Origin of the sequence: Actinoplanes palleronii (assembly GCF_016862315.1) — a bacterium.
GTDB classification, from domain to species: domain Bacteria; phylum Actinomycetota; class Actinomycetes; order Mycobacteriales; family Micromonosporaceae; genus Actinoplanes; species Actinoplanes palleronii.
Genome location: NZ_BOMS01000016.1, coordinates 1 through 56503, shown reverse-complemented (window position 1 = coordinate 56503; position 56503 = coordinate 1). Strand labels below are relative to the sequence as shown.

Sequence of the window (56503 nt, the reverse complement as noted above, 5' to 3'; positions counted from 1 at the left end):
ATCATCGCCCAGGACGTGCCCGACCCGGCAGGCAGGCGGCCGCGATGAGCACTCACGAGGTCGGCGACCACGTCGCCATCCGCTGGCCCGGCGGCAGCTACGACTTCGTCATCGAGTACTACGACGACGGCCAGTTCGCCGCCGCCCCGATGGACGGATACCAGTGGATCCGCGGCGTCGTCGTCGAACCGGCCGGCCTGCAGCACCGCGCGATGCGGACCTTCCACGTGCGACCGGTGGCGAGGAGTACGAGCTGCTGCCGGTGCAGCGGCCATGGCCCGGCCCTGCGCCTCATGCGCGCCTACGAGATCAAGGCTCGAGGACGAGATCGACGCCTGGATCAAGGCGAACCGGGCGGGCTCCACGCTGGCCGAGCCCACCGCACTAGCAGACTCCCTGCGGACTGGCCAGACCTTGAAGGCGGTCTGACCAGTGCAAATGCTGCCGCCTACACGTTGAAGCGGAACTCCACCACGTCGCCGTCCTTCATGATGTATTCCTTGCCCTCCATGCGGACCTTGCCGGCGGCCTTCGCGGCGGACATCGAGCCGGCCGTCATCAGGTCGTCGAAGCTGACGATCTCGGCCTTGATGAAGCCGCGCTGGAAGTCCGAGTGGATGACGCCGGCCGCTTCCGGGGCGGTCGCGCCGACCGGGACGGTCCAGGCGCGGGCTTCCTTCGGGCCGGCGGTCAGGTACGTCTGCAGGCCCAGCGTCTCGAAACCGACCCGGATCAGACGGTTCAGGCCCGGCTCGGACTGGCCGGTGGACTGCAGCAGCTCCAGGGCCTCCTCGTCGTCCAGCTCGATCAGCTCGGACTCGATCTTCGCGTCCATGAACACGGCTTCGGCCGGGGCGACCAGCGCGCGCAGCTCGTCGAGGAACGTCGCGTTGCCGAGTTCCGCCTCGTCGACGTTGAAGACGTACAGGAAAGGCTTCGTGGTCAGCAGGTGCAGCTCGGCCAGCAGGTCCAGCTCGATGCCGGCCGCGGCGGCGCCCTGATACAGCGTCCCGCCGTCGTTGAGCAGCTTGAACGCGGCCTCGGCGGCGGCGACGGTGGCCGCCTTCTCCTTCTTGAGCTTCGCTTCCTTCTGCAGGCGCGGCAGCGCCTTCTCGACCGTCTGCAGGTCGGCCAGGATCAGCTCGGTGTTGATCGTCTCGATGTCGTCGGCGGGCGACACCTTGCCGTCGACGTGCAGCACGTTCGGGTCGGAGAACGCGCGCACGACCTGGCAGATCGCGGACGCGTCGCGGATGTTCGCGAGGAACGCGTTGCCGCGGCCCTGACCCTTCGACGCGCCGCGCACCAGGCCCGCGATGTCGACGAAGCTCACCGGCGCGGGCAGGATCTTCTCGCTGCTGAACAGCTCGGCGAGCTTCCCCAGCCGCTCGTCGGGCAGCCCGACGACGCCGACGTTGGGCTCGATCGTCGCGAACGGGTAGTTCGCGGCGAGCACGTCGTTCTTGGTCAGGGCGTTGAACAGGGTGCTCTTGCCGACGTTGGGCAGGCCGACGATTCCGATGCTGAGGCTCACGGAACGCCAGTCTACGCAAGCGCCATCCGACGGGGTTCCGCAGTTCGGCGGCGACCGGCCGACACCGCTCACGGTCATCCGCCACACTCGCGGCAGGACCGGCTCCAGGACCGGGCAAACCCCTTTCCGGTACGACGGTGAAGCGCCCCACGCGGCTCACCGCCGTACCCAAAACTGCAGTTGATCTTGAATTGCCCGGACGGGTGCCGTGGCACGGTGATGTCCGAAACCCGCCAGCCAGCCGGGGGCCGCGCGGAGCAGACTCGGTGGCATGGAGCTGGACTTCGAGCGTTGTTACCGCGCTGTCGACAGCCGCGATCAGCGGTTCGACGGGTGCTTCTACACGGCCGTGCGGACCACCGGGATCTACTGCCGGCCGTCCTGCCCGGCCGTCACACCGAAACGGCAGAACGTCACGTTCTACCCGAGCGCGGCCGCCGCGCAACGAGGCGGGTTCCGGGCGTGCCGGCGATGCCGCCCGGACGCCGCGCCCGGATCACCGGAGTGGGACGTGCGCGCCGACACGGTCGGGCGGGCGATGCGGCTGATCGGCGACGGGATCGTCGACCGGGAAGGCGTGGCCGGGCTGGCCACCCGGCTCGGATACACGGAACGGCACCTCAACCGGATGCTGACCACCGAGCTCGGGGCCGGACCGCTCGCGCTCGCCCGGGCCCAGCGCGCGCAGACCGCGCGGATCCTCGTCGAGACGACAGACCTGGGGCTCGCGGAGATCGCGTTCGCGGCCGGGTTCGGGAGCGTGCGGCAGTTCAACGACACGATGCTCGAGGTGTACGCGCAGGCGCCGGGCAAGCTGCGGGAGACGCGGCCGGCGGTGCGCGGCGAGGCCGGGGTGATCAACCTGCGGCTCGCGTACCGGGCGCCGCTGCACGTCGCGGCGCTGCTGGAATTCCTCGGGGCCAGGACGCTGCCGGGGGTGGACGAACTCGACGGGGAGACGTACCGGCGAGGGATGGTGCTGCCGCACGGGAGCGCGCGGGTCGAGCTGCGGCCGCGCGAGCGGTGGGTGTTCGCGACGTTGTGGCTCAGTGATGTGCGGGATCTTGCGCCGGCGGTGGCGCGGTGCCGGCGGCTGCTGGATCTCGATGCGGATCCGGATGCGGTGGACGGGACGTTGGGGGCGGATCCGGGGCTTGCCGCAGTGGTGCGGAAGGAGCCCGGGGTGCGGGTGCCGCGGGCGGTGGATGGGTTCGAGATGGCAGTGCGGGCGGTGGTGGGGCAGCAGGTGAGTGTTTCGGGGGCTCGGACGACTCTGGGGCGGTTGATCCGGGGGGTTCGGGGGGATCTTGGGGGTGGATCTTCGGGGTCTTCCGGCCCTTCGGGCCCCGCCCCCGCCCCCGCCTCCAACCACCAGCTCACCGGATTCCCGTCCGCCGAGAGCATCGCGGAACTCCCCGACTCCGCGTTCGGCATGCCCGCGGCCCGCCGCGCCACCATCCGCGCCCTGGCCACCGCCGTAGCCGACCACCGCATCGACCTGGAGCCCACCGCCGACCGCACCGAGACCACCGCCCGCCTGCTGGAACTGCCCGGCATCGGCCCGTGGACCGCCGGTTACGTCGCGATGCGCGCGATCGGCGACCCGGACGTCTTCCTCGCCACCGATCTGGCCGCCCGCCGTGGCGCGGCCGCGCTCGACCTGCCGGACTCGGCGAAGGCGCTCGCCGCGCACGCGGAACGTTGGCGCCCCTGGCGTTCCTACGCACTGGTCCGTCTCTGGCGATCGGCCTGACCGCAGCCCGAACATACCTCGCGCCGCCACCCGCGAAGCCGTTGTCCACAGGCCTTCCCGTTGTCCACAGGCGGCGAAGATTTTCGCTCGCGGCCGACACGGATCGGCCACGCTGAACCCCCGGAGCAAGGAGTTGAGGAGCATGTTGCGTCATTCCACGATGGACACCCCGGCTGGCCCGTTCACCCTGGTGGTCGGCGACTCGGGCGCGGTCCGCGCGGCCGGTTTCACCACCGATGTGCCGGAGCTGATCCGGCTGATCCACCCGTCGCTGGCAGAGCCCGCGGAGCCGGCCGACGACGTAGGCCCGGCACAGGCCGCGGTCCGGGCGTATTTCCAGGGTGACCTGACCGCGCTGGACTCGATCGCGGTCGAGCAGCGCACCGGCGGCGAGTTCATGGCGCACGCGTGGCTCGTGATGCGCGAGATCAAGCCGGGCGACCCGGTGACGTATTCGCGGTATGCCGAGCTCGCCGGCCGCCCGGCGGCGATCCGGGCGGCGGCCGCGGCGTGCGCGCGCAATCCGGTGGCGCTGATCGTGCCGTGCCACCGGGTGTTCCGCACGGACGGCGGGCTGGGCGGCTACCGGTGGGGCCTGCCGGTGAAGTCCTGGCTGCTGGAGCACGAGTCAGCCGGCTGATCCGCACGCGCCGCGGTCACTGTCCGCCGCACGGTCCCGGCAGGTGGTCGTCCGGTCCCGGCAGCCGGTCCGCTCCGGCTCACCCGGGGCCGACCCCTTTCACGGTACGACGTGAGACCCGCGACGGCCCGCGCCCCGGTGCGATAACAGCGCGCACCGCACCCTCGGCCGGCACGCGCGGTCGTCTCGAACCCGCCCTGACAGCGACCAGCACCAGCCCGGCACACCCCCATGCCGCTCAGCCTATTTTGATCCCCGGTGGGGCGGCAGGAGCCCGCGCTCGGCGCCAGCAGGGCGGCCAGGATCCGCACTCGGCGCCGAAGGGGCGGTGGAAGTCCGCGCTCGACGCCGAAGGGGCGGTGGAAGTCCGCGCTCGACGCCGAAGGGGCGGTGGAAGTCCGCGCTCGACGCCGAAGGGGCGGCAGCCGTCCGCGGTTGGTCGGGTTCGGGGCGATGGCGGTCCGCGGTCGGGTGGTGCGTGCGGCTACCGCCCCCAGGTGGGCGGCGAGCGCACGCGATCTGGCAATGCGGACTCGCACCGCCCTACCCAGCAGCGACACACACATCCGAGCGGGCATGCACACCCCCGCCGCCCACAAAGTGATCGAGGGTCGACCAGCCGACGATCAACGTGCTCGACGCTCCCCAGGCAAACACCGTGTTCACCCCGCCGGGATCGGTTGGATCCCGGCCGCGAGCGCACGGCCGTGCACTCGCCGACATCAGGTCACCCGCACCACCGCCCGGACCGGGATGCCCTCGCGGGCCAGACGGTTCCGGGCCGCCGGCGCCCCACCAAGATCAACTTAAGCTGAGCGGCATTGCGACACACCCAGCTGGACACCACGGCCCTAATCAGCCCCCACAACGGCCACCAGAACCAGCCCGCGACGCCCGGCTGGTTCTGGTGGCCGCTATTTGTCCAGGTAGGACGCGGCGAGGGGTGCAGCAGGCCGCCGCCAGCGCCAGCCGGGGCCGCTTGCCGGTGGCGGGTGGGCGGCACACTGGCGGGCGGCGGGGGTGCCCGACGGTGACGTGAGGCGACATGACGGTTCGTGGGTGGCGGGCGTGATCCTGCCGCGCTGCGCCGCCTGCGGACGGCTGATGACGCTCACCGGTTTCGTCACGGCGAACGGTGAGCTGGTCTGCCGGCGGCACGCGCACGAGCGGCCCGCCGTCTGCTGTGGACTCCCGGCGGATCTCGCGTTGCGGACGGACTGGCCGTTGTGCCCGCGGTGCGGAGCCACCGCGGTACGGACCCAGCAGGACGTGAAGCGGGTGCTGCCGCCGATCGCGGCGCGGATCCGGTCGTTGTCGATCCGGACGACGACACCGGTGCGGGTACGCCTCGTGCCCCGCGACGAGTTGCAGAACCGGCTGACCGGCCCCGGCGAGGTGCACGGGCTGACCGTCGTCGCGGGTCTCGACGTGATGGACCTGATGGTGGCCCGGGATCTGCCGCTGGTGCGGTTCGGGGTGGTGGTGGCGCACGAGGTGATGCACGCCTACCTGGCCCAGCAGGGTTTCGGTGACCTGTCGCCACAGGTCGAGGAGGGGTTGTGCGAACTGCTGGCGCACGCCTGGCTGAAGGATCAGCCGGGCGATCCGGCGGAGTGGGAACGCCGCCGGATCACGCACAACCCGGATCCGGTGTACGGCGACGGCTTCCGGGCCGCCCGCGACGCCGCGATCCGGATCGGCGGCGTGCGCCGCATGCTCGACCACGTCCGCCGCCACGGCACCCTGCCCGGCCCGCCATGAGACGCCCGGCCCACCACGAAAGCCCGGCATGAAACGCCCCGCCCTCCACGAAAGCCCGGCATGAAACGCCCCGCCCACCGCGAACGCCCGGCCCGCAACACAAACGCAAGCCGCGTGCACACGCTTTCTAGGCTGAACGGCGACCGTTCCCGCCCGCCCGGCGCAGGAGGAACCATGTCCGATGTCCCGCAGGTGCCCGACGACCGCACTCTCGCTCTGGCCTTCTACCTGCTGGTCGACGTGTCGTACTCGATGGACGGCGCGCCACTGGACGCGGTGAACCGGATCCTGCCCGAGGTGATCGACACCATCGAGGAGAGCCCGACGCTCGGTGACGTGGTGCGGTTCGGCGCGCTGGATTTCGCGGATGACGCGCGGACCGTGCTGCCGCTCGGTGACCTGCGGGACGTGCGGGCCATTCCGCAGTTCACCGCGAGGGGCGGCACGTCGTACGCGGCGGCGTTCCGGCGGCTGCGGCACGACATCGGGCACGACCTGGCCCGGTTGCGGGGCGAGGGGTTCCAGGTCTACCGGCCGGCGGTCTTCTTCGTCACGGACGGGGCGCCGACCGACGCCGTGCCGGAGGTGCGGGCCGCGTTCGCCGAGCTGACCGATCCGGGTTTCCGCGGGCGTCCGAACATCATCCCGTTCGGGGTGACGCCGGAGCTGCCGGGGGACTCACTGGAACCGTGGGTCCACCCGAAGCCCGGCACCGGCGGCAAGCCGATGCGCAGTTATGTCTACGGCGGCGCGGGTGACGCCGCGACCGCGATCCGGCAGATCGCCGACGTCCTGATCAGCAGCATCGTCGCGTCGGCGAACTCGGTGAACGACGCCGGCGCCGCGGGCGGCTTCGTGCCACCGGACGACGACGACCTGGGCGACTGGATCTGACGGCCGCCCGCCGTGACCGACGAGCAGGGACGACCACCCCCGACGAAGACGCCCGCTGACCGGGAACGACCGCTGCCGGAGACCACCGCTGACCGGGAACGACCGCTGCTGGAGACGACCGACGAGCCAACCATCGGGTACGACGAGCAGGGCCGTCCACCGCCCTGGGCCCGGCACGACAACCGGCGCTGGGTGGTCGGTGACCCCGGCCGGCAGCCCGCGATACGTGCCCGCGTACCCCGGATGTTCCGCACTCCCCCACCCGACATCGTCATCGACGGCGCGGAGGCGGGCCACCTGACGTTCCGCGCCACGTCGGTACGCGGGGCTGGTCACCAGGAGCGCGGCGAACCGCGACAGGACGCGTACGCGGTCCGGTTCACCCGGGATCAGCGCTGGCTGGCCGGCTGCGTCGCGGACGGGGTGTCGGCCGCGAAGCGGTCGCACGAGGCCGCCGCCGTGATCTGCGAGATCGTCGCCCAGTCCCTGATCGACCACCTGGTGGCGGACCCACCACCACCCGGCGCGGCCGGCTGGGCGGCCGAACTGCCCTGGTCACCAACGGTCACAGCAGCCAACGACGCGGTGGCCGACCTGGCCCGCCCATTCCTGACGAAGACCACGACGGCGGGGCCAGAAACGACCGCCCCGCCGGCGCTGACGTTCGAGCAGGTGCGGGCGGTCATGTCGGCGACCGCGCTGGCGTTCGCCGTCGAGACCGAGCCCGCCCCGAACGGCGGCCACCGCGCCATGCTGGCCAATCTGTCCGGTGACTCCGCCGCGTTCCTGCTCACCGGCGGCGCGTGGCTGCCGCTGACCGCGGTGAAGAACGACGGCGCGGCGATCTTCTCGAGCGGGGTGCGCTCGCTGCCCGCCGACGTCCGGGTCGCGCCGAACGCGTTCTACCTGTTCCCGGGCCAGGTGCTGCTGGTGATGACGGACGGGCTCGGCGACCCGTTCGGCTCCGGCGCGGGTTCGGTCGCCGACTTCCTGCGCACCCGGTGGGCGGCGCCGCCGGATCCGCTGGCGTTCGCGCAGCAGGTCGCGTTCCTCCGCAAGTCGTTCACCGACGACCGCACCGCCGTCGTCCTCTGGCCGGCAACCCCCGCCGCCCGGGACCCCGCCCGAAAACCCGGACCACACCCCGACGACCAGGACACCGGCCGGAACGCCGGACCACACACCGGCGCCCGGGACGCCGCCCGGCACCCCGGGCCGGACGCCGATGAGTGAGCTGCCGCTGCGGCGTCTCGGGCGGCTGGAGCAGCTCGCCCGGGGTGGCACCGCCACCGTCTTCCTCGCCCCCGACCTGCGGCTCCCCGACCTGCCCGGCAGCCGGTTCGTCTACAAGCGATACACCGGCGCGACGAAGCGCCGCGCCGGGCCGTCGCTGGCCGGCGGGCTGTCGGGGTTCGTCAGGTTCCGGGACCGGCTGCCGGACGCGCAACGGGCCACCTGGGACGCCCGGATCATCTGGCCGCTGCGCGTCGTCGTCGACGAGGACGGCGCGGCCGACGGCGTACTCATGCGGCTCATCCCGGACCGCTACTTCCAGGATTTCCGCAAGCGGTCCGGCGGTCTGCACCGCAAACCCCGGGAGATCGAGACCCTGTTCGGCGACGACGCGACCGCGCGGCGCACCGGCCTGCCACCCGTCGACGCCGGTGACCGGCTGCGGCTGATCCGGGCGGTCGCCGGGGCCTACGCGATGATGCACCGGCAGAACGTGGTGGTCGGCGACGTCTCCGGCCGCAACATCATCTACGACCCGGATCCGGCCCGGCCGTCGGTGCTGGTGGTCGATGTGGACAGTGCCCGGGTGCGGGGCACGCGCGCGGTGTTCGGGATGCAGCCGCACACGCCGAACTGGCAGCCGCCGGAAGCCCTGGCCGCGAGCGCCGAGCTGGCCCGGCTGGACCCGGCCGACACCGACGCCCACGACCGGCTGCGGGCCCGCTGGGCGGTCCAGAGCACGACGACCGACGTCTACAAGTTCGCCCTGATGGCGGCGCGGATCCTCGCCAACGGGCGGGGTGCCGCGGTCCGCCGGGACCCGGCCGGCGCACACCGGATCCTCCGGGAGCGAGCGGGTGCGCAGGCCGCGGCACTGCTCGACGCGAGCCTGTCACCGGCAGGACGGGACCGCCCGGCGATGCGCGACTGGTATGAGGCGCTGCACCCGGCTGGTTCGCAGGGGTGCCTCCCCGAGCCGGAGGCACCCCTGCGAACCAGCCGGAACAGCGAGCGACCGGTGAGCGGCGACTGGGAATGGACCGACGGGCAGGGCTGGACCCGCGGGTGACCGGGCGACTGCCACACCCACGGACCGGCGGGCAGGGCTGGTGACCGGGTGGCTGCCACACCCACGGGCCGCGCGGGCTCAGGCCGTGCCGGGACCGGGTGGGTGCCAGGGCTGCGGGAGCGGCGGGGCCGCCGGGGTCCAGGCCGCGAGCCAGTTCAGGTCCGCGTCGCGCCAGGCCGGATCACCGCTTTCCCGTACGCGCACCGCGTCGCAATCGGTCACCAGCACGTCGACGCACGGAGCGAGCGTGTAGGGCGCCGAGTCCAGCGCGTGCGCGCCGAGCCGCACGTCGTGCCGGTGCGCCAGCTCGATCAGATCGCGGACGGCGGCACGCAGCCGGAGCCGGTCGCCGGGCGGGGCCTGCCCGAGCTCACCGTCGTAGCGGCGGGCCGGCACGTCCGGGGCGAGCAGGCCGGTGACCGCGGTCGCGCCGGCGCCGACCACGAGCCGGACCGGCCAGAGCATCCGGGCGGTGAGCTCGCCGGCGTGCCCGCGCAGCGCGACCATCCGCAGCAGCGGGGCGAACGGCTGCCCCGGGTCGAGGAACCGGCGGTAGACGAGCGGCCCGGGATGCCCCGTGCCGGGGTCGCCGGCCTGCAGCAGGTCGGTGAGCGGGGCGTGGCGCTGGCCGTACCCGAGAAGCAGTTGATCCTCCCGGACCACCCATCGGTCGTAGGAGATCCGCGGAACGCCGGACCCCAGTGACCGGCGGACCGCGCCGACCGCCCGGCGAGCGACGCCGGTCAGGGTGTCGTCGGCGCCCGCGATCGCGACCTCGACGTCGCGCCCCGCGCCGAGCTCGGCGAGCAGGCCGAAGTCCGCGCCGGGCAGCGGGACCAGCAGCACCCGCGGCGCCCAGTCCCGGGTCTCGTCGGCGTGCAGGGTGCCGGTGAGCAGGCTGTCGAGGGCGGCGGCCCGCTCGTGCGGCTCGTCGGCCGCGTGGCCGGTAGTGATCACCACGAGGCACGGGGTGCGCACGTCCGCGGTGTCGTCCTCCAGCATGGTGATGTCGCTGCGGATCAGCCGGCGCAGGGCGAGCAGTGCGGCGGCGAGCCGGGGCGCGGCGGTGGACCGGCCGGCGGGCAGGGTGGCGAGGCGGGGCGGGCGGAGCGCGGCGTCGGCCTGCTGGAGCTGCATCAGCGGGACCAGGTCGCCGTCGCCGGTGTGCAGCTCGACGCTCCAGCGGACCGCGTCGGCCAGGCCGGGATCCGCGGTGAGCTGCTCGGCCAGGTGCGCGAGCAGCAGGTCGACGGTGGCCCGGCCCCGATCGGACAGCGCACCGGAGACGTCGCAGAGCACGTACAGCGGCTGGATGGTCAGACCCGCGGAGTCGTCGGTCACCGGAACCTCCGCGCTCCGAGGCTAGCCGGGCGCGGCCACCCCGGGCCGGTTCCGGACGGCGTCCGAGACGGCGGCCGGGGTCCGGGACGGGCCCTACCGGCTGCGCGGGTCCGGGGCGGCAAAAGCCGGGATCCGGGGAGCCGGGGCCGGGTTTCGGTCCACCATAGGAGGCATGCCGATCGCCCCAGAGGAGGTCGAGGCGCCGGCCGGGGACAGCACGTTGTTCCGGTCGTCGCCGGGCCGGACGTTCGTCGCGGTGTTCGCCATGCTGATGCTGTCGTACCTGGCGGTCTCCCCGATCGTGGGGTGGATCGCGCGGGACACCGGGGACCCGTGGTGGGTGACCGCGCTGCAGGCGGTCGTCGTCGGGACCGCGGTCGCCGCGTTCTACGCGCTGTCCGCGCGGGCCGCGCTCACCACCTGGGTACGGATCTCGGCCGGTGGCCTGGAACTCGCCGCCCAGGGCAGCGACCCGGTGCTGCTGGCCTGGGACGACGTGGCCGCCGTGACGGTGCGGCGCAGCGGCCTGCGCACCGTGCTCGAGGTGACCCCGGTGGACATGGACACCGTGCACCCGGTGCAGGGGCCGGCCGAGGGCTGGCCGCCGCTGACCGAGACGGCGCGCGGGCCGGCGTTCGTGGCCGACCTGTCGCAGATCTGGCCGGGTGCCCGGGCGCTGCGGCGGGAACTCGTCCGGCGCCTCCACCCGTACCCGAGACCGACCGTCGACGCCCACCCACCGCAACCCTGGTGAAAGACCGAAGGCGGGCCCGAGGGCCCGCCTTCTCCCTGGTGAGAACGACCTAGAAGTCGCCGCCGCCGAAATCGCCGCCGCCGAAGTCCCCGCCGCCGAAGTCGCCGCCACCCCAGTCGCCGCCACCACCGCCGACGTCGCCGAGGCTGTTCACGTCGCCGCCGCCGTCACCACCGACGTCGCCGCCGTCGGCGATCCCGTCCTGGTAACCGTCGGCGTAGGAGCCGTCGGCGAACGCGCCGACGTCACCGAAGGACGGCGAGAACAGCGCGTCGAAGATCAGCATGCCGCCGAGCACACCGGCGCCGGTGCCGAGCGCGGTCTTCCAGACCGGCGTCGAATACCAGCCGGACGGCACCGGACGGCCCTGCACCCGGCCGCCGGGGTAGTAGTACGGAGTGTCCGGTCCGGGCTGCGGGCCGGCCCGGTACGCGTGGCCCTGCACGCTGACCTCACGGTCCTGGGTGAGATGGCCGGAGCCACGGGACGCGGCCAGCGGCGGCACGTCCGGGCCCGGGTCGAGGCCCATCGCCACCCGGCCGGCCCGCACGTACGCCAGGCCCTCCAGGGCCGACTCCCGGGCCAGCTCGAACTGCCGCACCGTGGTGGCCTGCTGCAACTGGCCGCCGGCGGCGTTGTACCGCTCGCTCGCGTCGGCCAGCGCCTGCCGCGCGGCCGGGTCCTCGGCGTGCAGGTTCAGCACCTGGCCGCCGAGTCGCTCGTACCACCGCTGCGCGTCGGCGCGGGCGTCCTCGAGCTGGGTCTGCTTCAGTTTGCCGCCGCCACGTTGAACGCCGGCGACGATCAGGGCGACGATCGCGACGATGGCCAGGATGAGCAACACGCCGTTCATGTTTCCCAAGGTACTCCCGGTGGTCTTGTGGCGTTGTTCTGGCAATCTGCGATGGTGACGTACTCGACGCTCGCTGTGATCCTGGTCTGCCTCGCGGCCGGCGCCGCCCTCGGCTGGTTGGCCGCGAGGGCCCGTGCCGCCGCCGACATCGCCCGGCTGGAGGCGACGGTGGCCGCGACCCGCGACGGCGAGCACCGGCTGGAACAGTCGATGCGCGCGCTGGCCTACGAGTCGACCGCCCAGTCGCAGGAGGCGGTGGCCCGGGCCGTCGCGCCACTGCAGGACACCCTGCGACGGTACGAGCAGCGGGTCGCCGACCTGGAGCACGAGCGGATCGACGCGTACGCCGAGCTGCGCGAGCAGGTCCGGGCGATGGGTGTGGTCTCCACCGAGCTGCGCGGCGAGACCCGGCAGCTGGTGTCCGCGCTGCGTACCCCGCAGGTGCGTGGCCGCTGGGGTGAGCACCAGCTGCGCCGGATCGTGGAGGCGGCCGGGCTGCTGGAGCACTGCGACTTCGGCGAGCAGGTCAGCGGCGAGACCGACCACCAGGGCGTCCGGCCCGACATGGTGGTCCGGCTGCACGGCGGGCGCACCGTGGTGGTGGACGCGAAGGCGCCGCTGGAGGGTTATCTGTCCGCGATGGAGGCCCGCGACGAGCGGGACCGGGATCTGCACCTGGACCAGCACGCCCGGCACCTGCGGGCGCATGTGGACGCGCTGTCGGCGAAGGAGTACTGGACGGCGTTCGCGTCGACACCGGACTTCGTGGTGCTGTTCGTGCCGGCCGACCCGTTCCTGGACGCGGCGTTGCAGCGGGACCCGGTGCTGATGGAGTACGCGTTCCGCCGCAACGTGGTGCTGGCCACCCCGGCGACGCTGGTCGCGATGCTGCGCACCGTCGCGTTCGCCTGGCGGCAGGAGAAACTGACCGGCAACGCGGTCGCCGTGCACACCCTGGGCCGGGAGCTCTACGCCCGGCTGGCGACCCTCGGTGACCACGTGAGCCGGCTCGGGGTGTCGCTGAACGGGGCGGTCAGCGCGTACAACAAGGCGGTCGGCTCGCTGGAGTCCCGGGTGCTGGTCAGCGCGCGCAAACTCGCCGAGATGGGGGTCTCGGACGAGGAGCTGCCGCAGCCACCCCAGGTGGAGGTGGCTCCGCGGCAGCCCCAGGCGCCGGAATTCAGTTAGCCGCGGCCGGGCCGCGGCTGACTCTCAACTGGCCGCTGCCCGAGCCGCCGCGGCCAGCTTCATGTCGCGGCGCAGCTCCTGCGGCAGGGAGAACGTCAGCCGCTCCTCGGCCGTGGTGAACTCGGTGACCTCACCGAAGCCGTGGTCGGCGAGGCGCGCGAGCACCTCCATGACCAGCTCGTCCGGCACGCTGGCGCCGGACGAGACGCCGACCGTGGTCGCGCCGTCGAGCCACTCGTCCTGGATCTCGCTGGCGTAGTCGACCAGGTGACCGGCGCGGGCGCCGGCGCCGAGCGCGACCTCGACCAGCCGCACCGAGTTCGACGAGTTGATCGAGCCGACCACGATCACCACGTCGCACTCCGGCGCGATCTCTTTGATCACGTGCTGCCGGTTCGAGGTGGCGTAGCAGATGTCGTCGCTGGGCGGCGACTGCAGCAGCGGCAGCCGGGTCTTGAGCCGGGCCACGGTCTCCATGGTCTCGTCGACCGAGAGCGTGGTCTGCGACAGCCAGACGACCTTGGCCGGGTCGCGGATCACCACGTTGGCCACGTCGTCGGGCCCGTCGACCAGCTGGATGTGCGCGGGCGCCTCACCGGCGGTGCCGATGACCTCCTCGTGCCCCTCGTGCCCGATCAGCAGGATGTCGTAGTCCTCGGCGGCGAACCGCTTCGCCTCGTGGTGGACCTTCGTCACCAGCGGGCAGGTCGCGTCGATCGCCTTGAGGTTGCGCTCGCGGGCCTGGTCGTGCACCTCGGGCGCGACGCCGTGCGCGGAGAAGACCACTGTCGCGCCCTCGGGCACCTCGTAGTTCTCCTCGACGAAGACGGCGCCGCGGGCCTCGAGCGTGCTGACCACGTGTTTGTTGTGCACGATCTGCTTGCGCACGTAGACCGGGGCGCCGTAGAGCTTCAGCGCCTCCTCGACGGTCTGCACGGCGCGGTCGACGCCGGCGCAGTAGCCACGCGGCTTGGCGAGCAACACCCGCTTACGAGGTTCAGTCACCCGGCCATGGTACGTGCCCCGATCCCCCGGCCGCCCTCCTGCGATCAGGGCCACAGCCCTGGCGTCCGGGTGGTAGAGATCTCCCCATGACGACGACGGACCCGATCACCGGCCATCCGGTCCGGGTGATGATCGGCGCGGGCACCTGCGCGCTCGGCGCCCTCGCGGTGCTGTTCGCCCCGGCAGCTCTGGTGGTGCTGGCCGCGGGCGTTCTCCTGCTGTGCTGGCATCGGCTGCGCCCTTCGGCCGCGTTCGCCGCGGTGGGCGTGGTGGCCGGTGCGGTGGCGGGCACGTTCGGGACCCTTCTGGTACGGACGGAAGAGCTCTGCTGCATGTTCGGCTGGTCGGAGGGCCGGGGCTGGCCGTACTCCTGGCTGACCCGGGGCGGCGTGGCCGACGAGCCGGACACCGCCCGGCAGCTGGCGATCGCGGACGGGTGGGGCGTCTACCCGGAGCATCTGGCCGCGGACGTGGTGCTGTGGGCGTACACCGGATTTGTGCTCTTCGCGGTGATCGGCCTGGGGTGGCGCATCGGTCGTGAGCGGCGCGGCGGCCGGCCCAGCGGGTCCTGATCGGTTTGACCCCATAACAGCGCTTTAGAGCCGATACTCGGGGACATGAGCGCCGAGCGGGACGACGGCTGGCCCTCGATCCCGACCGTTCTGCGGGTGATGACCGGCTGGTTCCTGTTCGGGATCGGCCTGCTCGACCTGGCCACCGGCGGGGACGGGCCGACCTATGCGATCTTCCACGTGGCGGTGACACTCGGCGGGACGGTTCTGCTGAGCCTGCACCGGATCCGGCCGAGCCGGACCGGCTACCTGATCGCGGCGCTCACCGGCCTGGCCGGGCTCGGCCTCGGGTTGCTGCCCACCACCACCCGGTGCTGCCTGGCCTACTACCCGCAGCGCCGCGGCTACCCGTTCCCGTTCCTGGGCAGCGGCGGCGGCCTGCACCTGGACGGACGGTACCTCGCCGCTGACCTGGTGTTCTGGGTCTGCGTCGGGCTGGTCACCCTGGTCGGCGCGCGGTTCGTGGAGCGGCTGCTGCCGGAGCGGCGCACCCCGGTCGACCTGGCCGGCTACGTGGGCCGGCACGCCGAGCCGCACGCGCACGAGGCCGAGGATCACGCGCACGTGCCGCGGCATCGCGCCGACGAGAATGTCGGTGGGCTGACCTAGTCTGGCCGGGTGAACGATCCGCAGGCCACCACGACGGGCGGCCCCCCGAAGAGCACCGCCGACGAGCCGTGGCCGGTGCGGGTGGTCAGTCAGAAGGTCGGCGCCTGGATCGCCAAGCTCGGCTGGGTCTGGGTCGACGGGCAGGTCGCCCAGATCAGCCGCCGGGCCGGCTCCGGGGTGGTCTTCCTGACCCTGCGCGACCCGGCCGCCGACCTGAGCCTGACCGTCACCATGCACCGCGACGTGCTGGAGATGGGCGCGCCCGACCTGGCCGAGGGCGCCCGGGTGACGCTGCACGCCAAGCCGGAGTTCTATCCGGCCCGCGGCACGCTGAGCCTGCGCGCCGACGAGATCCGCCAGGTCGGCCTCGGCGAGCTGCTGGCCCGGCTGGAGCGGCTGAAGAAGCTGCTCGCCGCGGAGGGCCTGTTCGCCCGGGAGCGCAAGCGCCGGCTGCCGTTCCTGCCCACCCGGATCGGCCTGATCACCGGGCAGAACACCGCCGCCGAGCGCGACGTGCTGATGAACGTCAAGCGTCGCTGGCCGGCCGCCGACTTCCGGGTCGCGCACGTCGCCGTGCAGGGGCCTAACGCGGTGCCGCAGATCCTCAACGCGCTCAAGGTGCTCGACGACGACGAGACGGTCGACGTGATCGTGATCGCCCGCGGCGGCGGCAGCGTGGAGGACCTGCTGCCGTTCTCCGACGAGGCGCTGTGCCGGGCGGTGTTCGCCGCGCGCACGCCGGTGGTCAGCGCGATCGGCCACGACCCGGACACCCCGCTGCTGGACTACGTCGCCGACCTGCGCGCCTCCACACCGACCGACGCGGCCAAACGGATCGTCCCCGACCTCGGCGACGAGCTGCGGATGATCGAGCTGGCCCAGCGCCGGCTGGACCGCGCGGTGCTCACCCTGATCGGCCGGGAGCAGCAACGGATCGAGGGGTGGCGGTCCCGGCCGGTGCTGGCCCGGCCGGAGTCGCTGATCGACCAGCGCTCCACCGAGGTGACCGCGCTGCGCGACCGGGCCGGGCGCAGCCTGGAGCACCGGGTGCGCCGGGCCGACGACGAGCTGCGGCACACCCTGGCCCGGCTGCGCGGGCTGTCGCCGCTGGCCACCCTGCAGCGGGGTTATGCGATCGTGCAGCGCGACGACGGGCACGTGGTGCGGGCGGCCGGCGACGTGGGCACGGGCGACCCGCTGCGGGTCCGGCTGGCCGAGGGTGAGCTGGGCACGGTGGTCACGTCGGTGTCGGCGACGGGTTCGGCTTCAGGTTCGGGTTCAGGTTCGGCTTCAGGTTCGGGTTCGGGTTCGGGGGAAGAGGACGCATGAGCGACGAGAGTCTCAGCTACGAGCAGGCGCGGACCGAGCTGGCCGGGGTGGTCGACCGGCTGGAGCAGGGCGGCGGCAGCCTGGAGGAGTCGCTCGCGCTGTGGGAGCGCGGCGAGAAACTGGCCGACGTCTGCCAGCGCTGGCTCGACGGCGCCCGCGCGCGGATCGACGCTGCCCGGGCGGCCCGCGACTCGGAGTGACCGGGCGGCACTACCCCTGACCCGCGCCCCTCCTGGCCCGCGCCACTCCGGGCCGCGCCGCTCCTGGCCGCGCTGTTCCGGGCCGCGCCGCTCATCGGCTCAGCGCAGGGACGCGGCCAGTTGCTCCAGGGTCTTCTGGCTGGACGTGCCGACGATCAGCACGGTCCGCTTGCCCTCGGTGAAGATCAGCGCGGTCTCGCCCGGCCGGCCGCTGTAGACCAGCCAGGTCCGCTGCTCGGTGCGGTAGGCGCCGGTCCGCTTCCCGTCCTTGCCGACCTCGGCCGGCACCAGGGTCTCGGCCGGCGTGGTGCTCTCCACCAGCTGCGCCGAGCCGTCGTCCGGGTCGACGTACCCGATCCGCAGGGTCACGCCGCCGGCGGTGCGCCTGACGGCCGCCGTGGTGACCCGCCAGTCCGCGTCCAGCCCGGCCGGCTGCAGGACGGTGAACTCCTTCGAGGCCTGCTGGATCGAGGGAGCCGGGTCGACGGTGATCGGCTCGTCGCCGCTGAGCACCACCCGGTAGAAGACGAGCAGCAGCGCGATCGGCACGATCAGCACCAGCAGCGACAGGGCCATGTCACGCGTCGACCGGCCCTCGCGCTTGGTCAGGCGCATCGGGGCCGGCGCGGTCTCGGTAGCAGCGGGTTCCACGTGCTCATTGTTAACCATGTCGCTGAACCGGGACTTGGCACGTCCTCGGATGCCAGGATCGGGGGACTCACCAACCCCGCAACGACGCGAGGAGGCCGACATGCCTGCACGGATACCCCAGGATCTCGACCGCAACATCGCCCTCGACCTGGTCCGCGTGACCGAGGCGGCCGCCATGGCGGCCGGCCGATGGGTCGGACGTGGCGACAAGAACGGCGGCGACGGCGCCGCCGTCGACGCGATGCGCAAGCTGATCAACTCGATTCAGATGCAGGGCGTCGTCGTGATCGGCGAGGGCGAGAAGGACGAAGCCCCGATGCTCTACAACGGCGAACGGGTCGGCGACGGCACCGGGCCGGAGGTGGACGTCGCGGTCGACCCGGTCGACGGCACCACCCTGATGAGCAAGGGCATGCCCGGCGCCGTGGCGGTGCTGGCGGTCGCCGAGCGGGGGGCGATGTTCGACCCCAGCGCGGTCTTCTACATGGACAAGATCGCGGTCGGGCCGGACTGCGCCGACGTGATCGACATCAACGCCGGCGCGACCGAGAACCTGCGCCGCATCGCCCGCGCCAAGCGGAGCAGCATCTCCGACGTGACCGTGTGCATCCTGGATCGGCCGCGGCACGCCGCGCTGGTCGCGGAGGTCCGGCAGGCCGGCGCGAACATCAAGTTCATCTCGGACGGCGACATCGCCGGCGCCATCTCGGCGGCGCGCGGTGAGTCAGACGTGGACGTGCTGATGGGCATCGGCGGCACACCCGAGGGGATCACCGCGGCCTGCGCGATCAAGTGCCTGGGCGGCATGATCCAGGCGAAGCTCTGGCCGCTCGACGACTCGGAACGGCAGAAGGCGATCGACGGCGGGCACGACCTGGACCGGGTGCTCACCACCGACGACCTGGTCACCGGCGACAACTGCTTCTTCGTGGCCACCGGGGTCACCTCGGGCGACCTGCTCAAGGGGGTGCGGTACCGCTCCGGTGGCGCGCACACCCAGTCGATCGTGATGCGGTCGAAGAGCGGGACGATCCGGGTGATCGACTCGTATCACCGGCTGGAGAAGCTGGCGCTCTACTCCGCCGTGGACTTCGACGGGCACCTGCCGACCGTACCGAGCGGCGACGAACCGCGGATGTGAGCCCGCGCGGCCGTGCCGTGCGTTCCGGCTGCCGGGACGCGCGGCACGGCCGCTGGGGACCCGCGAACGTCGCGGGCTCCCCGTCGTACCGGAAAAATGGGGTCAGCGGCGGCGGCGGAACAGGAACGCGGCGAGGAAGCCGCCGATCAGGCCGCACAGGTGGCCCTGCCAGGACACCGCGCGGTCGGTCGGCAGGATGTTGTAGATCTGGTACCAGTAGAGCAAGCCGATGAACGCGGCCACGCCGAGGTTCCACCAGCTGCGCTCGACGAAGCCGCGGGCGAAGAGCAGGCCGAGATAGCCGAAGACCACCCCGCTGGCGCCGACCACGACCGTGCCTGGGTCGCCGACGAACCACACGCCCAGGCCGCTGACCAGCATGATGACGAACGTCGACCAGAGGAACCGGCGGGCGCCGCCGGCCAGCGCGAACGTGCCGACCAGGATCAGCGGCACCGCGTTGCCGTAGAGATGATCCCAGCCGGAGTGCAGGAACGGGCTGAAGAGCACGCCGTCCAGGCCGTCGATGCGATGCGGGATGATGCCGCCGGCCACGTCCAGAGTGCCGGCGCCGACGGCGACGTCCAGCGCCTCGACCAGGAAGAGGACCGGGATCACCGCGCACATCGTGACGAACGCGCGACCCAGGGCAGCGTAAAAGGCGTCGGTGCCGAACTGCGTCGCCGCGTCGGCTCGGGTCTCGGGGGCCCAGCTCATCCCTCGATGGTCCCAGGTGCGCGCACCCCCGGCCAGTGCGCGAGCCGTCAGGACAGGGTGCGGATGGCCTCGAGGATCGCCGGGCGGAACTTGGAGATCTGGGTGTAGACCCCGGGGTACGCGTCCCGGGCGCAGCCCAGCCCCCAGCTCACGATGCCGACCTGGGCCCACCGCCCGTCCCGGCCGCGGCGCACCATCGGGCCGCCGGAGTCGCCCTGGCAGGTGTCCACCCCGTGGCGCCCGGCACAGATCGAGTCGGTCTTCACCAGGGTCACCTTCGCGGCCAGGTACGACTTCGCGCACGCCTCGTCGGTGATGGTCGGCACGCTCGCGTAGTGCAGCCGGCGTTCCTGCTGCGGCGAGCCCTCCTTGGTCTGGCCCCAGCCCATCACCGTGACGTCGCCCTGGTCGGCGGAGGCGTCCGGGATCATGTCGAGGGTCGGCAGGCCGAGGTCCTTGTCCAGCTTGACCACCGCCCAGTCGTCGCCGCGGGTCTCGGTCTGGAACCCGGGCGCGCGGAACACCTGGACCGAGCGGGCGGTGAGCGCGTTCTTGGCCTTCAGGTCGGTCACCCCGGCGGTCACGATGATCTTGGTGTTGGGTCCGGTCGGGCCGACGCAGTGCCCGGCGGTGAGCACCACCCGGGGCGCGGTGAGCGCGCCGCCGCAGCCCATCGAGAGCCGGACCACCCAGGGGAACTCGCCGGTCTTCGCGACGGTGCCGCCGACCACCTCGAGGATCGGCGGTCCGCCGACGCCCGCACGGGCCGGCACGTCACCGGCGGCGAGCACGACCGCCAGGGCGACAACCAGGACGAGCGAGGCGACATATCGGACCATCCGGACATTTGATCACAGCAAAACGGGGCCGTGCGGCTTGCCGCGCGGCCCCGTTTCTAACGCTTCGGGCACTGACGCCCTAGTACCAGCCGGAGCTCTCCGAGTGGTTCCACGCCCCGCAGGGAGTGTCGTAGCGGCCCTCGATGTACCCGAGGCCCCACTTGATCTGCGTGGCCGGGTTGGTCTTCCAGTCGTCCGCGATCGACGCCATCTTGCTGCCGGGCAGCGCCTGCGGGATCCCGTACGCGCCGGAACTGCGGTTGGCGGCCTTGTAGTTCCAGCCGCTCTCGCGCTTCCACAGCTTGTCCAGGCACGGGAACTGGTCGATCTTGAAGCCGGCGTCGAGCATCAGCGCGCAGCCGATCCCCCGGCTGCCCGAGTACTCGCTGCACGAGCTGGGGATCTCACCGGCGAACGGCACCGCGGCGCCGGACTCCTCGGCCTTCTTCGCCTCTTCGGCCTTCTTCGCGGCCGCCTCGACGGCGATCGCCTTCTTCTCGAGCGTCCGCGCCTTGGTGGCGGCGGCCTTCGCCTCGACCGCGGCCTTCGCGGCGGCGGCGTCCTCGGCCGTCCGGCGGAACGCCCGGGCCGCGGCGTGCTCGGCCTGACGCGACCTCAGCAGCTGCAGTTCCTCCGCGTTCGCCTGCATGACGAGCTGCGAGTCGTTGCTCTGCTGCTGGACCTCGCGGTCCTGCCCGAGGTACACACCGCCGCCGAGACCCGCGACCAGCAGGCTGACGGACGCCGTACGAACTCCGAGCCGGCGCACGAGCCGATTCACGAAGATTCCCTTCGTCGGGGGTAATGAACGCGGCACGGCCCCACCGGCTGGTGGACGGTCGTGCCGCGAGCACCGCGACCCGAATCGGCCGCCGCCTCGCACCCGCGAGGGGTGGCCTCAGTCGATCTTCGACTTCACAGCCACGCGGTGGTGCTCGCCAGACACCATGGCGCAGCGTGAAGGGGATGTGAAATGCCAGCGCGGATCTGTGACTTTAGTCACCGGATCTTTCACTACATTCGGGACAAAGACCCGCGCTGGCGTCACCTCACAGGGGAATGTCCTCCAACAGGTCGGTGACCACCTCGGCGATCGGGGATCGCTCCGAACGGGTCAGGGTCACATGGGCGAAGATCGGATGCCCCTTCAGCGCTTCGATGACCGCCGTGACACCGTCGTGCCGGCCGACCCGCAGGTTGTCCCGCTGCGCCACGTCGTGCGTCAGGATCACCCGGGAGTTCTGGCCGATCCGGGAGAGCACGGTCAGCAGCACGTTGCGTTCCAGCGACTGGGCCTCGTCCACGATCACGAACGCGTCGTGCAGGCTGCGGCCGCGGATGTGGGTCAGCGGCAGCACCTCGAGCATGCCGCGGGCCATCACCTCCTCGACCACGTTGGCGTGCGCCACCGAGCCGAGGGTGTCGAAGACCGCCTGCGCCCAGGGCGACATCTTCTCCGACTCGCTACCGGGCAGGTAGCCGAGCTCCTGGCCGCCGACCGCGTACAGCGGGCGGAACACCACCACCTTCTTGTGGCGGTTGCGCTCCATCGTCGCCTCCAGGCCGGCGCAGAGCGCCAGCGCGGACTTGCCGGTGCCGGCCTTGCCGCCCAGCGAGACGATCCCGATCGTCTCGTCCAGCAGGATGTCCAGGGCGATCCGCTGCTCGGCGGAGCGCCCGCGCAGCCCGAACGCGTCCCGGTCACCACGGACCAGCTTCACCGACTTGTCCGGGTTGACCCGGGCCAGTGCCGAGCCGCGCGGCGAGTGGATCACCAGGCCGGTGTGGCAGGGCAGGTTCTCGGCCTCCTCCAGCTCCAGCTCGTCGCCGGCGTAGAGCGCGCTGACCTGCTCCTCGTCGAGCTGCAGGTCGGCCATACCGGTCCAGGTCGGGTCGCTGGCCTGGCCGTGGCGGTACTCGTCAGCCGGGATGCCCACCGAGGCGGCCTTGACCCGGAGCGGCATGTCCTTGCTGACCAGCGTGACGTCCCGGCCCTCGGCGGCCAGGCCGAGCGCCACCGAGAGGATCCGGGTGTCGTTGGAGTCGTTGCGGAAACCCTGTGGCAGCGCGCTCTGATCCGCGTGGTTCAGCTCGACACGGACCGTGCCACCCTCGTCGTTGCAGAGCACCGGCTGATCCAGCCGGCCGAATTTGATCCGCAGCTCGTCCAGCATCCGCAGCGCCTGCCGGGCGAACCACCCGAGCTCGGCGTGGTGACGTTTGCCCTCCAGTTCGGAGATGACCACGAGCGGGATGATCACTTCGTGGTCGGTGAACCGGCGGAACGCCGCCGGATCGGACAGCAGGACCGAGGTGTCCAGGACGAAGACCCGGCCGGCCGGGGCAGGCTCGGCATCGGTGTGCCGGTCACGGGCCTTGCGGCTCGTGGTCGTGGCACGGGTCCTGGTGACCTTGTCGGCCGGGTCGGAAGAAGAAGCGACACCGGCATCGGTACGGCGAGATGTCACAGGCCTGCTCCAGCGGGCGTGCAACCCGCCACCCGCGGTCCGCCACCTCCGGCCGCCGGCACATGCACAGGGCAGGGATGCGGGCCCTGTGGCGCAAGTTGTCGCAGGTCCGGGCCGGCCGGCTGGCTCGGGATGACCCCGTGCCATGACTCAAACGCTAGCGGTCAACAGCCTCCCGCGGTAGTGCGCAAAATCGGGCACTCCCGGGTGACGCTCGCCCCACGCGAATTCCGCCGGGCATAAAAGGGGACCATCCGCGGGTAGTCTGGCGACGTGGCAGAGACCGAGCGTCCGACCCATCCCGCGAGCGCTGACGACGCTTGGGCGCGCACCGTTGCACATGCGTCCAGGACCACGTTCTTCTTCGATTTCGACGGCGTCCTCTCCCCGGTGACGAAGGACCCGTCCGTATCCCAACCGGTGCCCGAGGTGCCGGGCGTGCTGGAACGACTGGCCGCCCGGGTCGCCCGGGTGGCGATCGTCTCGGCCCGTCCGGTGGACTTCCTGCGCACCCGGTTCGCCGCCCTGGAGCACGTCGACCTCTTCGGCCTCTACGGCCTCGAGGTCCTGCACGAGGGCAAGGTGGTCACCACACCGGCCGCCCTGGAGTACGAGGAGCCGATGGCCGCGCTGGCCGCCGACGCCCGCTCCGCACTGAGCAAACCGGTCTTCGTGGAGTACAAACGACTCTCCGTCGCCCTGCACTACCGCGAGTGCCCGGAACGGGCCGCCGAGGTCGAGCAGTGGGCCCACGAGCGCGCCGAACGCGACAACCTGAAGATCCAGCGCGGCCGGATGGTGGTCGAGGTGAAACCGCCGGTCGATCAGGACAAGGGCATGGTGATCACCGAGGCCGTCCGGGACACCGGCTGCGCATGGTATTTCGGGGATGACATGTCGGATATCAAGGCATTTGATGCGCTGCGGGCGCGGGAGGCCGTGGACCCGGCGTTCTTCGGGATGGCGATCGCGGTGGCCAACGACGAGACCGGCGCGGAGGTGTCGAGCGCGGCGGATCTGACGCTGGCGTCGCCTACCGCGGTGGCGAAGTTCTTGACTGAGGGCTTGGGGCGGTTCTAGAGGTTTTCCACGGTCGCGGGTTGTCCACAGGGCAGCCCGCGACCGTCTTCTGTCTCCACCACACTGTCTTGCGGGGGCTCCCCCAGGGAGGGCGGGACTGGGTGTGGGGCTGCTGGTGAGGCTGCGGGGCGCACCGCGGACTCGGCCGGTCCCGGGCAGGGCCATCCCGGCCGGGTGAAGCGTCGGTCAGATCCTGACCACAACTCCCCACCGTCGCCGGCTTCTGCCGCTGCGTGGGGACTTTGGGTGCGGAGCGCGCCCAAACCCCCCACTCACCGGCTTCTGCCGCTGCGTGGGGGGTTTGGGTACGGAATTCACGCGCTCCGCGTACCGGAGAGGTCAGGCGCCGTAGCGGCGCTGGCGGCTGCCGTAGGACCGCAAGGCGCGCAGGAAGTCGATCCGGCGGAAGTCCGGCCAGTTCGCGTCGTGGAAGTAGAACTCCGAGTGCGCCGACTGCCAGAGCAGGAACCCGGACAGCCGCTGCTCGCCGCTGGTCCGGATGACCAGGTCGGGGTCGGGCTGGCCGCGGGTGTAGAGGTGCTCGGCGATGTGCTCGACGTCGAGGATCTCGGCGAGTTCCTCGAGCGTGCCGCCGGACGCCGCGTGCTGCTGCAGCAGGGACCGGACGGCGTCGGTGATCTCGCGCCGACCGCCGTACCCGACCGCGAGGTTGACCTCGACGCCGCCGCTGCGGTCCTGGGTCTTCTCCTGCGCGGCCTTGAGCGTCGCGGCGGTCGCGGCGGGCAGCAGGTCGAGCGCGCCCATCATCCGCAGCCGCCAGGGGTTGCCCGCCTCGGCCAGTTCGGTCGCCAGATCCTCGATGATCCGCACCAGCGGGTCGAGCTCGGCGGCCGGGCGGCGCAGGTTGTCGGTGGCCAGCAGGTAGAGCGTGACGTGCTCGATGCCGGCCTGGTCACACCAGGTGAGCAGCTCCTTGATCCGGGCCGCGCCGACCCGGTGGCCGTCGTTCGGATCGACGAAACCCATCTCGCGGGCCCAGCGGCGATTGCCGTCACACATCACGCCGACATGGCGGGGCACCGGCTTGCCGGCCAGTTTCCCGGCGAGCCGCCGTTCGTAAAAGGAGTAGACCAGGGACCGCACGTTCATCACCGCAAAGCGTAGCCACCCCTGCGGTCACCCCGAGCGGGGGCCGTACGCCACGGGCCCAACCGCGCCCAGATGCGCCCGATCGGCCACCGGGCGCTCGCCCCTTGGCGCAGGGGCGAGCGCGATCGGTCAGGCGTCGGCGAGCCGGGCGCGCAGCGCGTCCAGCTCGGCCCAGAGCACCGCGGGCAGCTTGTCGCCGAACTTCTCGAACCACTCGGTGACCTGCGGGATCTCGGCCAGCCACTCGTCCTTGTCGACGCGCAGCACCGCCTCGACGTCGGCGAGCGAGATGTCCAGGCCGGTCAGGTCGAGCGACTCCGGGGTGGCGACGTGCCCGATCGGGGTCTCCACCGCGTCGGCCTTGCCCTCCAGCCGCTCGACGACCCACTTGAGCACCCGGCTGTTCTCGCCGAAGCCGGGCCAGAGGAAGCCGCCGTCCTCGGCGCGCCGGAACCAGTTCACGTAGAAGACCTTGGGCAGCTTGGACGCGTCGCCGGAGGCGCCCTTGGCCATGTCGATCCAGTGCTGGAAGTAGTCGCCGGCGTGGTAGCCGATGAACGGCAGCATCGCCATCGGGTCGCGGCGGACCACGCCGACCTGGCCGACCGCGGCCGCGGTCGTCTCGGACGACAGGGTCGCGCCCAGGTAGACGCCGTGCACCCAGTCGCGGGCCTCGGCGACCAGCGGGATCGTGGTCTTGCGGCGGCCGCCGAACAGGATCGCGTCGATCGGCACGCCGCGCGGGTCGTGGTACTCGTCGGCGAGGATCGGGCACTGCTCGATCGGGGTGCAGAACCGGCTGTTCGGGTGGCTCGACGGCGCCTCCGACTCCGGCGTCCAGTCCTGGCCCTTCCAGTCGGTCAGGTGCGCGGGCGGCTCGCCCATGCCCTCCCACCAGATGTCGCCGTCGTCGGTCAGCGCCACGTTGGTGAAGACCGAGTTGCCCTTGGCGAGCGTGCGCATCGCGTTCGGGTTGGTGTGGAAGTCGGTGCCGGGCGCGACGCCGAACAGCCCGAACTCCGGGTTGGTCGCCCACAGCCGGCCGTCCTCGCCGAACCGCATCCAGGCGATGTCGTCGCCGACGGTCTCCACCTTCCAGCCCGGCAGGGTCGGCTCGAGCATGGCCAGGTTGGTCTTGCCGCAGGCCGACGGGAACGCGCCGGCGATGTACCGGACGGTGCCCTCCGGCGAGGTCACCTTCATGATCAGCATGTGCTCGGCGAGCCAGCCCTCGTCCCGGGCGGCCACGCTGGCGATCCGCAGCGCGAAGCACTTCTTGCCGAGCAGCGAGTTGCCGCCGTACCCGGAGCCGAAGGACCAGATCTCCCGGCTCTCCGGGAAGTGCGAGATGTACTTGGTCTCGTTGCACGGCCACGCGACGTCGTCGTCGCCCTCGGCCAGCGGCGCGCCGATCGAGTGCAGCGCGGGCACGAAGTCCGCGTCGTCGCCCAGCGCGGTCAGGACCTCGGCCCCCATCCGGGTCATGATGCGCATGCTCGCGACGACGTACGGGCTGTCGGTCAGTTCGACGCCGAACATCGGGTTCTCCGCGTCCAGCGGTCCCATGCAGAACGGGACGACGTACATCGTCCGGCCCCGCATCGACCCCCGGTACAGCTCCGTCATCAGGGCCTTCATCTCGGCCGGCGCCATCCAGTTGTTGGTGGGCCCGGCGTCGGCCTCGTCGGCCGAGCAGATGAAGGTGCGTTCCTCGACCCGCGCCACGTCGGACGGGTCGGTACGCGCCCAGAACGAGTTCGGCTTCTTCTTGTCATCGAGCCGGACCAGAGCGCCGGACTCGACGAGCTCATCGGTGAGGCGGGTCCACTCGGCGTCCGAACCATCGCACCAGACGATCCGGTCGGGCGTTGTCAGGGCGGCGACCTCGTCGATCCACGCCAGCAAGCGGGGGTGCGAGGTGTGGGGGTGAGACAAAGTGAAGCTCCTTCGGTCGGCACTGACCAATGACAGATCGGCCGGGGAAATCCGGCTGTTGTCATGGGAGTCACATCAGATTAGGCCCCATCCCCATGCAGTTCATCGGTTGAACCTGTGGACAACCGCACATTCTTTGGCTGCGGTGCGCAATGACGAGCGATTCTTCGCCGATTGGTGCACGAGCGAGCAATCTCGCCAGCCACACCGCCACTCTCGACAACTTTCACAAAAGGGACTTAAGCCTTAAGCTTTCACCTAATCGGGCTTTCCTCGCAGTTCCTGCCACAGGAGGCGGAATGACGACCCCGGGCAACGACGTGGACTCGGACACGGATCTACTCGCCGCCGTCCGGGCCGGCGACACCGCCGCATACGGGACGCTCTACGAGCGCCACCATGCGGCGGCGCGATCGTTCGCGTTCGGCCTGGCGCGCGACCCCGCCGACGCCGACGATCTGGTCGCCGAGACCTTCGCCAAGCTGTTCGCCTCGCTCCGGGCCGGCCGCGGGCCCCTCGTCGCGTTCCGCGCCTACCTGCACACCACCATGCGGCACGTCTGTTACCAGCGCGCCCGCTCCGACCGGCGGCTGGAGTTCACCGACGACCTGAGCCGCTACGACGCCGGCGAGCCGTACACCGACCCGGCGCTGGAACGGCTCGAGCGCAGCTTCGCGGCGGCCGCCTTCCGCCAGCTGCCGGCCCGCTGGCGCGACGTGCTCTGGCAGACCGAGGTGGAGGGCAGCACCCCGGCCGAGCTCGCGCCGCAGATGGGCCTGACCCCGAACGCGGTGGCCGTCCTCGCCCACCGCGCCCGGGAGGGACTGCGCAGCCTCTACCTGCAACAGCACGTCACCGCGGCGGAGCACCCGGAGTGCCGGTGGGCCGGTGACCGGCTGGGCCCGCAGGTGCGCGGCCGGCTCGCCGCGCGCGACACGCACCGGATGCGTACCCATCTTGGACGGTGCGCGGAGTGCCGCGGGCGGCTCGACGAGATCCGGGAGATCGACGGGTTCCGGCACTCTCCGTACCGGCAGCGTGACCATGCCGGCACCGCCGGTTGAGGTTGTGCAACGGGACGGGCGGGGCGAGCGGGGCGACGGTACCTTGGGTCGCGTGCCCCCGACCTCAGCGCGGCCGACCGGACTACGCACCCGGCTGCGGGCGCTGGCCCGGGAGGCGGGCAAGTTCGGTGCGGTCGGCGGCGTCGCGTTCGCCGTCGACCTGCTCATCTTCAACCTGCTGCTGAACGCGGGCAGCGAGACCCTGACCGCCAAGACCTGCTCGACGATCGTGGCGACCACCCTGGCGTTCGCCGGCAACCGGTTCTGGACCTGGCGGCACGGCGAGCACACCCACCTGGCCCGGCAGTACACGACGTTCTTCGTGCTGAACGCGATCGGCCTGGGCATCGCGCTGGCCTGTCTCGCGATCAGTCACTACGGCCTCGGCCAGATCTGGCCGGCGCTGCAGAGCCCGCTCGCCGACAACATCGCGGGGCAACTCGTCGGCACCGCGGCCGGTACCATATTTCGCTTCTGGTCATATCGAAAATTCGTGTTCCGGGCCACCGTCGTCCCGGCCGAGGTGCCCCGGACCGGAAGTGTGACTTCGCCGTCACCCGGGCCTCAGTGATTCGGCGTTCCCACGCCCATCCCCGTAAGGTTGCCCAATGCCCTCAGCCGCTTCGCTGACGGACCGCCTGCGCCGTCTCGCTCCGGAAGCCATCGCCTTCGGCATCATCGGAGCCGGCAACACGCTTCTCTACATGGCGATCACCTACGGTCTGCTGCCGATCGGCGCGGTCAAGGCGAGCGTCATCGCGACGGTCATCACGACCACCCTGGCGTACCTGGCGAACCGTTACTGGACCTACCGCCACCACACCCGGACCGCGCTGCGCCGCGAGTACACACTGTTCTTCGGGTTCAACCTGGTCGGCATGGTCATCCAGTCCGGCATGGTGGCGATCGGCAAGTACGGCTTCGGCCTCACCGAGAAGAACGACGAGGTGGCGTTCCTCGGCGTCACCCTGATCGGCATCGGCATCGCCACGGTGTTCCGCTTCTGGGCGTACCGGACGTTCGTCTTCCTCAAGCCGCCGGTCGACGGCCACGAGGGCGCGATCACCGATATGGACGCGACGGCCGGCTTCGCCGAGCTCAGCGCGATCGACGTGCCGGGCAGCGCGGCCGAGCTGGACACCCGCCTGAAGAGCTGAGTCCGTTCAGCCGACGGGGCGCCGGAAGAGACCGCGACGCGGTTCCGGCGCCTCCTCCACGTCCGGGCCGTCCTCGTCGTCCTCGTCGTCGTCCGGGCTCAGCTCGATCAGCTCGTACAGGGTGGTCTGCACCTGCTGGGCGTGCGGCACCCCGGTCAGCCGGGCGCTCTGCTCCCCGATCGAGTCGATCACCAGGGTGCCGGTGCCGAACATCCGGTCCAGCAGCGACTGGCTCAGCGCGTGGTCGTTGACCCGGTTCAGCGGCAGGTCGCGGCGTTCCCTGGTGAGGATGCCGTGCTGCAGCAGGATCCGGTCGCTGGTCAGCACGTAGTGGGTGCACCGCCACTGGGCCAGCGGATGCACCGCGTAGCGCGCGCCGTGGTAGAGCGTGATCGCGGCGACCAGGCCGAGACCGATCCGGCCGCCCTCGTTGTCCGGCAGCAGCACCCATGCCATGACCAGGGCGGCGATCGTCAGGACCAGCACCAGGACCGGGCCGACCACCGACTTGCCGTGCGGACGCAGGTGGAGGACGACCTCCTCCTGCTCCGAGAGAACTTCCGCCGGGAACGCCACCCGATCAGCGTACGTGCAGCACGTCTCCCGCCGAGACGCGATGTTCCTGATCATCCCCCGTACGGACCACCAATCGGCCGTCCCGGTCCACCGTGGTCGCCTCGCCGATCAGCTCGCCGCCGCCGGGCAGCAGCACCCGGACGCCGCGGCCGATCGTGGCGCATCGCCGCTGGTACTCGCCGAGCAGCCCGCACATCTCGGCGTCGCCGCCGGACTCGCGCCAGCCGGTGTACCACCGCTCCAGGCCGCGCAGCAGCGCGCGCAGCAACGGATCGCGGTCCAGGCTCTCCGCGCCGGCCAGCCGCAGCGAGGTGGCCGGCACCCCGGTGGTCTCCGGCAGCTCCTCGGCCCGGGTGCTCACGTTCAGTCCGATCCCGACGACGACCGCGTCACCGGACATCTCGGCCAGGATCCCGGCGCACTTGCGCTCCGCGACCAGCAGGTCGTTCGGCCACTTCAGCGCGGCCTCCACCCCGGCAACCCGGGTCACCGCCTCGGCCAGCGCCACCCCGGCCAGCAGCGGCAGCCAGCTGACCGAGCCCGGTCCGGTCGGCGCCCAGTCGCGGCCCGGATCGGCGGCGCCGGGTCGCAGCAGAACGCTCAGGGTCAGCCCGGCCCGAGCCGGGCTGTGCCACTGCCGATCCCGTCGGCCCCGGCCGCTGACCTGCCGCTCGGCGACGATGACCAGGCCCTCCGGCACACCGCTGCGCGCCGCGTCGCCGACATCCGCGTTCGTGGAGCCGGTCTCGGTGCGCACGTCGATCCGCGACCAGAGCGCGCCGGGCTGGACCAGGGCGCGGGTCAGCGCGCGCTCGGAGAGCGGCGGACGGTCCAGATCGGTATACCCGGAAGCGGCCATCCCGCGAGCCTATGCCCCGGCCGCGGCCGGGCTGGTCCTCAGGGGTGCGTCCGGGCCCGTGACACACCCCTGAGGACCAGCCGACGAACCGTGACCGAACCGCGGGCGGTGCGTGGGCACGGTCTTGCCGGGACGGGCGGCGGGCCGGGACCGGCGGGACGGGTCAGCGGGAGTGGCGGCTGCGGTAGGCGGCGTCGGGTTCGGCGGCGGCGACCGGGCGGGGGCGCGGCCGGGGCCGGGGTCCGCGTTCCCGGTCGCGGGCCGGGTCGGCGTCCCGGCGGCTGCGCCGCGCCGGATCGGTCCAGGACGATTCGTCATTGTTTCTTCCGGTACGGACGGAGCCCGGTTCCCCCGACCGGGGCAGCACGGTGCGGCCCTCGTCGCGGGCCCCCCACGCGCGGGCCGGCCGGACCTGGCGATCCGGGCCGGGCGGCGGCCAGGTCGGCACCAGCGTGGTCGGCTCGGCGGCCTGCACCGGGGTCAGATCAAAACCGGTCGACGGCTCGTAGGCCGGGGCGGCCGGGAGTCGCTCCACCCGGACCGGCCAGCCGTAGCCGCGGGCCGACGGCTCCGGGTCGGCGTAGAGGTCGTCCGGCACCGGTGTCCAGTAGTCACCGGCCGGTGGACGGTCGTCCAGGTCCGGATAGTGGGGGCGGACCCAGCCGTTGATCCGGTCCGAGCGGTCGGTCATCGGTTGCCGCGGCGGCGGGACCGGGTCGGCGTACCGGGGCTCCCCGGCGTACGGCAGGTCCCCGTCGTACGAGAGCCGGCCCGCGTACGGGAGCTCCTCGGCGCACGGGACGTCGTACGAAAAATCGGTGTCAGCAGGAAGGGTGCCGGAATCGTCCGTCGCGGGATCCTCCGGTGGGCCCGCCCGCCAGGCGCTGGTGTCGATGAACCGGGAGGACTCGCCGACCTCGCCGCTCCAGGACTCCGTGCCGTCGAAGGACGCCTCGCCGCTCCAGGACTCCGTGCCGTCGAAGGACGCCTCGCCGCTCCAGGACTCCGTGCCGTCGAAGGACGGCTCGCCGTTCCAGGACTCCATGCCGTCCATGGAACGTTCGCCGGCCGGGGCCCGGGCCGGCGGGGCGGCCCCGGCGACCGAGCCGGTGTCGAAGAGCTCGGGCTCGGGCTGCGGGCGGCTCCGAGGTGTCGTCTCCCGGCGCGGGCGGCGCGCACCGGCGTCGTCCGCTCCGTCGTCACCGGCGCCGAACAGCACGGCCCGGAAACTGATCAATGTGGCGAGGCCGCCCGCGATGAAGGCGAGCCCGGCCGCGGTCATCCAGTTCGTCACGTGAGGCGTAACGAATGGGACAAGCGGTATGAAACGGACGCCTTGCGACGCCCCCTGCACGAGCGTTCACCTCAACTACGATCATCGAGGAGTGCACTGCCGCCTCGAAGCGTGGAGAACCCCGTGACAACGCAGCCCGACATCCACACCACCGCCGGCAAGCTCGCCGACCACGCGAACCGTTCGGAAGAGGCGGTTCACGCGGGTTCCGCGCGAGCCGTCGAGAAGCAGCACGCGCGGGGCAAGAAGACCGCCCGGGAACGGATCGAGCTGCTGCTCGACAAGGACTCGTTCGTCGAGCTGGACGAGCTGGCCCGGCACCGGTCGACCGCGTTCGGGCTGGAGAAGAACCGCCCGTACGGCGACGGGGTGATCACCGGATACGGCACCGTCGACGGCCGCCAGATCTGCGTGTTCTCCCAGGACTTCACGATCTTCGGCGGCTCGCTCGGCGAGGTCTTCGGCGAGAAGATCGTCAAAGTCCTGGACCTGGCCATGAAGATCGGCTGCCCGATCGTCGGCATCAACGACTCCGGCGGCGCGCGCATCCAGGAGGGTGTCGTCGCGCTCGGCCTGTACGCCGACATCTTCTTCCGCAACGTCCGGGCCAGCGGCGTCATCCCGCAGATCTCCCTGATCATGGGCCCGTGCGCGGGCGGCGCGGTCTACTCCCCGGCGATCACCGACTTCACCGTGATGGTCGACAAGACCTCACACATGTTCATCACCGGCCCCGACGTGATCAAGACGGTCACCGGTGAAGAGGTCGCGATGGAGGAGCTCGGCGGGGCACGCACCCACAACACCCGCAGCGGCAACGCGCACTACCTGGCCTCCGACGAGGAGGACGCGATCGACTACGTCCGGGCGCTGCTGTCGTACCTGCCCAGCAACAACCTGGACGAGCCCTCCGTGATCGGCTCATCGGAGGACCTCGCACCGGGCGAAGCCGACCTCGCACTCGATCGGCTGATCCCCGACTCGGCGAACCAGCCGTACGACATCAAGACGGTCGTGGAGACGGTCGTCGACGAGTTCCTCGAGGTGCAGCCGCTCTACGCGCAGAACATCGTGGTCGGGTTCGGCCGGGTCGAGGGCCGGCCGGTCGGCGTGGTGGCCAACCAGCCGATGCACTTCGCCGGGACGCTGGACATCGCGGCCAGTGAAAAAGCCGCCCGATTCGTACGTACCTGTGACGCGTTCAACATTCCGGTACTGACGTTCGTCGACGTACCCGGGTTCCTGCCCGGAACCGGCCAGGAATGGGACGGGATCATCCGGCGCGGGGCGAAGCTGATCTACGCGTACGCCGAGGCGACCGTCCCCAAGGTCACCGTGATCACCCGGAAGGCGTACGGCGGGGCGTACGACGTGATGGGGTCGAAGCACATCGGGGCGGACATGAACTTCGCCTGGCCCACGGCACAGATCGCCGTGATGGGGGCGCAGGGGGCCGTGAACATCCTGTATCGCGGGGAGCTGGCCGCGGCGGAGGATCAGGTGGCTCGGCGGGGGGAACTCATTCGTGAATATGAGGACACGCTGGCGAACCCGTACATCGCGGCGGAGCGGGGGTATGTGGACGCGGTTATCCGGCCGTCGGAAACGAGGGGGCAGGTGACGCGGGCGCTGCGGATGCTGCGGACCAAGCGGGAGACGTTGCCGCCGAAGAAGCACGGGAACATTCCGCTGTAGCGGGGTGTGGGGGTTGTGCACAGCCGCAGGTTGTCCACAGGGCGCCTGCGGCGGGGCGCCGGGTCCCGGCACACTGTCTGCGGGGGCTCCCCCTGGGAGTGGTGGGCCAGGTTTCGCGCTGGACGATCTTTCTACACGCCCGCCGGCAGCCACTGCCCGGCCAGCAAAAACGCCCCCACCAGCACCGCCACCACGTTCACCACGAAGAACACACCCACCCAGAAGATCGCCGGCACGTGCGTGATCCGCGCCAGCTGATCCGGGTCCGAGTCCCGCATCCTGCCCCGGCTCCGCAGGCTCTGCAGCTCGAACACCGGCCGCACCCCGCCGAACAGCAGGAACCACACCCCCGCGTACGCGAACGCCGACTGCACCTCCGGCGTCGCGTACCAGGACACCCCGAACACGATCGCCCCGGTGACCAGCAGCGAGATCACGCCGAACAGGTTCCGGATGTTGATCAGCATGAGCAGCAGCAGGACCACGGCCAGCCAGAGCAGCAGCGTGATCCGGTTCCCGCCGAGCAGCCACGCCCCGAGCACACCGACCAGCGACGGCGCGATGTAGCCGCCGAGCAGGGTCAGGATCATGCCGAGACCGGTGGGCCGGCCGGACGACAGGGTCAGCCCGGACGTGTCGAACTCGAGTTTGATGCCGCGCAGCCGGCGCCCGGTCAGCAGCGCGAACAGCGCGTGCCCGCCCTCGTGCGCGATGGTCACCGCGTTGCGGGCCACCCGCCAGACCGGCCGGAAGGCCACCGCGAGGAAACCGGCGATCGCCGTGAGCGCCACCAGCATCCCGGGCGGATCCGGCTGGGCACCGAGCAGCTGGTCCCAGAGGTCGCTCACACCGTCGATCGACAACACGCCGGGGACTGTAGCCGATCGCGCTGTGCCATGTGTCGGACCGGCGATCCGCCGAGCTTGTCAGGCGCGGCGGCGGGCCACGGCTTTCGCCGGGCTTGCGGTCCGATTTCCCAGATTTCGTACGATGTAAAAGCCACCAGCGGCCGCCAACCCGGCTGTCACCAGCAGCACCATGACCGGTCCCGCGGCAGCCGCGATGATCGCGATGTCCGCCAGCGCGACCAGCATCCACAGCGCCAGGGTGGGCTTCTTGCCGTGTCGTCGGCAGCTCATGGGGCTCCTCCATCCGTGATCCTCGTCAACTACCCGCGTCGACGAGGAATCACGCATGAAGTTCACATTTCCGTGCGGGGTTCAGCCCGCTTCGAACCCGGCGAAGACCGAGTCGAGGTCTTTGCGCATCGCGTCCCACTCGTCCGGCTGGATGTACCAGCAGATGTTGTAGGTCGAGCCCCCGACCGAGAAACCGCGCTTCAGTACGTGCGTGCGGCTCCCGCCATTGGCGTTGTAGAGGTACTCCCAGTCCGCGGCCGGACGGCCCTGATACGTGGTCGGGGCGAGGCTGATCTTCGAGTAGCCGCTCGGCTTGCCGGAGTCCTGGAACGCCTTCACCGGGTCGTCCAGGGGGCCGTCGAACTTGAAGATCAGCATCAGCCGGCCGTCCCACTTGAACTCGTCCCCCTCGCCGTTCTTACCCACCGAGGCGCCGGCGGGCAGGGCGAGGGAGTAGCCGTTCATGCTCTTCGTCTTCCAGCCCGCCGGGACACCCGCCGCGGCCGACGCCGACGGTTTTGCCGACGGCGTGCTGGACGGGGCCGCCGACGGCTTGCCCTTGCTGGGCTGACCGGCCGCGGCCTTGTCGGTGGCCACCACGGCCGCCTTGTCGCCACCAGCCTTGCTGTCGTCCTTGCCGAACGCCTGCACCAGGATGATGCCGACCAGCAGCAGGAAGACCAGCACGATGGCCGTACCGATGATGGCTTGCCGGCGGGTCAGCGTGGTGCCGAAGACGGTGACGCCCTCGACCCGGCGGATCTCCGGGCGCACCGGCATCGGGGTCCACGCCGGCCGGCTGGACGGGGCGAACCCGCCGCGCGGCGGCAGCGGGGGAACCACCCGGGTCGCACCGTCGGCCTCGGCCGCCGGTGACATCGGGGCGACCACCCGCGTCGCGCCGTCCACCTCGGCGGGCGGGGACTGCGGAGTGATCCGGGCGAAGTCGACGACCGAGGTCTTGTCCTGGTCCACCGGCCCGGGGGCCGGACGGCGGCCCGGGACGAGCGCGGTGGCGGGGCGCTCCGGAGCCTTGACCGGCTCGGGCTCCGCCGCCTTCTCCCGCGCCGCCTTCTCCTGCGCGGCCTTCTCGGCGGCAGCTTTCTCCGCAGCAGCCTTTTCCTGCGCCGCCTTCTCCGCAGCAGCCCTCTCCGCGGCCGCCCGCTCCGCAGCAGCCTTCTCTGCGGCCGCCTTCTCCGCAGCAGCCTTCTCCTGCGCCGCCTTCTCCGCTGCGGCCAGAGCCGGCTCGGGCTCGACGACGGCCGGGGCCGGCTCGGACTCCGCGACCTCATCCACCGGATCGGGCTTCTCGGCCGCCGGCTCGTCCGTCGCCGCAACGTCAGTGGACGCCATGGCACTGCCCGTTGCCGGGGCGGCGCTTTCCAGAGCCGGAGCGGCGGTGTCCGTCGCCTGCTCGGCACGGTCCGTCGGCACGGCGGGCTCCGCGGCCGCGCTCGCCGACGTCTCGGACCTGGTCTCGTTCTCGGTCTCGGCGGCGGCCTCCGCTGCGGGAGCCTCGGCCGACGTCTCCACGACCGCGGCCACCGGCTCGGCGGCCGGTTCCACGACCGCGGCCGGCGCAGCCTCCACCGGGGCAGCCTCCACCGGCGTGGCCTCGGCCTTCTCGGCGTCCTTCGCGTCGGACGGCCCCGGCTTCGCCACCACCGGGTAGGCGCCGGTCGCCGCGGCGAGGGACTGCTCGTGCTCCGGGGCGGCCTGCTTACGGCGGTTGGCGGCCACGTCGGCGGCGGTGAAACCGACCCGCGCGGTGTTCACCGCAGCGGCCTTCGGCTCGATCGGCGTCGCCCGGCCGGACACGGCGCCGGGCCCCGGACGGGCGGCCGGCGGCGCGGACCGGGTACCGGAAAGGTTCGCCGGACCACGCGTACCGGAAGGGGTTGCCGGCTCGTCGATGACCGCGGGCCCATCAACCTTCGTCGCGTCCAGCGGCTTCTGGCCCGGACGCGCCGCAGGCGCGGGCGGCGTGGCCTTACCCACCGTGGCCTTGCCCGGGGTGAAGACCGGGCGGCCGGCCGGCGGCGGGTTGCCCTGACCGCTGTTGCCCAGGCCGCCACCGCTCTGCGAACGGTTCGGCTCGGCCGGACGGGCCACCGGCGGACGCGGCGTGGGGACCACCGGCGCGGACCCGGTGGCGGCGACGAACCCGCTGCCCGGCAGCACCGGCGGGCCACCCGGGCCGCTCGGCAGCGACGGGCGCTCCCGGCCGACACCCGGACGGCGCATGGTCGGGCTCATCGGGAAACTCAGCTTCGACCGGCGCCCGGAGGCCCGCGCCAGCAGGCGCTCCGCCTCCTCGGCGTCGATCCGGTGCGCCGGATCCTTGCGCAGAAGCCCATTGAGTACGGCCTTGAGCGGTCCGGCGTTCTTCGACTGCGGCACGTTCTCGGTCGCCAGGGCGGCGAGCGTGGCGATCGCCGACGGACGGGCGAACGGCGACTGCCCCTCGACCGCGGCGTACAGGGTGGCGCCCAGCGACCACAGGTCGGCGGCCGGACCGGCCGTGCCGTCACGGGCACGCTCCGGAGCGATGTACGCCGGTGACCCGAGCACCAGACCGGTACGCGTCACGTTCGGGTCGCCGGGGACGGTGGCCAGACCGAAATCGGTCAGCACCACGCGGCCGTCGCCACCCATCAGCACGTTGCCCGGTTTGACGTCGCGGTGCACGACGCCGGCCCGGTGTGCGGCCTTCAGCGCGTTCAGCACCCCGAGCCCGATCTCGGCGGTGCGGACCACGCTGAACGGGCCGTCCTCGGCGATGACGTCCTGCAGCGAGCGGGACGGCACGTACTCCATGACGATCCACGGGTCGGCGTCCGTACGCAGCACGTCGAAGACGCGGACCACGTTGATGTTGTTGAGGCGGGCGATGGCCCGGGCCTCGCGCAGGGAACGCTCGCGCATCTCCTGCCGCTCGGCGGGCGTCAGTCCGGGCGGGGGGACCAGTTCCTTGATCGCCACCTCGCGGTGCAGGACGACATCGGTCGCCCGCCAGACGCGACCCATCCCGCCCTGACCGAGCGGCGCGACAAGCCGGTACCGATCAGCGACGATGAGCGGGGGAGAAGAAGACATCACGCAGAAAATACCTGGTTCTGTCGAGCGGCCGCGAATTGATCAGCCGAGTGTGGGACACGTGTCACCGGAAGCCGGAGCAACCGTCGTACGCTCGGCCGATGAACGAGGAACCGTTGGTCGGCGTCGTACGTGGAAGCCTAGACGATCATGAGCTGGCCGCTCTTGTCGCCATCCTGGCAGTTCGATCCAACGCGGTCAATTGCGGAACCAAGCCGCAGACCACCTCAGACTGGATCCGATCAGGCCGTCCAGCAGCAGCCCCCCGGTCCTGGAAATCATCGGCTCTCCCTCGCTGACGTTCACCGACTCACCACCCTGCCGTCATCCACAAGGGATTTCCACAGGGCTCGATGTGGCGTGCGGTAAGCGGTTAATCTCGCTGAGTGGCTCCCAACGACGACCGCACACCGTCCTGGCCGCCCGATGAAGGCCAGATCGCGGCCGACATCACCGCGATGGAGGACTTCGCCGCCACACTTCTGGCGGAGGTCGACCACGACTACGCCCCACACGCCGACACCCTGGCGAACCAGATGCTGGCCCGCCTCCCGGCCGCCGACGCCGGGTTCAACGAGCTTTCCCTGTTTCACGGTGTCCTCGAAACCGCACAAGACACCTGCCAGCAGAACATCTACAACTTCGCGAACGGCACACACGGCTTCGCCAAGGCCGCTGAGCAGGTAAGCGGCATGTACCGGGGCGCCGACGCGTTCGCCAGCGCCCGCCTCACGGACGTGGAATCAGCCCTGGCAACCGCCGGCCTGCTCCCCGCTCCCCCTCCCGGCCCCGGCCCCGGTCCCGCAGCCCCCGGCTCCCCCGGCTCCCCCGGCTCCCCCGGCTCCCCCGGCTCTTTCTCAGCTTCCGAGTCCCCCGCGGCTCCCGGCGCCTCCGCAACTCCCGGCGCCCCTGCCGCCGCGGATTCCCCCTCTGCTCCCGGGTCCCCAGCAGCTCCCGGCCCTCCCTCGAAGGGAGTCCCCTGATGATCGACGACGCGGACCGCACCCGAGGCACCGAGTGGTCCTTGCTGACCGTCCCGCAGATGTGGTCGATGCTCGCCCCACACGACGGCACCGCCCACAAGAACTTGCTGGTCACCTGGAAGAAATCCGCCGACCTGCTGATCGACCACTGGTCCCGCGTGAAGCGCTACCGCGAGAACCTGGCCGACGCATGGCCCCCGGAGAGAAGCAAAGCCTCCGCGAAATACCTGGAACGCCTGGACGACCTGATCGCCCACATAATCGCCACCCACCACGCCACGGTCGAAAACCACCACGCCCTGGGCGCGGCAACGTCCTCCCTGGTCGGCGCCCGCCGAAAGCTTGCCGCCATCACCGAGGAGTACACAGCCAACCAGGCAACCCTGAACGCCTACGCCTCCCGGCTCCAGGACAACGCCACCGCCACCGGCAAATGGCGAGCCGCCCTACCCCACCCCCCGGCAGCCGCAGAGGCCCGCCAGCGCGACCTCCAGCTACAGGCCCAGCACCTGATGTCCACCCTCAGCACCGACCTGGCCCAGGCCCAGCTGCTAATCACCAACCCCCAGCTCTACGCCCCCCAAAACAGGCTTCAAGATAGTGAGCCATTCAATTCCGGAGCAGCCGAAAGACCTTCGCTGACCGGAACCTCGTCCGCAAACGTTCGTCCCGCACAAAAATTAATTAATCCGTCTACCGCCTTGCCAGATCAGGGCCTTTTTGCTCCTCGTCCGGATGCGCCAATATTGAGCAATATTGAACAATCAAGAACAAGCCTTACACCAATCTCAACGGCTTTCACGCCCCCGACTGTTCGGTCGAATTCCATCGGAGACAAAAGCGAGCAATTGCCAATGTACCGCCAACCAGGTAGTACGCGATTAGGCCTTGGCTTTCCTGCAGAATCCAAGGAAGCATCGACGCGCGGGGGACGCGGCACGTTGCCGGGCGGGATAATTGGCACCTCCCCCGGAACCGACAATATACGGCCCGGAACCAACACAGCGAAAACGCAAAAAGTAAATCCTCCCGGTGGCGTGATCGGGCAGCCCGGATTAGTCGCATCGCCTCCGGTCCCTCGTCGGGATAAATCGCATACACCTGAATACCGCAAACAGCATTGGGATCTGGGCAATCCCTGGGCGACAGCAGAGGGGGTCGCCCCAATCTTGCTTCCATCCGAGAAAAAGAAAATCGACCCAGGACCTGTCATCGGACTTTCTTAGATGCTTTCCAACACTATGAGCAAAATCATAAATTCAACTGCTTCCATCGCGGCAATACTGACCCTACCTGCACCTATTTGCAGGGATCTGGTGCGCGATTCAGAATGGCATCTCGATTTCCTCAAGATAAAGGATGCCCATGCAATCAGCACCGGCGTCGGCGTAATCGTTGGGTTGCCCGACACCGGAATCCATCCTCATCACGACATTTCCCACAATCTCATAGCCGGAAAGAACCTCATCGACACAGCAAATAGCGAAGACACCGACGACGAAAACGGTCACGGGACGGAGCTAGCTGGCCTAATTGTGGGCCATGGACACGGCACCGGCAAAGGCATACTTGGGATCGCTCCTTCCGCACATCTGATTCCAATCAAGGCTTACAAAACAGCCCTCCCGAACTCCAAACTCACGGAGGGAATCGCTCTCGCCTCAGAAATGGGCGCCCAGATCATTAATGTTTCGGCCGGAACCAGCCCATCGAGAGACCTGCAGGCCGCAATCCAAGCCGCCAAGCAGGCAGATGCCGTCGTCGTTGCCGCGTCGGGAAACGATACGAGTACCGCCAAATTGAGCTACCCAGCGGCACTACCTGGAGTCCTTGCTGTCGGCGCAATCGACAGAACTGGAAAACACGCCGAATTCTCAATATCGGGACCAAATATAAGCCTCTGCGCGCCCGGAGACGAAATCGTTACTACCGGACTAGACTCTGGGTACCGAAAAGCGCGGGGAACTTCGGCTGCGGCTGCGATTGTTTCTGGGGCGGCGGCGTTGGTTCGGGCTCGGTTTCCTGGGCTTTCGGCTCGGGAGGTTGTTCATCGGCTTACGGCTACTGCTACCGATATTGGGGCGCCTGGGCGGGATGAGCAGTGTGGTTATGGGGTGCTCAACATCGTCAAGGCGCTGACCGCGGACGTTCCGCCGCTGGGTGTTGCGTCGCCGGGGGCTGAGGGTTCGCGTTCAGCAGCGGGTGAGGCTGATCCGGCGGGGCGGGGCTGGGGGGTACGGGTTCTCGGTGGGATCGCGGCGGTGCTCGCCGGTGGAGTGGTCGTGGGGTTTCTTGCTGCTCGGCGGCGGAAGTGGCGGCGGTTCTGAGCCGTGGCGACCGATGTCGACACCCGTGGGGCGGCGAGCGCGGCCTGGTGCCCGGCGAGCGGGATCGGCGGGAGTGCGCCGAGCGGGGGTTCGGGGGCGGGATTGGGGTTTGTCAGCTTTCCCGATGGAACATGGGGCTTGCGGGCACTTTTGTACCGGCAAGGCTTGTAGTCTCACTTTTCGTGCAGAGTGACAACGCGTACCGGCTGATTCTTGCCTCGGCCAGCCCTGCCCGGCGGGCGCTGCTCACCGGGGCCGGGATCGACGCCGAGATCATCGTCAGCGGTGTGGACGAGAGCGTCGTGGAGGCCGAGGACGCGTACACGTTGAGTCTCGCGCTGGCCCGGATGAAAGCGCGGACCGTGGCGGCTGAACTGCCCGCGGATCCGGGGGCGCTGGTGCTCGGCTGCGACTCGGTGCTCGCCTTCGAAGGAGAGATCTTCGGGAAGCCGGCCGATGCCCGGGAAGCCGCACAGCGCTGGATGGCGATGCGCGGCAAGTCCGGCGTGCTGCACACCGGGCATCACCTGACCGGGCTGGTCAGCGGGCTGCAGGCGGAAGCCGTCGGTACGACCGTGGTGCACTTCGCCGACGTGACCGATGCGGAGATCGAGGCCTACGTCGCCTCCGGTGAGCCGCTCCAGGTGGCCGGGGCCTTCACGCTCGACGGGCGCGGCGGCGCGTTCGTCGAACGGATCGAGGGCGACCCCGGCAACGTGATCGGACTGTCCCTGCCGCTCCTGCGAACCCTGCTCGCGCAGATGAACATCCCGATCACGACGCTCTGGCGGCACTGACCCCAGTCCGGCTGGGCACGGCGGCCCTTGAGCAGGACCCATAACGGCCGCCAGGACCAGCCCGGGACCTCCCAATGCCACGTGGCTTGAGTTGGCGTGCCGGTAGCTCCTGGGTAGGGCGGTGAGAGTCCGCGCTGCCAGATCGCGTGCGCCTGCCGCCCACCTGGGGGCGGTAGCCGCACGCACCACCCGACCGCGGACCGACACCGCCCCCCGAACCCGACCCACCGCGGACCCCAACCGCCCCTCCAACACCGAACGCGGACTCCCACCGCCCCGCCACCGCCGAACGCGGACCCTTGCCGCCCCTCCAACACCGAGCGCGGACGTCCACCGCCCCGCCGGCGCCGAACGCGGACCCCAGCCGCCCCCTCAACGCCGAGCGCGGGCTCCTGCCGCCCCACCGGCATCGACCACCCACGCCGACCGTCACAGCAACACCTAGCGACCGACCCATCCCGGCCCACAACGCCACCCACCCGCACCCGAACACATCGGACACCACTCCGAAGCCGCAGGGCCCACCAAGATCAAAATAGGCTGAGCGGCATAACGGGACCTCCGGCTGGGCCTGACGGCCCTTGAGCAGGACCCATAACGGCCGCGAGGACCAGCCCGGGGCAGTCGGCTGGGCCTGACGGCCCTTATCCGGGTCCATAACGGCCGTGAGAGCCAGCCATGGGCGGGACGCGCGCCGGGACAGCCGAGAACGCGGACCGTCGCGGGCGCCACGCTGGGCACGAGCGCCACGCTGGGCACGAGCGCCACGCTGGGCACGAGCGCCACGCTGGGCATGAGCGCCACGCCGTGCATGAACGCCACGCTGGGCATGAGCGCCACGCCGTGCACGAGCGCCACGCTGGGCATGAGCGCCACGCTGGGCCGGGTGGTGCTGCTGACCTTGGTGCCCAGGCCGGCGACCGGTGCCGGCGTGCAGCCCGACCCGCAAACGTGAGCGGGGCTCGGAGAGTAGCGACGCTGGGCTGAACTCCCGTTAGGCTCTAGCCGTGCGAAAGATATTGATCGCCAACCGCGGCGAGATCGCCCTCCGGGTCATCCGGGCCTGCAAGGACGCCGGTCTCACCAGCGTCGCCGTCTACGCCGACAGTGATCGTGACGCGCCACACGCCCGGCTCGCCGATGAGGCTTACGCACTTGACGGCGAGAGCGCCGCCGACACGTACCTGCGGATCGACAAGCTGCTCGCGGTCGCGGCGAAGGCTCAGGCCGACGCGGTGCACCCCGGGTACGGCTTCCTGTCGGAGAACGCCGAGTTCGCTCAGGCCGTACAGGAAAATGGTCTGACCTGGATCGGGCCGAGCCCGCAGGCGATCCGCGACCTGGGGGACAAGGTCACCGCGCGCCACATCGCGCAGCGAGCCGGCGCGCCGCTGGTGCCCGGCACGTCGGAGCCGGTGGCGGACGCGAGCGAGATCGTGGCGTTCGCCGAGCAGCACGGACTGCCGGTGGCGATCAAGGCGGCGTTCGGCGGGGGCGGCCGGGGGTTGAAGGTGGCCCGGACGATCGAGGAGATCCCGGCGCTGTTCGAGAGCGCGACCCGGGAGGCCGTCGCGGCGTTCGGGCGCGGCGAGTGCTTCGTCGAGCGCTACCTGGACCGGCCGCGGCACGTCGAGGCGCAGGTCATCGCTGACACGCACGGCACCGTCGTAGTGGTCGGCACCCGCGACTGCTCGCTGCAGCGCCGGCACCAGAAGCTGGTCGAGGAGGCGCCCGCGCCGTTCCTCAGCGTCGAGCAGCGGGCGAAGATCCACGAGAGCGCGAAGGCGATCTGCAAGGAAGCCGGGTACTACGGCGCCGGCACGGTCGAGTACCTGGTCGGGCAGGACGGGACGATCTCGTTCCTGGAGGTGAACACCCGGCTGCAGGTGGAACACCCGGTCAGCGAGGAGACCACCGGCATCGACCTGGTCCGGGAACAGTTCCGGATCGCGGCCGGTGAGCGGCTGGCGATCACCGAGGACCCGGTGCCACGCGGGCACGCGATCGAGTTCCGGATCAACGGCGAGGACGCGGGCCGCGGGTTCCTGCCGGCGCCCGGCCAGGTGACCGCGCTGACCTGGCCGTCCGGGCCCGGCGTGCGGGTCGATGCCGGCGTCGAGGCGGGCAGTGTGATCGGCGGCAACTTCGACTCGATGCTCGCCAAGATCATCGTGACCGGCGCGACCCGGGAACAGGCCCTGGAACGGTCCCGGCGGGTGCTCGACGAGACGGTCATCGAGGGCATCGCCACCGTGCTGCCGTTCCATCGCGCGGTGGTCCGGGACGCGGCGTTCACCAGCGAACCGTTCACCGTGCACACCCGGTGGATCGAGACCGAATGGGTGAACGAGGTGCCGCCGTTCGGCATCCCGGCCCCGGCCGGCGACGAGGTCGCCGAACGCGAGACCGTCGTGGTCGAGGTCGGCGGCCGGCGCATCGAGGTCCGCCTGCCCAAGAGCCTGCTTTCCGGTACGACCGGAGCACCCGCCCCGAAACGCCCCTCGTCGAGCCGGGCCCGAGGCGGCGCGGGTGCGGCGACGGCGAGCGGCGACAGCCTGGCCGCACCGATGCAGGGCACCATCGTGAAGGTCGCCGCGCAGAACGGTGACCAGGTCGCCGAGGGCGACGTGATCGTGGTGGTCGAGGCGATGAAGATGGAGCAGCCGCTGCCGGCACACAAGGCGGGAACGGTGTCCGGGCTGGTGCTGGAGGTCGGCGCGACGGTGACCGCGGGGGCTGTGGTCTGCACGATCGAGTAGGTGGGGTGGGGTTTTCCACAGTCGCGGGGTGTCCACAGGGTGGCCGGCGGGTGGGGGCTGTTGCGGGCAGACTGTCTGCGGGGGCGCCCCCAAGGGAGTGGCGGGCTGTTGTCGGCGGGCTTGCGGGCGATCTTGAGTGGGCTGGTGCTCAGGGGTGCCTCGAGCCCTCCGAGACACCCCTCAGCGCCAGCCGACCGATCTGAGCTGGTACTCAGGGGTGCCTCAAGGGCTCCGAGACACCCCTGAGCACCAGCCGGGCCGCACCGAGTGCGCTTCCCCCTACCCAGCCCAAGCCGATCGTGGAGTTCCCCCAGCTTGCATGATCACCCGCCCGCGGCCCGGCGGCGTGACCGGCCCGGCACGCACCCCGTGCACTCCCTCCGGCCGCGGGCGCGATGGGAGCACTGGTCCATCCAGCGCCGGCATGCCGGCAGGAACCAACGGCCGGCCAGGCTCGGGTGCCGATAGCAGCACGCGCTCAGACGCGGTTCCACCCCCTCGGCGGGCGACAACAGGCCGCAATCCGACAGGTCGACCCCTCGGCTACAGCCCCATCTGCCGCACCCGCGACAAGATCCGCCGAGCCGCCTCCACCGGGTCCTCGTGCGCGCTCTCCGGGAACGCCCCGCTCAGCCACAACGTCGCGAACCCGTGCACCATCGACCACGCGGCCAGCCCCACCTCCCGCACCTCGTCCGGCACCAGCTCCGACGTGCCCTCCCGGGCCGGGCGCGCCGGGCTGGCCGCGGTCGGGCCGGCCAGCGGGGCGTCCGGCAGGTCGGTCATCCCGGCGTAGAGCGCGTCGGCGGCCTGGCGTCGCGCGGCGAGCAGCTCCGGGTCCTCGGCGTGGTAGAGGTCGGTCCGGAACATCACCTCGAACTGGGCCCGGTGGGCCAGCGCGAACCGCAGGTACGTCACGCCCAGCTCGAGCAGGCTGTTGCTGGCCAGCCGGGAGGTCGCCAGGGCCTTGGTCAGCTGTTCGAAGCCGTCGGTGGCGAGCGCGGTGAGCAGCCCGGCCTTGTCGGTGAAGTGGTGGCTGGGCGCGGCGTGCGACACCCCGGCCCGGCGGGCCAGGTCGCGCATGCTGAGCGCGGTCACCCCGGACTCGGTGATCGCCTCGGCTGCCGCGGTCAGCAGGGCCCGGCGCAGGTCACCGTGGTGATAACTCGGCCTACTCATCCGAGAACAATAACTAGGCAACGACAAGATATGTCATCGGAGCCGGGTGATCGTCACCTCCACGCCCTGGCCGGTGCTCTTCGGGCCGGCGTAGATGCCCTTGAGCGGCGGCACGTCGCCGTACTCCCGGCCGCGGCCGACCAGCACGTGCCGGTGCCCGATCGGCACCCCGTTCGTCGGGTCGTACGACGTCCAGCGCCCGGCCCACCACTCCACCCAGGCATGGCTCTGCCCGACCACGCTCTCGCCGATCTCCGCGGACGGTTTCGGGTGCAGGTATCCGGAGACGTACCGGGCCGGCAGGCCGAGCGCCCGGAGCATCCCGGCGGCCAGGTGGCTGAGGTCCTGGCAGACGCCCTTGCGCTGTTCCCAGGCGTGCAGGGCGTCGCTCTGCACCCCGGTGGCGCCGGGCACGTACGCGACCTCGGAGCGGACGAACTCGCAGACCGCCATGGCCGCGTCCTGCGGGTTGTCGTGCCGGGCGCGCAGCTCGGCCACGATCGCGGTGAGCTCGTCGTTCAGGCGGGTGCGCCGGGTGGGCAGCAGGAACTCGTACCAGCGGTCGGTGTCGAAGCCCCAGTCGAGGCCGCCGCTGAGCAGGTCGCCGGGTGGCAGGGTCTCCACCGTCGAGGACGCGGTCACGGTGAGCTTGTCGTGCCCGGCGTGCACGTCGAAGGCGGTGACGACGGTGCCCCAGTAGTCCTCGTACTGGTAGGTGCGGGCCGGCGGCCAGACCTCGATCTTCGCGTCCAGCACCGCCTGGCGGGCGTCGTTGCGGGGCCACATCCGGGCCTCGTTGTACGACGACGTGACCGTCCCGGCGTACTCAAAACCGCTCTTGTGCTGAACTTTCAGCCGCCAGCTGTCCACCAAAGAAGTCACGCTGTGCCTGCCTTCGGCATGCCCTTCTGGCCCTCGCCAGAGGTATCGATGTTCGGTGCGGGTGGGTGCCGCTCGGTGCAGTCGGTCATGCCAGGGCTCCCGAACTCCAGTTGACCGCCGACGTCTGGCGGAAGTAGCGGCGCGACACCGCGTCGTTCACCTGCGAACACGTCTTCTCCAGGCCGGCCAGGACCGGGCCCAGGTCGTTGATCAGATCGTCCGGGCCGCGGAACTCCAGCCCGGTGCGGGCCCGCCCGACGATCCGCTGCGCGTCGGTGGCCACCCCGGCCCGGCCCGGGTCCGGCTCCAGGTCGGTCAGGCAGCTCTCGGCCACGGTCAGGGCGGCGAAGACCGAGCGCGGGAAGAGCCGGTCGAGCAGCAGGAACTCCGCGGCGTGGCGGTCGTCGAGCGCGCCCCGATACGTACGCAAGAAGGTCTCCCAGGCCCCGCTGGACCGCAACAGGGTCAGCCAGCTGGGGATGCTGCCGCCGGCCCGTTCGTGGGTGCGCAGCAGCCGCGCGGTCATGTCGACCCGCTCGATGTTGCGGCCCAGCACCAGGAACAGCCAGCCCTCGTCGCGGCTCATGGTGGCGTCGGTGAGCCCGGCCATCACCGCGCTGCGGTCGCGCACCCAGCGGAAGAACGCGTGCACACCCTGCGACTCGACCTGCCGGGGTGCCCGGGCCAGGCCGTGGTACGTCGCGTTCAGGCACTCCCAGACGTCCGACGAGATGATCTCCCGGCAGCCGCGGGCGTTCTCCCGGGCGGCGGCCAGCGCGCCGACCACCGAGCTCGGGCTGCGCTGGTCCAGGCCGAGCACCTCGATGACCTGACCGGACGTGAACGGGCCGTCCTCGACCGGCTTGCCCATCACGCCGAGCAGCGAGCGGCAGGCGGCGTCCTCACTGGTCCACGGGTCGGCCAGGATCCGCTGCAGGTGCACGTCGAGGATCCGGGCGGTGTCCTCGGCCCGTTCCACGTAACGGCCGATCCAGTAGAGCGATTCAGCGATGCGGCTCAACACGGCACACCGTCCCTCATTGCTGCTGCTGTTGCTGTTCCTCGGCCGGGGCCTGGCCCGGTCCGGGGTCGGGCGGGGCGGCCGGCGCCGACGGGACCGGGCCGGCCACCGGGATCGGCACCGGCTCACCGACCGGCGAGGTCGGCGAGGCCAGCACCCAGGTGTCCTTGGAACCGCCGCCCTGACTGGAATTGACCACCAGTTCGCCCTCCGGCAGCGCGACCCGGGTCAGCCCGCCGGGCAGCACCCAGATCTTCTCGCCGTCGTTGACCGCGAACGGCCGCAGGTCGACGTGCCGGCCGCGGAGCCGGTCACCGATCAGGGTGGGCACCATCGAGAGCTTCACCTCGCGCTGGGCGATCCACCCGCGGGGGTTGGCAACGATCTTTTCCCGTACGGCGTCGAGCTCGTGCCGCATCGCCTGCGACCCGATCACGATGCCCGCGCCACCGGCCCCGTCGACCGGCTTGAGCACCAGCTCGTCCAGCCGGTCCAGGACGTGTTCCAGCACGCCCGGCTCGTCCAGCCGGTAGGTGTCCACGTTCGGCAGCAGCGGTTCCTCGTTCAGGTAGTACCGGATCAGCTCCGGCACGTACGTGTAGAGGAGCTTGTCGTCGGCCACCCCGTTGCCGACCGCGTTGGCGATGGTGACCCGGCCGGCCCGGGCCGCGTTCAGCAGCCCGGCCACCCCGATCACCGAGTCGGCGCGGAAGTGCACCGGGTCGAGGAAGTCGTCGTCGATCCGCCGGTAGATCACGTCGACCCGCTGCTCGCCGGCCGTGGTGCGCATCGCCACCGCGTTGCCCACGCAGACCAGGTCACGGCCCTCGACCAGCTCGACGCCCATCTCCCGGGCGATCATCGCGTGCTCGAAGTACGCCGAGTTGTAGACGCCGGGGCTGAGCACCACCACGGCCGGGTCGCTGATCCCGGCCGGCGCCGCCGCGCGCAGCGCCGTCAGCAGCATCGCCGGGTACGACTCGACCGGCAGGATCCGGGTCGCCGCGAACACCTCGGGCAGCACCTGTGCCATCGCCCGGCGGTTCTCCATCACGTAGCTGACACCGGACGGGATCCGGACGTTGTCCTCCAGCACCCGGAAGGTGCCCTGCTCGTCGCGGATCAGGTCGACCCCGGCGACGTGCACCCGCACCCCGTTCGGCGGGGTGATCCCGGCGGCCGCGCGCAGGTAGTGCGCGCTGGTCGCGATGATCCGCCGGGGTACCACGCCGTCGGCGAGCACCTGGCCGGCGCCGTACACGTCGGCCAGGAACGCCTCCAGGGCCCGGATCCGCTGGGCCACGCCCACCTCGACGCCGCGCCACTCGGCGGCCGCGATGATCCGCGGCACGATGTCCAGCGGGAACGGCCGTTCGACCCCTTTCAGCGCGAACGTGATGCCCTGGTCCAGGAACGCCCGGGCCAGCACCTCGGCGCGCACGCCGAGTTCCGCGCTGGACAGGGGTTGCAGGGTCGCGTGCAGCGCCTCGTAGCTCGCTCTGGGCACGCCGAGCTCGGCGAACATCTCGTCCCAGCCGGGGCCGAGGCGGTACTCCTCGAAAAGATCCGCCATGGCTGGAATCTAGGGCCGGTTCGTTGCCGAGGTGTTTCCGGCTCTTTGTGGAAACCGCATGATCACCGGCGGGGGCCGGGCCGCCGATACGGGACCTACCGGCGGCCCGGGCCCGCGGCGTCGGAACGAGGGGGATCCGGCGCCCGCGAGCGATCCAACGGTACGCCCCGCGCCTGTGTCGGCCTTCGGAAAAACAGCGGCACAACGGGGACCCGCGCCCGTACCGTGGCGGGCGTCACGGTTCGTCCGGACGTTCAGGGCGCATGCTGAACACAGCGCCCTCTCAGGCTCGGTCGCGCAGAATGCGGTCAGCCCTGAACCCGCGAGGTGGCCCTGCGATGACCGACCTGCTCACCATGCTGGCCTCGCCGACGTGGGTCTACCTGGTGCTGTTCGGCTTCCTCGCGGTGGACGCGCTGATCCCGGTGGTGCCGATCCAGGCCATCATGATCACGTCAGGCGCGCTGACCGTGTACGGCCACCTGCACCTGACCCTGGTCATCGCGGTGGGCGCGCTCGGCATGTTCACCGGCGACGCCGCCGCGTTCGTGCTGGGCCGCTCGACCGGCGGGCGCCTGAGCGCACTGCGTGACCGATTCGCCCCACGGAACGAAGAAGGCGGGAATTCGAAGACTCGGCAAGCCGCCGAACGCTTCACCCGCGGCCTGCGCCGGCCCGGCCCGCTCGTGATGCTGCTCTGCCGGTTCGTCCCCGGCGGCCGGATGGCCTCCGGCTACCACGCCGGCCGCACCGGGTACCCGGTCAAGCACTTCGTCGGGTACGACGGCGCGGCCGCGATCGCCTGGGCCTGTTACGGCGGACTGGTCGGGCACCTGGGCGGCACCGCGATCACCCAGTCCGCCTGGCGGCTGTTCGCCATCGCGGCCGGCGCCGCTGTCGTCTTCGGCACCGCCGGCTGGATCCTGGCCCTGTTCGGCGGCAAGCCGGCCGCGGAGGAGCCGCCCACGGCCGCACCGGGTGCCACGGCCGCGGCCGACCCGGTTACTGCACCTCGTGCTGCATCAGCTGACGCGCCGCCTCAGCGATCGAACCCGACAGCGACGGATAGATCGTGATGGTGTGTGCCAGCTGGTCAACGGTCAGGTTGTTCTCGATCGCCATGGTGATCGGCAGGATCAGCTCGCTCGCCTTCGGTGCCACCACCACCCCGCCGACGATCTGACCGGTCGCCGGGCGGCAGAACAGCTTGACGAACCCGTCCTGCAGGCCGGCCATCTTGGCCCGGGCGTTGCCGGTCAGCGGCAGCATCACCTGGCGGGCCGGGAAGCGCCCGGAGTCCACCTCGTTCTGTGAGACGCCGACGGTGGCCAGCTCCGGGTCGGTGAACACGTTCGCCGAGACGGTGCGCAGCCGCAGCGGGGCGACCGCCTCACCCATGGCGTGCCAGATCGCGATCCGGCCCTGCATCGCGGCGACGCTGGCCAGCGGCAGCACCCCGGTGCAGTCGCCGGCCGCGTAGATGCCCGGCACGTTGGTGCGCGACACCCGGTCGACGGTCACGTAGCCGCCGTTGCCGACCGCCACGCCGTACTCGGCCAGGCCCAGGTCGGCGGTGTTCGGGATGGCGCCGACCGCGATCAGCGCGTGCGAGGCCTCGATCACCCGGCCGTCGGAGAGGGTCACCCGGACGCCGTCGCCGGTGTTCACCACCGAGTCGCCGCGGGACTGGCTGAGGATGGTCATCCCCCGCTCGCGGAACACCCGCTCGATCGCCATCGCGGCGTCGGCGTCCTCGTGCGGCATCACCCGTTCGCGGCTGGAGACGAGCGTCACCTTCACGCCCATCGCGAGGTACGCGCTGGCGAACTCGGCGCCGGTGACCCCGGAGCCGATCACCACGAGGTGCTCGGGGAGCTCGGTCAGGTCGTACACCTGGCGCCAGTCCAGGATCCGCTCGCCGTCCGGGCGGGCGGTGGACAGCACCCGCGGGGTGGCGCCGGTGGCCAGCAGGACGGTGTCCGCCTCGACCGCGTACTGCTCGCCGCCCTCCGGCGTGATCAGCACCTGGTGGGTGTGGCCGAGCCGGTCCTCGCCCATCCGGGCCCGGCCGTGCACCACGTCGACACCGGCCTTGACCAGCTTGGTCTGGATGTCCGCGGACTGCGCCAGGGCCAGCCGCTTGACCCGGTCGTTGACCGCGGCCGCGTCGACGGTCACCCCGTCCAGGCCGGCCGACCGGATCCCGAACCGCTCGTTGTGCCGGTAACCGGTCATCACCTCGGAGCTGGCGATGAAGGTCTTCGACGGCACACAGTCGGTCAGCACACAGGCGCCGCCGGGTCCGTCCGCCTCGACCAGGGTCACATCGGCGTCGAGCTGAGCGGCGACCAGAGCCGCCTCATACCCGCCCGGTCCGCCACCGATGATCACGATCCGACTCACGATTTCCCGACCTCCAAAGAGCGACTGTGTTCAGCCGCGACAAAAGCGGTTGTGCCGACACGCACTCCTCATATTCTCACCGACCCTCCAGGCGACTATCGTCGTCGCCGTGCGTCATTACGCCGCGTATGGCTCGAACCTGGACCCAGCCCGCATGCTCGCCTACTGTCCGCACTCGCCCATGGTGGGCGTGGGGTGGATCGAAGGCTGGCGCCTGACCTTTGCCGGAGAAGGGGAAATGGGCTGGGAGGGTGCCGTGACGACGATCGCCGAATCACCCGGTGACCGCGTCTTCGTCTCCGTGTACGACGTGCATCCGTGGGATGCGGCACAACTCGACGAGGTCGAGGGGGTGCCCGCCGGGACGTACCAAAAACTCACCGTGCGTGTATCGACGCTCGACGGTGAGGTGCCCGCCTGGGTCTACGTCTACGCCGGCTACGAGGGCGGCATGCCGACCACGTGGTACCTCTCGGAGATCGCCAACGCGGCCGAGAAGGCCGGCGCGCCCGACGACTACGTGCACAGCCTGCGCAGCCGCCCGACCCGGACGGCTAACCCGGACAACTGACGCCCCGCTGTGCGGCGGCGCGCCGCCGCACAGCGTCAGCGGGCGAAGCGGTGGCTCAGCGACTCCAGCAGGCCGCCGAACTCGACGCGCTCCGGGCGGTCCAGGATCGCGTACGCCTGGCCGGCCATCGAGTTCGCCACCGCCTCGGCCCACATCAGCCGGCGCACCAGCGGACCCGCGGGTGGGTACGGTGGCTGCCAGCCGAACGCCACCGCGCCGGTCTCACCCTCCGGCCCCGCGATGATCGCCTCCAGCGGGGTCAGCCCGCCGGCGCGCACCGCGATCACGTACACCCCCTGCCGGTGCTCGTGCAGCAGCTGCAGCAGCATCGCGGCCTGGGCGCCCGGTGCCTGGCTGGGCATCGGCATGGACCGCCAGGCGGCGAACAGCGGCAGCCCGGCCGGGTCGACCGCGTCCACCACCCGCCCGCCCAGCTCGAGCAGCCGGCTCAGCCGGGGGAACCCGCCGACCTGCTCCTCGCCCCAGGTGCACAGCTCCCGCAGGTGCCAGGTGGCCACCTCGGACGGCTGGGAGCTCTTCGCGGTCGCCTCCCACCCCTCGGTCACCGCCTCGGGCGCGATGAAGGCGAGCGCGGCCGCCACCGTCTCCGGGCGCACGTCGCCGAGGGCACCGGCCCGGGCCGAGACGTGGTAGGCCCAGCCGGACAGTCCCAGCAGCCGCGCACGGCGCAGGGTCTGCGGGGATTCGGCGAAGGCTCCGACGATGGTGGCGAGGCCCGTCTTGGCAGTGGCGGCAGCCTGTTCGGGAGTCACCCGCCCGATTCTGCTCCCCCTGACCGGTTATGGAAAACGCTCCCGATAAGTGCCCGGTCCCGGAACCACCCGAAAAATCAAGATCAAATTCAGGATGTCGTGCGTCCAGCCGGGTACAGATCGTCGCTCCCGCCGGGACCCCTGCGGGCTCCGCTGGCCGCTGACGCGTCCAGAACGCGGAGCCCTCCGGGGCGATGTCCGCGGGTGGGCACGGCCGGGAACCCGTCAGCCCAGATCCTCCAGGGCGGCCTGCACATCGCCGACCCGTCGCCGGGCCGCGGCCGTCTCCCGTTCGGCGCCCCGGCGCGCCAGTTTGCGGCGCCCCACCTCGGCCACCGCCTCGGCCCGCCGCCGCTCCAACTCGGCCAGCTCCGCCTCCAGGTCGTCGACGAGCCCTTCGGCGTCCCGCTCGGCCGTCTCGGCGCGCTCCAGCTGCTGATCCGCCCGGCGCTCGGCGGCCTCCGCGGCGCTCAGCTCGCGCTCCAGCTCCCGGCGCTTGCGTTCGACCTCCCGGCGGCGGCGCTCCCGGGCCGCCCGCTCCCGGGCCTCCTGGGCCGCCTCGTGCCCCATCCCCGGCACCGTCCCGAGCCCCGGAGTGGTCACGTGCCCCGCCGCGGGCCCGCGCCCGGCCTCCGGGCCCGCCCCGAGCTCCTCCCCCTCGTCCGCGTCGCCCTCCGGGCCGTCGGACTCCGGGTCCTCGTCGCCGCCGGTGATCAAACGCAGCCGCGGGCGCGGCACCTCGCCGAACCCGGCGTACGCGGCCGCCCGGATCAACCGCCCGGTCCGCACCTGCGCGGCCACCTCGGGGTCGGCGAGCGCCGCGGTCAGCGTCGCCTCCACCTCGCCCAGCGGCAGCTTCCCGGCGCCGGCGCCGGCCGCCACGGCCAGCTTGCGGGCGTCCGCGACCAGCGCCGACACGAACTGGCGGCGCTGCAGCGAGAGCTCGCGCAACTGGTCGCCGTGCAGGTCGCGCTGCGCGGACCGGAGCGCCTCGGACAGGGTGACGAGCTCACCGATCAGATCCGGTCGCCGGCGGGCCAGCAGGTTGACCACCCAGGCCGCCACGGTCGGCTTCTTGCAGGCGGCGAGCCGCTTCGCGGTGTCCCGGTCGCCGGCCGCCCGGGCTTGCTCGATCGCGGCGGCCCGGGTCGCCACGAAACCCTCCGGCGGCTCCTCGTAGAGCCGGCGGAGCACGTCGTCGGTCACGTTCGCGTCGGTCACGGCCGCGGCACGTCAGTCGAGCGTGGCGCCGGGCGCCAGGTGCTGGTACCGCGTGCCGGAGAAGTTCTCCAGGTGCCGGTCCGAGACGGCCGCGCCGCGCTCGTTCAGCAGTCCGTCGTGGATCGCGATGGCCCGGCCCGGCTTGACCGCACGGGCGAACTCGATCGACTCGGCCAGCCGCATCCACGGCGCGTTCAGCGGCACGCAGAGGGTGTCGACCGTGGCGTCCTCGGGAACCGCGAACGAGTCGCCGGGGTGGTACACGTTCGTGGACCCGTCGGCGATCAGGTAGCCGAGATTCACGATCCGCGGGATGTCCGGGTGGATGACGGCGTGCTGTCCCCCGTACGCCTGAAGGTGGAACCCGGCGGCCTCGAACGTGTCGCCGGGCGCGACGGCGGTGGTCGCCTCGGCGACCGCGCCGAGCTTCGCCAGCACCTCCGCGTGCGCGAAGATCCGCAGCGCGGGCCGGCGCGCGACCGCCGCGGTGACCGCCGCGACGTCCAGGTGGTCGAAGTGCTCATGCGTGATGACCACGGCATCCGCACCGTCCAATGCCGACTTCTCGGAGAATTCCCCCGGATCGACGACAAGGACCCCCGCACCCTCGATCCGTAGACAGGCATGAGTGAACTTCGTGACGCGCACGGGACTCCTCCGCTGCTGAATCGTGACCGGTCATAACGCAGTCTGCCGGAACCGGGCAGTGCCCGCCGTACGTCCCAGCGCTCAGTCGTACCGACGATCGGAGTAGCAATGCGTAAACGGGGACATATCCTACTGGGCGCCGTGCTTCTCAGCGGCGCCCTGCTGGCCGGCTGCGGCGCGGACGGCGCCGCCGACCAGTCGTCACCGGCCGGGGCACCGGCCATGAACGAGGGCGACGCCGGCGGCGATGCCCGCAAGGCCGCGGAGCCCGGTACCGCGGCCGCCGGTGGCGCCGAACCGGGCCAGGACACCCCGGCCGGGGCGCCCGACCTGCGGGTGGACCAGCGCTCGATCATCTACACCGGCACGCTCACCGTCCAGGTGAAGGACGTCGACGTGGCCGCCGCCCAGATCACCGGGATCACCGGCGGCACCGGCGGGTTCATCGGCGGCGACGAACGGCAGAGCGGCAACGGCGGCACCGACACCGCGACCCTGAAGCTGCGGATCCCGGCCGACAAGTTCGGCTCGGCGCTCGAGCAGATCGCCAAGCTCGGCGACGAGAAGAACCGGGCGATCAACACCGAGGACGTCACCGAGCAGGTGGTCGACCTGGACGCCCGGATCACCGTCCAGCAGGCCCGGGTGGACAGCGGCCGCAAACTGCTCGCCTCGGCCAAATCGCTGAGCGACCTGGTGATGCTGGAGAAGGAGGTCGCCACCCGGGAGTCCGACCTGGCCTCACTGCAGGGCAAGAAGCGCCGGCTGGCCGACCTGACCGCGCTCAGCACGGTCACCGTGGTGCTGCTCGGCCCGGAGGCCCCGGTCCCGGCCGGCACCGATGACGACGACACCACCGGCTTCCTCAGCGGCCTGGCCGACGGCTGGAAGGCGCTGGTCTCGTCGCTCGGGGTGCTGCTCACCGTCCTCGGCGCCCTGCTGCCCTGGATCGTCGCCCTGGGCCTGCCCACCTGGGCGATCCTCTACCTGAACCGCCGCTACCGCCGCCCCCACACCACCGGCGAACTCCCCACCCCGCCCGCCGAGTCCCCAGCCGCCCCCTGACCAACCCACCCCACCCCCCGAGTCCCCAGCCGCCCCCTGACCAACCCACCCCCGCCCCTACCACGGCAGCACGCGGCACCGACCCGGCCGGCGCTCAGCGCCGCAAAGAGCCCCTTGAAACCGCCCCCAGCCCCAGCTCTCGCCGAACCCGGCCGGCGACGGTGGCCGCATCAGCCACCTCGACACCACCACGAGCACCAGCAGGGCGACAGGAGTCCGCACTCCACACCAGCAGGGCGACCGGAGTCCGCACTCCACACCGGCAGGGCGACCGGAGTCCGCGGCGGGTCGGGATGGGGGCGGTGGCGGTCCGCGGTCGGGTGGTGAGTGCGTCTACCGCCCCCGGGTGGGCGGTAGACGCACGCGATCGAGCAGTGCGGACTCTGACCGCCCTTCCCGGGTGCGGCATGCACCACGCCCGCGGACGTGACCCCGCCCACGGAGTGATCGGGGACGGGTAGCCGGCGGCCCCGGCCACCAGCACCCAACCAAGATCAACTTAGGCTGAGCGGCATGGGACGTCGTCGGCTGGTGCTGGTGGTCGTATCAGCGGCCGGGATACCGCCCTGAGCACCAGCTGGTGCAGCATCGCGTGCCGCCACCGCCCGCGAAAGCCCGACAAGCGATCACCGAACGGCTCTTCAAGGTCAACCAGCTGAGCGATCATCGGGGCAGACCCAGCTGGCCCTGAGGGCCGTCAAGAGCCCCGCATACCGGCCGCCAGCACCAGCCGGGCACCACGCAA

General features: G+C 71.3%; 53 protein-coding genes and 1 pseudogene. 28 read left to right on the top strand and 26 right to left on the bottom strand.

The features are described from left to right. Positions 1 to 448: 448 nt before the first annotated feature. The gene (gene ychF, locus Apa02nite_RS06470; protein ID WP_067686814.1) at positions 449 to 1534 is read right to left on the bottom strand and encodes a redox-regulated ATPase YchF; all 1086 of its coding nucleotides are present in this window, start codon (positions 1532 to 1534) and stop codon (positions 449 to 451) included. Positions 1535 to 1805: 271 nt separating this feature from the next. On the opposite strand from ychF, the gene Apa02nite_RS06465 reads away from it, so the two are divergent. The 6 genes from Apa02nite_RS06465 (at position 1806) to Apa02nite_RS06440 (ending at position 8884) form a co-directional block, all read left to right on the top strand. Further along, on the top strand, positions 1806 to 3287 hold the full coding sequence (locus tag Apa02nite_RS06465; protein WP_203824247.1) for a DNA-3-methyladenine glycosylase 2 family protein: 1482 nt from the start codon (positions 1806 to 1808) through the stop codon (positions 3285 to 3287). Positions 3288 to 3429: 142 nt separating this feature from the next. Next, positions 3430 to 3927, top strand: a complete 498-nt coding sequence (locus Apa02nite_RS06460; protein ID WP_203824246.1) for a methylated-DNA--[protein]-cysteine S-methyltransferase — start codon at positions 3430 to 3432, stop codon at positions 3925 to 3927. Between the two features lie 1059 nt (positions 3928 to 4986). Beyond that, complete coding sequence (locus tag Apa02nite_RS06455) at positions 4987 to 5688, top strand: protein DA1 (RefSeq protein ID WP_067708107.1); 702 nt, start codon at positions 4987 to 4989, stop codon at positions 5686 to 5688. A gap of 174 nt (positions 5689 to 5862) precedes the next feature. Next, positions 5863 to 6582: a vWA domain-containing protein gene (locus tag Apa02nite_RS06450; protein WP_203824245.1), complete on the top strand. Its 720-nt coding sequence runs from the start codon at positions 5863 to 5865 to the stop codon at positions 6580 to 6582. Between the two features lie 12 nt (positions 6583 to 6594). After that, complete coding sequence (locus tag Apa02nite_RS06445) at positions 6595 to 7815, top strand: protein phosphatase 2C domain-containing protein (RefSeq protein WP_203824244.1); 1221 nt, start codon at positions 6595 to 6597, stop codon at positions 7813 to 7815. Next, positions 7808 to 8884, top strand: a complete 1077-nt coding sequence (locus Apa02nite_RS06440; protein ID WP_203824243.1) for a protein kinase family protein — start codon at positions 7808 to 7810, stop codon at positions 8882 to 8884. Before Apa02nite_RS06445 ends, Apa02nite_RS06440 begins: the two co-directional genes overlap by 8 nt. A 78-nt stretch (positions 8885 to 8962) precedes the next feature. Here Apa02nite_RS06440 and Apa02nite_RS06435 read toward each other — a convergent pair whose 3' ends face one another. Continuing rightward, positions 8963 to 10225: a hypothetical protein gene (locus tag Apa02nite_RS06435; protein WP_203824242.1), complete on the bottom strand. Its 1263-nt coding sequence runs from the start codon at positions 10223 to 10225 to the stop codon at positions 8963 to 8965. A gap of 172 nt (positions 10226 to 10397) precedes the next feature. On the opposite strand from Apa02nite_RS06435, the gene Apa02nite_RS06430 reads away from it, so the two are divergent. Next, entirely contained in the window at positions 10398 to 10979 is a 582-nt protein-coding gene (locus Apa02nite_RS06430; protein ID WP_203824241.1) for a hypothetical protein, read from the top strand. A 49-nt stretch (positions 10980 to 11028) separates the two neighbouring features. Here Apa02nite_RS06430 and Apa02nite_RS06425 read toward each other — a convergent pair whose 3' ends face one another. Continuing rightward, on the bottom strand, positions 11029 to 11832 hold the full coding sequence (locus tag Apa02nite_RS06425) for a DUF2076 domain-containing protein (protein WP_203824240.1): 804 nt from the start codon (positions 11830 to 11832) through the stop codon (positions 11029 to 11031). Positions 11833 to 11886: 54 nt separating this feature from the next. Here Apa02nite_RS06425 and Apa02nite_RS06420 point away from each other — a divergent pair, with 54 nt between their 5' ends. Then, the gene (locus Apa02nite_RS06420) at positions 11887 to 13020 is read left to right on the top strand and encodes a DNA recombination protein RmuC (RefSeq protein WP_203824239.1); all 1134 of its coding nucleotides are present in this window, start codon (positions 11887 to 11889) and stop codon (positions 13018 to 13020) included. 24 nt (positions 13021 to 13044) lie between these two features. On the opposite strand, the gene Apa02nite_RS06415 is transcribed toward Apa02nite_RS06420, so the two are convergent. Continuing rightward, positions 13045 to 14025 carry a 4-hydroxy-3-methylbut-2-enyl diphosphate reductase gene (locus Apa02nite_RS06415; RefSeq protein ID WP_203824238.1) on the bottom strand — a complete coding sequence of 327 codons (981 nt, stop codon included), beginning with the start codon at positions 14023 to 14025 and terminating at the stop codon, positions 13045 to 13047. 86 nt (positions 14026 to 14111) lie between these two features. On the opposite strand from Apa02nite_RS06415, the gene Apa02nite_RS06410 reads away from it, so the two are divergent. The 4 genes from Apa02nite_RS06410 to Apa02nite_RS06395 are packed head-to-tail and all read left to right on the top strand — an operon-like array spanning position 14112 to position 16735. Then, complete coding sequence (locus Apa02nite_RS06410) at positions 14112 to 14597, top strand: hypothetical protein (protein ID WP_203824237.1); 486 nt, start codon at positions 14112 to 14114, stop codon at positions 14595 to 14597. Positions 14598 to 14642: 45 nt separating this feature from the next. Then, entirely contained in the window at positions 14643 to 15206 is a 564-nt protein-coding gene (locus tag Apa02nite_RS06405; protein WP_203824236.1) for a hypothetical protein, read from the top strand. A 9-nt stretch (positions 15207 to 15215) separates the two neighbouring features. Beyond that, a complete protein-coding gene (xseA, locus tag Apa02nite_RS06400; protein ID WP_203824235.1) occupies positions 15216 to 16535 on the top strand; it encodes an exodeoxyribonuclease VII large subunit in 1320 nt (439 codons plus the stop codon). After that, positions 16532 to 16735, top strand: a complete 204-nt coding sequence (locus Apa02nite_RS06395; protein ID WP_067708132.1) for an exodeoxyribonuclease VII small subunit — start codon at positions 16532 to 16534, stop codon at positions 16733 to 16735. The genes xseA and Apa02nite_RS06395 overlap by 4 nt, the downstream gene beginning before the upstream one ends. 99 nt (positions 16736 to 16834) lie before the next feature. Here Apa02nite_RS06395 and Apa02nite_RS06390 read toward each other — a convergent pair whose 3' ends face one another. Continuing rightward, a complete protein-coding gene (locus tag Apa02nite_RS06390; protein WP_239164157.1) occupies positions 16835 to 17386 on the bottom strand; it encodes a DUF4245 domain-containing protein in 552 nt (183 codons plus the stop codon). Between the two features lie 100 nt (positions 17387 to 17486). Between Apa02nite_RS06390 and glpX the strand changes: the two genes are divergently transcribed. Then, entirely contained in the window at positions 17487 to 18527 is a 1041-nt protein-coding gene (glpX, locus tag Apa02nite_RS06385; protein WP_067708135.1) for a class II fructose-bisphosphatase, read from the top strand. A gap of 102 nt (positions 18528 to 18629) precedes the next feature. Here the strand turns inward: glpX and Apa02nite_RS06380 are convergent, their stop codons facing one another. The 4 genes from Apa02nite_RS06380 to phoH2 all read right to left on the bottom strand — a co-directional run bounded on the left by Apa02nite_RS06380 (position 18630) and on the right by phoH2 (position 22551). Then, positions 18630 to 19244 carry a rhomboid family intramembrane serine protease gene (locus Apa02nite_RS06380; RefSeq protein WP_203824234.1) on the bottom strand — a complete coding sequence of 205 codons (615 nt, stop codon included), beginning with the start codon at positions 19242 to 19244 and terminating at the stop codon, positions 18630 to 18632. 47 nt (positions 19245 to 19291) lie between these two features. Beyond that, positions 19292 to 20083, bottom strand: coding sequence for a S1 family serine peptidase (locus Apa02nite_RS06375; protein ID WP_203824233.1), 792 nt, complete (start codon positions 20081 to 20083; stop codon positions 19292 to 19294). Between the two features lie 79 nt (positions 20084 to 20162). Further along, the gene (locus Apa02nite_RS06370) at positions 20163 to 20864 is read right to left on the bottom strand and encodes an aggregation-promoting factor C-terminal-like domain-containing protein (RefSeq protein WP_203824232.1); all 702 of its coding nucleotides are present in this window, start codon (positions 20862 to 20864) and stop codon (positions 20163 to 20165) included. A 268-nt stretch (positions 20865 to 21132) separates the two neighbouring features. Next, a complete protein-coding gene (gene phoH2 / locus Apa02nite_RS06365) occupies positions 21133 to 22551 on the bottom strand; it encodes an RNA 5'-3' helicase PhoH2 (RefSeq protein WP_067708150.1) in 1419 nt (472 codons plus the stop codon). Between the two features lie 273 nt (positions 22552 to 22824). Here phoH2 and otsB point away from each other — a divergent pair, with 273 nt between their 5' ends. Next, the gene (gene otsB, locus Apa02nite_RS06360) at positions 22825 to 23631 is read left to right on the top strand and encodes a trehalose-phosphatase (RefSeq protein WP_203824231.1); all 807 of its coding nucleotides are present in this window, start codon (positions 22825 to 22827) and stop codon (positions 23629 to 23631) included. Positions 23632 to 23970: 339 nt separating this feature from the next. On the opposite strand, the gene Apa02nite_RS06355 is transcribed toward otsB, so the two are convergent. Together Apa02nite_RS06355 and Apa02nite_RS06350 are read right to left on the bottom strand one after the other, a co-directional pair. After that, positions 23971 to 24741: an isoprenyl transferase gene (locus Apa02nite_RS06355; protein ID WP_067708157.1), complete on the bottom strand. Its 771-nt coding sequence runs from the start codon at positions 24739 to 24741 to the stop codon at positions 23971 to 23973. 129 nt (positions 24742 to 24870) lie between these two features. Then, positions 24871 to 26676 (bottom strand): phosphoenolpyruvate carboxykinase (GTP), encoded by a 1806-nt coding sequence (locus Apa02nite_RS06350; RefSeq protein ID WP_203824230.1) that lies wholly within the window; start codon positions 26674 to 26676, stop codon positions 24871 to 24873. Between the two features lie 299 nt (positions 26677 to 26975). Between Apa02nite_RS06350 and Apa02nite_RS06345 the strand changes: the two genes are divergently transcribed. The 3 genes from Apa02nite_RS06345 to Apa02nite_RS06335 are packed head-to-tail and all read left to right on the top strand — an operon-like array spanning position 26976 to position 28897. Next, a complete protein-coding gene (locus tag Apa02nite_RS06345; protein WP_203824229.1) occupies positions 26976 to 27740 on the top strand; it encodes a sigma-70 family RNA polymerase sigma factor in 765 nt (254 codons plus the stop codon). 52 nt (positions 27741 to 27792) lie between these two features. Beyond that, positions 27793 to 28311: a GtrA family protein gene (locus tag Apa02nite_RS06340; protein WP_239164156.1), complete on the top strand. Its 519-nt coding sequence runs from the start codon at positions 27793 to 27795 to the stop codon at positions 28309 to 28311. Between the two features lie 37 nt (positions 28312 to 28348). After that, positions 28349 to 28897: a GtrA family protein gene (locus tag Apa02nite_RS06335; RefSeq protein WP_203824227.1), complete on the top strand. Its 549-nt coding sequence runs from the start codon at positions 28349 to 28351 to the stop codon at positions 28895 to 28897. A gap of 6 nt (positions 28898 to 28903) precedes the next feature. On the opposite strand, the gene Apa02nite_RS06330 is transcribed toward Apa02nite_RS06335, so the two are convergent. From Apa02nite_RS06330 to Apa02nite_RS06320, 3 genes are all read right to left on the bottom strand, one after another. Continuing rightward, on the bottom strand, positions 28904 to 29473 hold the full coding sequence (locus Apa02nite_RS06330) for a PH domain-containing protein (protein WP_203824226.1): 570 nt from the start codon (positions 29471 to 29473) through the stop codon (positions 28904 to 28906). Positions 29474 to 29477: 4 nt separating this feature from the next. Then, positions 29478 to 30332, bottom strand: a complete 855-nt coding sequence (locus tag Apa02nite_RS06325) for a biotin--[acetyl-CoA-carboxylase] ligase (protein WP_203824225.1) — start codon at positions 30330 to 30332, stop codon at positions 29478 to 29480. 163 nt (positions 30333 to 30495) lie between these two features. Then, positions 30496 to 31626, bottom strand: coding sequence for a chromosomal replication initiator protein DnaA (locus Apa02nite_RS06320; RefSeq protein ID WP_203824224.1), 1131 nt, complete (start codon positions 31624 to 31626; stop codon positions 30496 to 30498). Positions 31627 to 31749: 123 nt separating this feature from the next. On the opposite strand from Apa02nite_RS06320, the gene Apa02nite_RS06315 reads away from it, so the two are divergent. After that, positions 31750 to 33321, top strand: a complete 1572-nt coding sequence (locus tag Apa02nite_RS06315) for an acyl-CoA carboxylase subunit beta (protein ID WP_203824223.1) — start codon at positions 31750 to 31752, stop codon at positions 33319 to 33321. A 131-nt stretch (positions 33322 to 33452) separates the two neighbouring features. Here the strand turns inward: Apa02nite_RS06315 and Apa02nite_RS06310 are convergent, their stop codons facing one another. From Apa02nite_RS06310 to Apa02nite_RS52310, 4 genes and pseudogenes are all read right to left on the bottom strand, one after another. Next, the gene (locus tag Apa02nite_RS06310; RefSeq protein ID WP_067708176.1) at positions 33453 to 34187 is read right to left on the bottom strand and encodes a M50 family metallopeptidase; all 735 of its coding nucleotides are present in this window, start codon (positions 34185 to 34187) and stop codon (positions 33453 to 33455) included. 60 nt (positions 34188 to 34247) lie between these two features. Then, complete coding sequence (locus Apa02nite_RS06305; RefSeq protein WP_067708178.1) at positions 34248 to 34460, bottom strand: hypothetical protein; 213 nt, start codon at positions 34458 to 34460, stop codon at positions 34248 to 34250. 81 nt (positions 34461 to 34541) lie between these two features. Beyond that, the gene (locus tag Apa02nite_RS52585) at positions 34542 to 34925 is read right to left on the bottom strand and encodes a serine/threonine kinase C-terminal domain-containing protein (RefSeq protein ID WP_507762483.1); all 384 of its coding nucleotides are present in this window, start codon (positions 34923 to 34925) and stop codon (positions 34542 to 34544) included. 1353 nt (positions 34926 to 36278) lie between these two features. Further along, positions 36279 to 37556: pseudogene (locus tag Apa02nite_RS52310) on the bottom strand (serine/threonine-protein kinase); the annotation flags it as partial. 101 nt (positions 37557 to 37657) lie between these two features. Between Apa02nite_RS52310 and Apa02nite_RS06295 the strand changes: the two are divergent. The 7 genes from Apa02nite_RS06295 to Apa02nite_RS06265 all read left to right on the top strand — a co-directional run bounded on the left by Apa02nite_RS06295 (position 37658) and on the right by Apa02nite_RS06265 (position 44422). Next, a complete protein-coding gene (locus Apa02nite_RS06295; protein ID WP_203824222.1) occupies positions 37658 to 37855 on the top strand; it encodes an acyl-CoA carboxylase subunit epsilon in 198 nt (65 codons plus the stop codon). 87 nt (positions 37856 to 37942) lie between these two features. Continuing rightward, a complete protein-coding gene (locus Apa02nite_RS06290) occupies positions 37943 to 38539 on the top strand; it encodes a hypothetical protein (RefSeq protein ID WP_203824221.1) in 597 nt (198 codons plus the stop codon). Further along, entirely contained in the window at positions 38539 to 39765 is a 1227-nt protein-coding gene (locus tag Apa02nite_RS06285) for a hypothetical protein (protein ID WP_203824220.1), read from the top strand. Before Apa02nite_RS06290 ends, Apa02nite_RS06285 begins: the two co-directional genes overlap by 1 nt. A gap of 15 nt (positions 39766 to 39780) precedes the next feature. Beyond that, complete coding sequence (locus Apa02nite_RS06280) at positions 39781 to 40866, top strand: S8 family serine peptidase (RefSeq protein ID WP_203824219.1); 1086 nt, start codon at positions 39781 to 39783, stop codon at positions 40864 to 40866. 182 nt (positions 40867 to 41048) lie between these two features. Beyond that, the gene (locus tag Apa02nite_RS06275) at positions 41049 to 41663 is read left to right on the top strand and encodes a Maf family protein (RefSeq protein WP_203824218.1); all 615 of its coding nucleotides are present in this window, start codon (positions 41049 to 41051) and stop codon (positions 41661 to 41663) included. Between the two features lie 793 nt (positions 41664 to 42456). Beyond that, positions 42457 to 42618: a hypothetical protein gene (locus Apa02nite_RS06270; RefSeq protein ID WP_203824217.1), complete on the top strand. Its 162-nt coding sequence runs from the start codon at positions 42457 to 42459 to the stop codon at positions 42616 to 42618. Positions 42619 to 42670: 52 nt separating this feature from the next. Beyond that, on the top strand, positions 42671 to 44422 hold the full coding sequence (locus tag Apa02nite_RS06265) for an acetyl/propionyl/methylcrotonyl-CoA carboxylase subunit alpha (protein WP_203824216.1): 1752 nt from the start codon (positions 42671 to 42673) through the stop codon (positions 44420 to 44422). A 543-nt stretch (positions 44423 to 44965) separates the two neighbouring features. On the opposite strand, the gene Apa02nite_RS06260 is transcribed toward Apa02nite_RS06265, so the two are convergent. The 4 genes from Apa02nite_RS06260 to Apa02nite_RS06245 all read right to left on the bottom strand — a co-directional run bounded on the left by Apa02nite_RS06260 (position 44966) and on the right by Apa02nite_RS06245 (position 49077). Next, complete coding sequence (locus tag Apa02nite_RS06260; RefSeq protein ID WP_203824215.1) at positions 44966 to 45601, bottom strand: TetR/AcrR family transcriptional regulator; 636 nt, start codon at positions 45599 to 45601, stop codon at positions 44966 to 44968. A gap of 33 nt (positions 45602 to 45634) precedes the next feature. Further along, positions 45635 to 46483 carry a transglutaminase family protein gene (locus Apa02nite_RS06255; RefSeq protein ID WP_232343977.1) on the bottom strand — a complete coding sequence of 283 codons (849 nt, stop codon included), beginning with the start codon at positions 46481 to 46483 and terminating at the stop codon, positions 45635 to 45637. A gap of 85 nt (positions 46484 to 46568) precedes the next feature. Beyond that, a complete protein-coding gene (locus tag Apa02nite_RS06250) occupies positions 46569 to 47507 on the bottom strand; it encodes an alpha-E domain-containing protein (protein ID WP_203824214.1) in 939 nt (312 codons plus the stop codon). 13 nt (positions 47508 to 47520) lie between these two features. Then, positions 47521 to 49077: a circularly permuted type 2 ATP-grasp protein gene (locus tag Apa02nite_RS06245; protein WP_203824213.1), complete on the bottom strand. Its 1557-nt coding sequence runs from the start codon at positions 49075 to 49077 to the stop codon at positions 47521 to 47523. A 338-nt stretch (positions 49078 to 49415) separates the two neighbouring features. On the opposite strand from Apa02nite_RS06245, the gene Apa02nite_RS06240 reads away from it, so the two are divergent. Further along, positions 49416 to 50153: a DedA family protein gene (locus Apa02nite_RS06240; protein ID WP_203824212.1), complete on the top strand. Its 738-nt coding sequence runs from the start codon at positions 49416 to 49418 to the stop codon at positions 50151 to 50153. Here the strand turns inward: Apa02nite_RS06240 and Apa02nite_RS06235 are convergent. Next, positions 50080 to 51480 (bottom strand): NAD(P)H-quinone dehydrogenase, encoded by a 1401-nt coding sequence (locus Apa02nite_RS06235; RefSeq protein WP_203824211.1) that lies wholly within the window; start codon positions 51478 to 51480, stop codon positions 50080 to 50082. The genes Apa02nite_RS06240 and Apa02nite_RS06235 overlap by 74 nt on opposite strands. A 109-nt stretch (positions 51481 to 51589) precedes the next feature. Between Apa02nite_RS06235 and Apa02nite_RS06230 the strand changes: the two genes are divergently transcribed. After that, complete coding sequence (locus Apa02nite_RS06230; RefSeq protein ID WP_067687157.1) at positions 51590 to 52051, top strand: gamma-glutamylcyclotransferase; 462 nt, start codon at positions 51590 to 51592, stop codon at positions 52049 to 52051. A gap of 35 nt (positions 52052 to 52086) precedes the next feature. On the opposite strand, the gene Apa02nite_RS06225 is transcribed toward Apa02nite_RS06230, so the two are convergent. From Apa02nite_RS06225 to Apa02nite_RS06215, 3 genes are all read right to left on the bottom strand, one after another. After that, positions 52087 to 52824 carry an SCO6745 family protein gene (locus Apa02nite_RS06225; RefSeq protein WP_067687160.1) on the bottom strand — a complete coding sequence of 246 codons (738 nt, stop codon included), beginning with the start codon at positions 52822 to 52824 and terminating at the stop codon, positions 52087 to 52089. A gap of 225 nt (positions 52825 to 53049) precedes the next feature. After that, positions 53050 to 54045 (bottom strand): hypothetical protein, encoded by a 996-nt coding sequence (locus Apa02nite_RS06220; protein ID WP_239164155.1) that lies wholly within the window; start codon positions 54043 to 54045, stop codon positions 53050 to 53052. 12 nt (positions 54046 to 54057) lie between these two features. Then, a complete protein-coding gene (locus tag Apa02nite_RS06215) occupies positions 54058 to 54693 on the bottom strand; it encodes an MBL fold metallo-hydrolase (RefSeq protein ID WP_067687165.1) in 636 nt (211 codons plus the stop codon). 141 nt (positions 54694 to 54834) lie between these two features. On the opposite strand from Apa02nite_RS06215, the gene Apa02nite_RS06210 reads away from it, so the two are divergent. Further along, a complete protein-coding gene (locus tag Apa02nite_RS06210) occupies positions 54835 to 55758 on the top strand; it encodes a DUF4349 domain-containing protein (RefSeq protein WP_239164154.1) in 924 nt (307 codons plus the stop codon). The last annotated feature ends 745 nt before the right edge of the window (positions 55759 to 56503 follow it).

Bases quoted from the DNA above. Each gene is read 5' to 3' on its own strand.
- Apa02nite_RS06375 (WP_203824233.1), bottom strand. From the start codon at position 20,083: ATGGTCCGATATGTCGCCTCGCTCGTCCTGGTTGTCGCCCTGGCGGTC.
- Apa02nite_RS06425 (WP_203824240.1), bottom strand. From the start codon at position 11,832: ATGAACGGCGTGTTGCTCATCCTGGCCATCGTCGCGATCGTCGCCCTG.
- Apa02nite_RS06345 (WP_203824229.1), top strand. From the start codon at position 26,976: ATGACGACCCCGGGCAACGACGTGGACTCGGACACGGATCTACTCGCC.
- Apa02nite_RS06405 (WP_203824236.1), top strand. From the start codon at position 14,643: ATGAGCGCCGAGCGGGACGACGGCTGGCCCTCGATCCCGACCGTTCTG.
- Apa02nite_RS06465 (WP_203824247.1), top strand. From the start codon at position 1,806: ATGGAGCTGGACTTCGAGCGTTGTTACCGCGCTGTCGACAGCCGCGAT.
- Apa02nite_RS06410 (WP_203824237.1), top strand. From the start codon at position 14,112: ATGACGACGACGGACCCGATCACCGGCCATCCGGTCCGGGTGATGATC.
- Apa02nite_RS06460 (WP_203824246.1), top strand. From the start codon at position 3,430: ATGTTGCGTCATTCCACGATGGACACCCCGGCTGGCCCGTTCACCCTG.
- Apa02nite_RS06335 (WP_203824227.1), top strand. From the start codon at position 28,349: ATGCCCTCAGCCGCTTCGCTGACGGACCGCCTGCGCCGTCTCGCTCCG.
- Apa02nite_RS06450 (WP_203824245.1), top strand. From the start codon at position 5,863: ATGTCCGATGTCCCGCAGGTGCCCGACGACCGCACTCTCGCTCTGGCC.
- Apa02nite_RS06240 (WP_203824212.1), top strand. From the start codon at position 49,416: ATGACCGACCTGCTCACCATGCTGGCCTCGCCGACGTGGGTCTACCTG.
- Apa02nite_RS06325 (WP_203824225.1), bottom strand. From the start codon at position 30,332: ATGGCCGCTTCCGGGTATACCGATCTGGACCGTCCGCCGCTCTCCGAG.
- Apa02nite_RS06260 (WP_203824215.1), bottom strand. From the start codon at position 45,601: ATGAGTAGGCCGAGTTATCACCACGGTGACCTGCGCCGGGCCCTGCTG.
- glpX (WP_067708135.1), top strand. From the start codon at position 17,487: ATGCCTGCACGGATACCCCAGGATCTCGACCGCAACATCGCCCTCGAC.
- Apa02nite_RS06395 (WP_067708132.1), top strand. From the start codon at position 16,532: ATGAGCGACGAGAGTCTCAGCTACGAGCAGGCGCGGACCGAGCTGGCC.
- Apa02nite_RS06270 (WP_203824217.1), top strand. From the start codon at position 42,457: ATGAGCGCCACGCCGTGCATGAACGCCACGCTGGGCATGAGCGCCACG.
- Apa02nite_RS06430 (WP_203824241.1), top strand. From the start codon at position 10,398: ATGCCGATCGCCCCAGAGGAGGTCGAGGCGCCGGCCGGGGACAGCACG.
- Apa02nite_RS06295 (WP_203824222.1), top strand. From the start codon at position 37,658: ATGAACGAGGAACCGTTGGTCGGCGTCGTACGTGGAAGCCTAGACGAT.
- Apa02nite_RS06380 (WP_203824234.1), bottom strand. From the start codon at position 19,244: ATGAGCTGGGCCCCCGAGACCCGAGCCGACGCGGCGACGCAGTTCGGC.
- Apa02nite_RS06305 (WP_067708178.1), bottom strand. From the start codon at position 34,460: ATGAGCTGCCGACGACACGGCAAGAAGCCCACCCTGGCGCTGTGGATG.
- Apa02nite_RS52585 (WP_507762483.1), bottom strand. From the start codon at position 34,925: ATGAACGGCTACTCCCTCGCCCTGCCCGCCGGCGCCTCGGTGGGTAAG.
- Apa02nite_RS06280 (WP_203824219.1), top strand. From the start codon at position 39,781: ATGAGCAAAATCATAAATTCAACTGCTTCCATCGCGGCAATACTGACC.
- Apa02nite_RS06245 (WP_203824213.1), bottom strand. From the start codon at position 49,077: ATGGCGGATCTTTTCGAGGAGTACCGCCTCGGCCCCGGCTGGGACGAG.
- Apa02nite_RS06440 (WP_203824243.1), top strand. From the start codon at position 7,808: ATGAGTGAGCTGCCGCTGCGGCGTCTCGGGCGGCTGGAGCAGCTCGCC.
- Apa02nite_RS06285 (WP_203824220.1), top strand. From the start codon at position 38,539: ATGATCGACGACGCGGACCGCACCCGAGGCACCGAGTGGTCCTTGCTG.
- Apa02nite_RS06355 (WP_067708157.1), bottom strand. From the start codon at position 24,741: ATGAACGTGCGGTCCCTGGTCTACTCCTTTTACGAACGGCGGCTCGCC.